General features: G+C 57.6%; 53 protein-coding genes and 2 pseudogenes (2 of these 55 running past the window's edge). 26 read left to right on the top strand and 29 right to left on the bottom strand.

The window, feature by feature from the left end:
* From modC to AC1DIG_RS02010, 4 genes are all read right to left on the bottom strand, one after another.
* On the bottom strand, window positions 1-455 hold the 5' portion of the coding sequence (modC, locus tag AC1DIG_RS02025; protein ID WP_477765906.1) for a molybdenum ABC transporter ATP-binding protein. The gene continues 634 nt to the left of window position 1, outside the view; 455 of the gene's 1,089 nt are visible here — the first part of the coding sequence; it begins with the start codon at window positions 453-455; its stop codon lies beyond the left edge, outside the window.
* A gap of 3 nt (window positions 456-458) precedes the next feature.
* Window positions 459-1,139: a molybdate ABC transporter permease subunit gene (gene modB, locus AC1DIG_RS02020; RefSeq protein ID WP_477765905.1), complete on the bottom strand. Its 681-nt coding sequence runs from the start codon at window positions 1,137-1,139 to the stop codon at window positions 459-461.
* Window positions 1,140-1,907 (bottom strand): molybdate ABC transporter substrate-binding protein, encoded by a 768-nt coding sequence (modA, locus tag AC1DIG_RS02015; protein WP_477765904.1) that lies wholly within the window; start codon window positions 1,905-1,907, stop codon window positions 1,140-1,142. It lies immediately after the preceding gene.
* 391 nt (window positions 1,908-2,298) lie between these two features.
* Window positions 2,299-3,363: an NAD(P)H-dependent flavin oxidoreductase gene (locus AC1DIG_RS02010; RefSeq protein ID WP_477765903.1), complete on the bottom strand. Its 1,065-nt coding sequence runs from the start codon at window positions 3,361-3,363 to the stop codon at window positions 2,299-2,301.
* Between the two features lie 242 nt (window positions 3,364-3,605).
* Here AC1DIG_RS02010 and AC1DIG_RS02005 point away from each other — a divergent pair, with 242 nt between their 5' ends.
* Window positions 3,606-4,064, top strand: a complete 459-nt coding sequence (locus AC1DIG_RS02005) for a GyrI-like domain-containing protein (protein ID WP_477765902.1) — start codon at window positions 3,606-3,608, stop codon at window positions 4,062-4,064.
* Here AC1DIG_RS02005 and ada read toward each other — a convergent pair.
* The 5 genes from ada to AC1DIG_RS01980 form a co-directional block, all read right to left on the bottom strand.
* Entirely contained in the window at window positions 4,019-5,122 is a 1,104-nt protein-coding gene (gene ada, locus AC1DIG_RS02000) for a bifunctional DNA-binding transcriptional regulator/O6-methylguanine-DNA methyltransferase Ada (RefSeq protein WP_477765901.1), read from the bottom strand. The genes AC1DIG_RS02005 and ada overlap by 46 nt on opposite strands.
* Before the next feature lie 84 nt (window positions 5,123-5,206).
* Complete coding sequence (gene alkB / locus AC1DIG_RS01995) at window positions 5,207-5,884, bottom strand: DNA oxidative demethylase AlkB (RefSeq protein WP_477765900.1); 678 nt, start codon at window positions 5,882-5,884, stop codon at window positions 5,207-5,209.
* A complete protein-coding gene (locus AC1DIG_RS01990; protein ID WP_477766074.1) occupies window positions 5,874-6,590 on the bottom strand; it encodes a 2OG-Fe(II) oxygenase in 717 nt (238 codons plus the stop codon). Before AC1DIG_RS01990 ends, alkB begins: the two co-directional genes overlap by 11 nt.
* A gap of 164 nt (window positions 6,591-6,754) precedes the next feature.
* Window positions 6,755-6,922 (bottom strand): hypothetical protein, encoded by a 168-nt coding sequence (locus AC1DIG_RS01985; protein ID WP_477765899.1) that lies wholly within the window; start codon window positions 6,920-6,922, stop codon window positions 6,755-6,757.
* 35 nt (window positions 6,923-6,957) lie between these two features.
* Window positions 6,958-7,260, bottom strand: coding sequence for a DUF1883 domain-containing protein (locus AC1DIG_RS01980; protein ID WP_019690029.1), 303 nt, complete (start codon window positions 7,258-7,260; stop codon window positions 6,958-6,960).
* Window positions 7,261-7,471: 211 nt separating this feature from the next.
* On the opposite strand from AC1DIG_RS01980, the gene AC1DIG_RS01975 reads away from it, so the two are divergent.
* From AC1DIG_RS01975 to AC1DIG_RS01960, 4 genes are all read left to right on the top strand, one after another.
* Window positions 7,472-7,822, top strand: a complete 351-nt coding sequence (locus AC1DIG_RS01975; protein ID WP_477765898.1) for a hypothetical protein — start codon at window positions 7,472-7,474, stop codon at window positions 7,820-7,822.
* 249 nt (window positions 7,823-8,071) lie between these two features.
* Window positions 8,072-8,719, top strand: a complete 648-nt coding sequence (locus AC1DIG_RS01970; protein ID WP_477765897.1) for a c-type cytochrome — start codon at window positions 8,072-8,074, stop codon at window positions 8,717-8,719.
* Window positions 8,720-8,787: 68 nt separating this feature from the next.
* Entirely contained in the window at window positions 8,788-9,639 is an 852-nt protein-coding gene (locus AC1DIG_RS01965) for a c-type cytochrome (protein WP_477766073.1), read from the top strand.
* A 69-nt stretch (window positions 9,640-9,708) separates the two neighbouring features.
* The gene (locus AC1DIG_RS01960) at window positions 9,709-9,939 is read left to right on the top strand and encodes a hypothetical protein (RefSeq protein ID WP_145020665.1); all 231 of its coding nucleotides are present in this window, start codon (window positions 9,709-9,711) and stop codon (window positions 9,937-9,939) included.
* Between the two features lie 21 nt (window positions 9,940-9,960).
* Here the strand turns inward: AC1DIG_RS01960 and AC1DIG_RS01955 are convergent, their stop codons facing one another.
* Together AC1DIG_RS01955 and AC1DIG_RS01950 are read right to left on the bottom strand one after the other, a co-directional pair.
* Window positions 9,961-10,242, bottom strand: coding sequence for a hypothetical protein (locus AC1DIG_RS01955; RefSeq protein WP_054597726.1), 282 nt, complete (start codon window positions 10,240-10,242; stop codon window positions 9,961-9,963).
* 137 nt (window positions 10,243-10,379) lie between these two features.
* The gene (locus AC1DIG_RS01950; protein ID WP_145020662.1) at window positions 10,380-10,568 is read right to left on the bottom strand and encodes a hypothetical protein; all 189 of its coding nucleotides are present in this window, start codon (window positions 10,566-10,568) and stop codon (window positions 10,380-10,382) included.
* Between the two features lie 246 nt (window positions 10,569-10,814).
* Between AC1DIG_RS01950 and galU the strand changes: the two genes are divergently transcribed.
* The 4 genes from galU to ahpF all read left to right on the top strand — a co-directional run bounded on the left by galU (window position 10,815) and on the right by ahpF (window position 15,728).
* Window positions 10,815-11,654, top strand: coding sequence for a UTP--glucose-1-phosphate uridylyltransferase GalU (galU, locus tag AC1DIG_RS01945; protein WP_145020659.1), 840 nt, complete (start codon window positions 10,815-10,817; stop codon window positions 11,652-11,654).
* Window positions 11,655-11,784: 130 nt separating this feature from the next.
* Window positions 11,785-13,143 carry a glutathione-disulfide reductase gene (gene gorA / locus AC1DIG_RS01940; protein WP_477765896.1) on the top strand — a complete coding sequence of 453 codons (1,359 nt, stop codon included), beginning with the start codon at window positions 11,785-11,787 and terminating at the stop codon, window positions 13,141-13,143.
* A 335-nt stretch (window positions 13,144-13,478) separates the two neighbouring features.
* A complete protein-coding gene (gene ahpC, locus AC1DIG_RS01935; RefSeq protein ID WP_477765895.1) occupies window positions 13,479-14,042 on the top strand; it encodes an alkyl hydroperoxide reductase subunit C in 564 nt (187 codons plus the stop codon).
* 123 nt (window positions 14,043-14,165) lie between these two features.
* Window positions 14,166-15,728, top strand: coding sequence for an alkyl hydroperoxide reductase subunit F (gene ahpF, locus AC1DIG_RS01930; protein ID WP_477765894.1), 1,563 nt, complete (start codon window positions 14,166-14,168; stop codon window positions 15,726-15,728).
* 191 nt (window positions 15,729-15,919) lie between these two features.
* Here the strand turns inward: ahpF and gloA are convergent, their stop codons facing one another.
* On the bottom strand, window positions 15,920-16,441 hold the full coding sequence (gloA, locus tag AC1DIG_RS01925; RefSeq protein WP_477765893.1) for a lactoylglutathione lyase: 522 nt from the start codon (window positions 16,439-16,441) through the stop codon (window positions 15,920-15,922).
* Window positions 16,442-16,637: 196 nt separating this feature from the next.
* Between gloA and AC1DIG_RS01920 the strand changes: the two genes are divergently transcribed.
* Window positions 16,638-17,174 carry a DUF4946 domain-containing protein gene (locus AC1DIG_RS01920; RefSeq protein ID WP_477766072.1) on the top strand — a complete coding sequence of 179 codons (537 nt, stop codon included), beginning with the start codon at window positions 16,638-16,640 and terminating at the stop codon, window positions 17,172-17,174.
* Window positions 17,175-17,370: 196 nt separating this feature from the next.
* Here AC1DIG_RS01920 and AC1DIG_RS01915 read toward each other — a convergent pair whose 3' ends face one another.
* From AC1DIG_RS01915 to AC1DIG_RS01905, 3 genes are all read right to left on the bottom strand, one after another.
* Entirely contained in the window at window positions 17,371-17,733 is a 363-nt protein-coding gene (locus AC1DIG_RS01915; RefSeq protein ID WP_019690040.1) for a histone-like nucleoid-structuring protein, MvaT/MvaU family, read from the bottom strand.
* 246 nt (window positions 17,734-17,979) lie between these two features.
* On the bottom strand, window positions 17,980-19,515 hold the full coding sequence (locus AC1DIG_RS01910; protein WP_477765892.1) for an EAL domain-containing protein: 1,536 nt from the start codon (window positions 19,513-19,515) through the stop codon (window positions 17,980-17,982).
* Between the two features lie 133 nt (window positions 19,516-19,648).
* Window positions 19,649-20,521 carry a LysR family transcriptional regulator gene (locus AC1DIG_RS01905; RefSeq protein ID WP_477765891.1) on the bottom strand — a complete coding sequence of 291 codons (873 nt, stop codon included), beginning with the start codon at window positions 20,519-20,521 and terminating at the stop codon, window positions 19,649-19,651.
* 78 nt (window positions 20,522-20,599) lie between these two features.
* Here AC1DIG_RS01905 and AC1DIG_RS01900 point away from each other — a divergent pair, with 78 nt between their 5' ends.
* Complete coding sequence (locus tag AC1DIG_RS01900) at window positions 20,600-21,550, top strand: DMT family transporter (protein WP_477765890.1); 951 nt, start codon at window positions 20,600-20,602, stop codon at window positions 21,548-21,550.
* Between the two features lie 250 nt (window positions 21,551-21,800).
* Window positions 21,801-22,877 carry a 4-hydroxyphenylpyruvate dioxygenase gene (gene hppD, locus AC1DIG_RS01895; protein WP_145020645.1) on the top strand — a complete coding sequence of 359 codons (1,077 nt, stop codon included), beginning with the start codon at window positions 21,801-21,803 and terminating at the stop codon, window positions 22,875-22,877.
* Window positions 22,878-23,003: 126 nt separating this feature from the next.
* Here hppD and rarD read toward each other — a convergent pair whose 3' ends face one another.
* The 3 genes from rarD to AC1DIG_RS01880 all read right to left on the bottom strand — a co-directional run bounded on the left by rarD (window position 23,004) and on the right by AC1DIG_RS01880 (window position 26,606).
* The gene (rarD, locus tag AC1DIG_RS01890) at window positions 23,004-23,885 is read right to left on the bottom strand and encodes an EamA family transporter RarD (protein ID WP_477765889.1); all 882 of its coding nucleotides are present in this window, start codon (window positions 23,883-23,885) and stop codon (window positions 23,004-23,006) included.
* A gap of 200 nt (window positions 23,886-24,085) precedes the next feature.
* Entirely contained in the window at window positions 24,086-25,099 is a 1,014-nt protein-coding gene (locus AC1DIG_RS01885; protein ID WP_477765888.1) for an aldo/keto reductase, read from the bottom strand.
* Between the two features lie 196 nt (window positions 25,100-25,295).
* A complete protein-coding gene (locus AC1DIG_RS01880) occupies window positions 25,296-26,606 on the bottom strand; it encodes an MFS transporter (protein WP_477765887.1) in 1,311 nt (436 codons plus the stop codon).
* A gap of 167 nt (window positions 26,607-26,773) precedes the next feature.
* On the opposite strand from AC1DIG_RS01880, the gene AC1DIG_RS01875 reads away from it, so the two are divergent.
* The 5 genes and pseudogenes from AC1DIG_RS01875 (at window position 26,774) to AC1DIG_RS01855 (ending at window position 32,564) form a co-directional block, all read left to right on the top strand.
* Window positions 26,774-27,895 (top strand): sugar diacid recognition domain-containing protein, encoded by a 1,122-nt coding sequence (locus AC1DIG_RS01875; protein ID WP_477765886.1) that lies wholly within the window; start codon window positions 26,774-26,776, stop codon window positions 27,893-27,895.
* A 346-nt stretch (window positions 27,896-28,241) separates the two neighbouring features.
* On the top strand, window positions 28,242-29,384 hold the full coding sequence (locus AC1DIG_RS01870; protein WP_477765885.1) for a glycerate kinase: 1,143 nt from the start codon (window positions 28,242-28,244) through the stop codon (window positions 29,382-29,384).
* A 326-nt stretch (window positions 29,385-29,710) separates the two neighbouring features.
* Window positions 29,711-30,478 (top strand): annotated as a pseudogene (locus AC1DIG_RS01865) (MCP four helix bundle domain-containing protein); the annotation flags it as partial.
* Entirely contained in the window at window positions 30,473-31,336 is an 864-nt protein-coding gene (locus AC1DIG_RS01860; protein ID WP_404942524.1) for a methyl-accepting chemotaxis protein, read from the top strand. The pseudogene AC1DIG_RS01865 and the gene AC1DIG_RS01860, both read left to right, overlap by 6 nt.
* 40 nt (window positions 31,337-31,376) lie before the next feature.
* Window positions 31,377-32,564 carry a pyridoxal phosphate-dependent aminotransferase gene (locus AC1DIG_RS01855; RefSeq protein WP_477765884.1) on the top strand — a complete coding sequence of 396 codons (1,188 nt, stop codon included), beginning with the start codon at window positions 31,377-31,379 and terminating at the stop codon, window positions 32,562-32,564.
* Between the two features lie 123 nt (window positions 32,565-32,687).
* Here the strand turns inward: AC1DIG_RS01855 and AC1DIG_RS01850 are convergent, their stop codons facing one another.
* Window positions 32,688-33,713: a LacI family DNA-binding transcriptional regulator gene (locus AC1DIG_RS01850; protein WP_477765883.1), complete on the bottom strand. Its 1,026-nt coding sequence runs from the start codon at window positions 33,711-33,713 to the stop codon at window positions 32,688-32,690.
* A gap of 272 nt (window positions 33,714-33,985) precedes the next feature.
* Here AC1DIG_RS01850 and AC1DIG_RS01845 point away from each other — a divergent pair, with 272 nt between their 5' ends.
* Entirely contained in the window at window positions 33,986-36,046 is a 2,061-nt protein-coding gene (locus AC1DIG_RS01845) for a hypothetical protein (RefSeq protein ID WP_477765882.1), read from the top strand.
* 222 nt (window positions 36,047-36,268) lie between these two features.
* Window positions 36,269-38,545: an autotransporter outer membrane beta-barrel domain-containing protein gene (locus tag AC1DIG_RS01840; protein ID WP_477765881.1), complete on the top strand. Its 2,277-nt coding sequence runs from the start codon at window positions 36,269-36,271 to the stop codon at window positions 38,543-38,545.
* Between the two features lie 95 nt (window positions 38,546-38,640).
* Here the strand turns inward: AC1DIG_RS01840 and AC1DIG_RS01835 are convergent, their stop codons facing one another.
* From AC1DIG_RS01835 to AC1DIG_RS01820, 4 genes are all read right to left on the bottom strand, one after another.
* The gene (locus AC1DIG_RS01835; RefSeq protein ID WP_477765880.1) at window positions 38,641-39,087 is read right to left on the bottom strand and encodes a hypothetical protein; all 447 of its coding nucleotides are present in this window, start codon (window positions 39,085-39,087) and stop codon (window positions 38,641-38,643) included.
* A gap of 231 nt (window positions 39,088-39,318) precedes the next feature.
* Window positions 39,319-39,960: a DUF1345 domain-containing protein gene (locus AC1DIG_RS01830; protein WP_477765879.1), complete on the bottom strand. Its 642-nt coding sequence runs from the start codon at window positions 39,958-39,960 to the stop codon at window positions 39,319-39,321.
* A 193-nt stretch (window positions 39,961-40,153) separates the two neighbouring features.
* Window positions 40,154-43,252, bottom strand: a complete 3,099-nt coding sequence (locus tag AC1DIG_RS01825) for a multidrug efflux RND transporter permease subunit (RefSeq protein ID WP_477765878.1) — start codon at window positions 43,250-43,252, stop codon at window positions 40,154-40,156.
* A gap of 16 nt (window positions 43,253-43,268) precedes the next feature.
* Complete coding sequence (locus AC1DIG_RS01820; protein WP_477765877.1) at window positions 43,269-44,426, bottom strand: efflux RND transporter periplasmic adaptor subunit; 1,158 nt, start codon at window positions 44,424-44,426, stop codon at window positions 43,269-43,271.
* 294 nt (window positions 44,427-44,720) lie between these two features.
* Here AC1DIG_RS01820 and AC1DIG_RS01815 point away from each other — a divergent pair, with 294 nt between their 5' ends.
* Both AC1DIG_RS01815 and AC1DIG_RS01810 read left to right on the top strand, forming a co-directional pair.
* The gene (locus AC1DIG_RS01815) at window positions 44,721-45,422 is read left to right on the top strand and encodes a response regulator (RefSeq protein ID WP_071550451.1); all 702 of its coding nucleotides are present in this window, start codon (window positions 44,721-44,723) and stop codon (window positions 45,420-45,422) included.
* Window positions 45,423-45,424: 2 nt separating this feature from the next.
* Window positions 45,425-46,726, top strand: a complete 1,302-nt coding sequence (locus AC1DIG_RS01810) for an ATP-binding protein (RefSeq protein WP_477765876.1) — start codon at window positions 45,425-45,427, stop codon at window positions 46,724-46,726.
* Window positions 46,727-47,060: 334 nt separating this feature from the next.
* On the opposite strand, the gene AC1DIG_RS01805 is transcribed toward AC1DIG_RS01810, so the two are convergent.
* Window positions 47,061-47,540, bottom strand: a complete 480-nt coding sequence (locus tag AC1DIG_RS01805; protein ID WP_477765875.1) for a nuclear transport factor 2 family protein — start codon at window positions 47,538-47,540, stop codon at window positions 47,061-47,063.
* Between the two features lie 56 nt (window positions 47,541-47,596).
* On the bottom strand, window positions 47,597-48,160 hold the full coding sequence (locus AC1DIG_RS01800; protein ID WP_477765874.1) for a TetR/AcrR family transcriptional regulator: 564 nt from the start codon (window positions 48,158-48,160) through the stop codon (window positions 47,597-47,599).
* Window positions 48,161-48,376: 216 nt separating this feature from the next.
* On the opposite strand from AC1DIG_RS01800, the gene pssA reads away from it, so the two are divergent.
* Window positions 48,377-49,720, top strand: coding sequence for a CDP-diacylglycerol--serine O-phosphatidyltransferase (gene pssA, locus AC1DIG_RS01795; RefSeq protein ID WP_477765873.1), 1,344 nt, complete (start codon window positions 48,377-48,379; stop codon window positions 49,718-49,720).
* Window positions 49,721-49,785: 65 nt separating this feature from the next.
* On the opposite strand, the gene AC1DIG_RS01790 is transcribed toward pssA, so the two are convergent.
* Window positions 49,786-51,375 carry an ABC-F family ATPase gene (locus tag AC1DIG_RS01790; protein WP_145021703.1) on the bottom strand — a complete coding sequence of 530 codons (1,590 nt, stop codon included), beginning with the start codon at window positions 51,373-51,375 and terminating at the stop codon, window positions 49,786-49,788.
* Between the two features lie 20 nt (window positions 51,376-51,395).
* A pseudogene (locus AC1DIG_RS01785) lies at window positions 51,396-51,755 on the bottom strand (site-specific integrase); the annotation flags it as partial.
* Between the two features lie 467 nt (window positions 51,756-52,222).
* On the opposite strand from AC1DIG_RS01785, the gene AC1DIG_RS01780 reads away from it, so the two are divergent.
* The 3 genes from AC1DIG_RS01780 (at window position 52,223) to AC1DIG_RS01770 (ending at window position 53,900) form a co-directional block, all read left to right on the top strand.
* Window positions 52,223-52,540 carry a hypothetical protein gene (locus tag AC1DIG_RS01780; RefSeq protein WP_477765872.1) on the top strand — a complete coding sequence of 106 codons (318 nt, stop codon included), beginning with the start codon at window positions 52,223-52,225 and terminating at the stop codon, window positions 52,538-52,540.
* 100 nt (window positions 52,541-52,640) lie between these two features.
* A complete protein-coding gene (locus AC1DIG_RS01775) occupies window positions 52,641-52,862 on the top strand; it encodes a hypothetical protein (protein ID WP_427527167.1) in 222 nt (73 codons plus the stop codon).
* Window positions 52,863-53,360: 498 nt separating this feature from the next.
* Entirely contained in the window at window positions 53,361-53,900 is a 540-nt protein-coding gene (locus tag AC1DIG_RS01770) for an arsenate reductase/protein-tyrosine-phosphatase family protein (protein WP_477765871.1), read from the top strand.
* A 456-nt stretch (window positions 53,901-54,356) separates the two neighbouring features.
* On the opposite strand, the gene AC1DIG_RS01765 is transcribed toward AC1DIG_RS01770, so the two are convergent.
* Window positions 54,357-55,088, bottom strand: coding sequence for a fimbrial protein (locus AC1DIG_RS01765; protein ID WP_477766071.1), 732 nt, complete (start codon window positions 55,086-55,088; stop codon window positions 54,357-54,359).
* Window positions 55,089-55,606: 518 nt separating this feature from the next.
* Here AC1DIG_RS01765 and AC1DIG_RS01760 point away from each other — a divergent pair.
* Entirely contained in the window at window positions 55,607-55,858 is a 252-nt protein-coding gene (locus AC1DIG_RS01760; protein ID WP_477765870.1) for a hypothetical protein, read from the top strand.
* A gap of 65 nt (window positions 55,859-55,923) precedes the next feature.
* Here AC1DIG_RS01760 and AC1DIG_RS01755 read toward each other — a convergent pair whose 3' ends face one another.
* A protein-coding gene (locus AC1DIG_RS01755) for a GNAT family N-acetyltransferase (RefSeq protein ID WP_477765869.1) crosses the window boundary here: on the bottom strand, window positions 55,924-56,064 show its final stretch. It continues 387 nt past the right edge of the window; the window shows 141 of its 528 coding nt (coding positions 388-528); the start codon falls outside the window, past its right edge; the stop codon is at window positions 55,924-55,926.

Raw genomic sequence — 56,064 nt, 5'->3', positions numbered from 1 at the left:
GTGAGCAGCGCGCGGGCGATGCCGATCCGCTGACGCTCGCCACCCGAGAGGTGTTGTGGATGACGGTCGAGCAAGTGGCCGATCCCCAGCAGTTCGGTGGCGTGCGCCATGTCGACCCGGCGTTGCTGGCGTGGAATGCGCCGCAGGCCAAACTCCAGGTTGGCCAGTACTGACAGATGAGGAAACAGGCTGGCCTCCTGAAACACGTAGCCCAGCGCCCGTTTATGCGGGGCGACAAAAAGCTTTTTACCGCTGTCCTGCCAGACTTCGTCATTGATCTGGATAAAGCCTTGCTCGGCCTTTTCCAGGCCGGCGATGCAGCGCAGGCAGGTGGTTTTACCTGAACCTGAATGACCGTACAGCGCCGTCACGCCGCGGCCGGGCAGGTGCAGGTCGACGTCCAGGGAAAAATCCGGGTAGCTCAGTTTCAGCCGAGCGTGAATCGTTGAGGTCATCGATCAGCTCCAGCCGGCTTTGGTTTTACGGCTGGAGTACAGCGCCAGCAATACCAGGAACGAGAACACCAGCATTGCCCCGGCCAGCCAGTGTGCCTGGCCATATTCCATGGCTTCGACATGATCGTAGATCTGCACTGACACCACGCGGGTTTTGTCCGGGATATTGCCGCCGATCATCAGCACCACGCCAAACTCACCGACGGTATGGGCGAAGCCGAGAATGGCCGCGGTGATAAAACCTGGCCTGGCCAGCGGCAAGATCACGTTGAAAAAAGTGTCCCAAGGGTTGGCGCGCAAGGTGGCGGCCACCTCCAGCGGACGCGGACCAATCGCCGAGAAGGCGTTCTGCAGTGGCTGGACGACAAAGGGCATCGAGTAGATAACCGAACCGATCACCAGCCCCGCAAAACTGAACGTCAGCGTGCCCAGCCCCAGTGCTTGGGTGAGCTGGCCGACGAACCCGTTAGGGCCGAGGGTCAGCAGCAAATAGAAGCCGATCACCGTCGGCGGCAACACCAGGGGCAGGGCGACGATGGCGCCGATGGGCCCGCGCAACCAGGAGCGGGTACGCGACAGCCACAACGCAATCGGAGTGCCGATGACCAGCAGGATGGCCGTCGTCAGGGAGGCCAGCTTGAGGGTCAGCCAGATGGCGGAAAAATCGGCACTCGATAGCGTCATTTAGAGTTGATAACCGTAGGACTTGATGACAGCAGCGGCTTTAGGCCCTTTGAGGTAGGCAACCAGCGCCTTGGCGGCCGGGTTGTCTTTGCCTTTGTTGAGGATCACTGCGTCCTGTTTGATCGGGTCGTGCATGTCGGCTGGAACGATCCACGCCGAACCGCTGGTGACTTTGCCGTCTTTATAGATCTGCGACAAGGCGACGAAGCCTATTTCCGCATTGCCGGTGGAGACGAACTGGTAGGCCTGGGTGATGTTCTGGCCTTCGACGATCTTGCCCTTGACCTTGTCGGTCAGGCCCAGTTTAGCCAATACCTGGGTGGCCGCCAGACCGTAAGGGGCGGCTTTCGGGTTGGCGATCGACAGGTGCTGATAGGTGTTGTCGCTGAGCACTTTGCCTTTGGCGTCAACGTAACCGTCCTTGGCCGACCACAGCGCCAGGGTGCCGATGGCGTAGGTGAAACGCGAACCTTTGACCGTGTCGCCTTCGCTCTCGAGTTTTTGCGGGGTGCTGTCGTCAGCCGACAGAAGCACTTCGAACGGCGCGCCGTTTTTGATCTGGGTGTAGAACTGACCCGTGGCGCCATAGGCGGCGACCAGTTTGTGCCCGGTGTCCTTTTCGAAGTCGGCGGCGATTGCCTGGATCGGTGCGGTGAAATTGGCCGCGACCGCGACCTGGACTTCATCGGCCTGGGCTGAGCCAAACGCGAACACGGCGAGCAAGGATGCCAGGCAAGTAGGGGCAAAACGTGAGGCACGAATAGTCATGAAGCGGCTCCGAGGTTGGCAGGTGCAGTGGGCAGTTTTTATTGGGGGTGGACTGCACCGATGCGAAAGGATGAAACGCTATATAGGTGAATATATAGCGAATTGCCAACAAACGGAACGTATCAAATACCACGCAATGAGCCGACACGCGCTCTGTTCCCCGTTACCTCCGTTACCTCCGTTACCTCCGTTACCCCGTATCTCGTAGCAGCTGCCGAGCCTGCGAGGCTGCGTTCGAGGACGAAGTCCTCGCAAAACCTGCAAACGCGGTTTACCTGAAAGAACGCGTGGCCTGATTCAGCGACTGCTGCGCAGCCGAACGCAGCCTCGCGGGCCCGGCAGCTGCGGGGGGATCGTTACCACGCAGAGCATGGGAACGATCAAACGGTGTTTAGCGACGCGCCATCAAGGCCAGCGCCTCGTCCGCCAGACGCCGGGTCAACTCAGCGGTCGGTAATTCAATCCCAAGCCGCAGCGCTTGTCCGGCCCAGAGGTTGCTGAAGTCCGCTTCATCCTTGGCACGCAGTGGCATCAGTGCGCCGCCGGCCAGCGGGAAGGCCGGTGCTTGCGGGCTGATCGGGCCGAGTTCGCGCATGACCCGGTTGAGAATGCCTCGCGCCGCCCGCCCGGTGAAAATATTGGTCAGCGCCGTCTCGCTTTCCTTGGCGCTGCGCAAGGCCCGGTGATGGGAGGCGCTGACCTTGGCTTCTGGGGTAAACAGGTAGGCGGTGCCCAGTTGCACGGCCGAGGCACCCAAGGCGAAGGCGGCGACAATCCCGCGCGCATCGCCGATCCCGCCCGCGGCGATCACCGGTACGCTGACGGCATCGACGATCTGCGGTACCAGGGCAAAGGTGCCGACCTGACTGTTCAGGTTATCGCTCAGAAACATCCCGCGATGGCCTCCGGCCTCGTAACCCATGGCGATAATCGCGTCGCAGCCATGCTGTTCCAGCCAGATCGCCTCATCGACGGTGGTTGCCGAGGAAAGGACCTTCGCGCCTGTGGCTTTGACCCGATCGAGCAGGGATTTTTCCGGGAGGCCGAAGTGAAAACTCACCACTGATGGACGGAACTCTTCGACCACCGCGCAGGCGGCGGCATCGAACGGTGCACGATTGGAAACCGGGGTCGGTGCGTCGAAGTCAGCGCCTAATTCGCGGTAATACGGTTCCAGCAGATTTTTCCATTGCTGAGCGCGTTGTTCGTCGGCCACGGGTGGTTGATGGCAGAAGTAATTCACATTGAACGGGTGCTGGCTGTGTTGCCGGATGACCTTCAGCTCTTCGCGTAACTGTTCGATGCTGAGCATGGCGGCGGGCATTGAGCCCAGGGCGCCGGCATTGCTGGCCGCAATGACCATGGCTGATCCGGTGGCGCCGGCCATGGGGGCCTGGATGATCGGCAATTCGATGCCGAGTAGATCAAGAATACGGGTGTCAGGCCACTGGCTCATCGGAACATCCTCCTTATGACAAGAGCGGCTTTTGTAGCAGCAGTCACCCCCTGAAGGCCAGTCGTCTTTAGGCGCAGATGCCGAGGGCATCGTCCGCGGTTGTGAATTCGCTCACGGCTTTTTAGTGCGGTGCTTGACTCGGTCTGCAGCCCACCCTGGCCGCGCTTGTGCCAGCGCTCGGGCTAATGGCATTGTGGCCGCTTGTGGTGGATGTGAATCGTTAACAACGGAGGAACTGTTCCATGGAGTTGAAGCAACTTGAGATTTCGCCATTCCGCGTATCGGGATTGCGTGTACGTACGCTCAACAGCGCTGAGCAGCAGGCAACTACTGCCAGGATTGGCCCGATGTGGCAGCGATTTTTTGTCGAAGGACTGTTTGACAAGATTGCCAACAAGCAACCGGAGTCACCGGCCTACGGGGTGTATTCCCACTATGAGTCCGATGCATCCGGGGCTTTCGATGTGACAGCCGGGGTGGCGGTCAATGAAGCCGCCCCCGGTTATGAAACCATTGAGGTGCAGGGCGGCCAGTACCTGGTTTTCGAGGCGAAGGGGCCGATGCCGGGCTGTGTCATCGAGGCGTGGGGCAGCATCTGGGCGTATTTCGAGGCCAATCCGCAGGTCAAACGCCGATTTGCCACCGACTTCGAGGCCTATACCGGCCCTGATTCAGTGGCCGTGCATATCGGCATTTTCTGAGATCGGGTTTCACGCGCAAGCAGTTGACGCTTGCGCTCCACCCCCCAGCGGTAGCCCGAGAGATCGCCATCGCTGCGTACCACCCGATGGCAGGGAATGGCCACCGCGAGGTTGTTGGCACCGCAAGCCTGGGCCACCGCACGGAAGGCTTTTGGCGCGCCGATGCGCTGGGCTATTTCGGCGTAGCTGGCGGTGCTGCCTGCCGGAATATCTCGCAGCGCCATCCACACCCGCTCCTGAAACGCCGTGCCGCGCACATCCAGCGGCAGGTCCAGGCCAAGCGCCGGGGCTTCGATGAAACCCACCACCTTGGCAATCAACTGCTCGAACTCATGGTCGGCGCCAATCAGGTTGGCCTGGCGGAACCGGTCTTGCAGGTCGCAGACCAACGCATGGGGATCATCCCCCAAGAGGATCGCGCATACCCCGCGTTGACTTTGTGCCACCAGAATCGCCCCTAATGAACACTGGCCAACGGCAAAGCGGATGTCGGTGTTCTGGCCCGCGGCGCGGTAGTCGCTGGGCTTCATGCCGAGCAGATGATCGGCGGACTCATAGAAACGGCTGTTGGAATTGAAGCCTGCGTCATACAGCGCGTCGGTTACCGAGCCGGCGACTTCCAGGCGTTCACGAACCCTGCGTGAACGTTGTGCAGTGGCATAGCCTTTGGGCGTCAGGCCTGTGACTGCCTTGAACACCCGGTGAAAGTGGAAGGCGCTCATTCGCGCGGTGTCTGCCAGCTCGTTCAAACTGGGCAATGTCTCGGCGGACTCGATCTGCCGACAGGCTGCGGCGACCAGTGTGGCGTGTTGCGCGGCGAGATGGGTCTGGTCCGCTGCTGCGCGTTTGCTCGGGCGATAACCGGCCGCCTGAGCCTGTTCCTCAGTGTCAAAAAACTCGACGTTTTCCGGTTTCGGCAGCCTTGAAAGGCTGCTGGGGCGGCAATAGATCCCGGTGGTTTTCACCGCGTAGACGAACTGACCGTCAGCACGCGGGTCGCGAGCCAGCACTGCGGACCAACGGGGATCTTGCTCTGTGGTGGGTTTGGCAGTGGTCATGGGGCGTTACCGGTAAAAGGTTCAGTTCAGCCTAGCGAGTGTGGGTGGTAAGGACACTCCGGCGCTTGCGGTCAAACTCCGGGTTTATCCCGCGGTGCGGAACGTGAAGTTGATCCGCTGTCCGCCCAGTTGTGGGTGATGACCCTCCTTGAGCGGCAGCACGCCGTGATAACGCAAGCGATCCACGCCGCCCCAGACCACGATGTCACCGTGAAACAGCGGCACTCGCAGGCTCTTGTCGCTGCGCTTGAAGCCGCCGAACAGGAACATCGCCGGCAGACCGAGGGACACCGAAACAATCGGCGGATCATAGGAGCGTTCATCCTTGTCCTGATGCAACGACATTTTAGCGCCCGGCAGGTATCGGTTGATCAGGCAGGCATCGGGCTCAAAGTGATGGAAACCGGCTGCTCGTGCGGCGGCCTGTGCCATTTCCCGAAAGACCTCGGGCATCGCCGGCCAAGGCTGGCCGCTGACGGGATCGATGCGAGTGTAGCGATAGCCGCTGCGATCGGTGGTCCAGCCCAGCGTGCCACAACTGCTCAAGCCGACAGACATGGTGAAGCCGCCGGGGGTGACCATCTGCCGAAACGGTGCGGCCAGTAAAACTTTCTCCAGCAGCGGCAGCAATTGCTCCACCCAGGGCAGGGCGAAACCCCGGAGAACGAAAGATTGTTCGCCGATTTGCTCGGTCCTGGCCGGTTGCCGGTCTTCATCGGCAAACAACTCGAAGGTGGTGGGAGGCATCGCTTTACTGCGCATCGTGAAAGATCACTCCAAGGGTATGCCGTTTGCCGCTGTGCAGGCGACTGACACCGTGGCGCAGGTTCACCCGGTAATCGCCGCGAACACCTTTGACCGGGCGCTGATGCACGGCAAAAATCAGTGCATCGCCTTTTGCAAGACTCATCACCATGGGCCGTGATTGCATCCGTGGGCGCTGCTCGGTGAGCACGAATTCGCCACCGGTAAAATCTTCGCCGGGAGCGGACAGCAGAATCGCCACTTGCAGCAGGAACACATGCTCGCCGTACAGATCCTGATGCAAACAGTTGTAGTCCTGCGGACCATATTGCAGCAACAGCGGCGTAGGGCGCTCCTGTCCCGCGTCATGACAACGTTGCAGGAAGGCTGCGTGCTCCGAGGGAAAGCGGCCGGGCAAGTCCAACCGTTCATTCCAGCGATTGGCCAGCGGGACAAGCCTTGAGTAGAGCGTGCCGCGCAGGCAAGCAACGATATCCGGCAGCGGGTATCTGAAATATTTGTACTCGCCGCGCCCGAAACCATGCCGGGCCATTATCACTTGCGAGCGGAAAAGCGCAGGCTGAGCGTAGAGCGCGCTGAGGTCTGCACATTGCTCGAGGCTGAGCAGTCCTTTGATTGTCGCGCAGCCGTCCCGGTCGAGGTCTTGCTCCAGGGAAGGCCAATCCAGTGCATTGATACGCGAGATCAGAGGCTGTTGGCCCATTGCACGGACACCATCGATATAACGCGCTACTGAGGTGTTGTGCGGCAAAGAAATGGACATGTCCGGCTCCTGAACTCAAGGTTGAGGTGTGCCAGTCTGGGGAGTACGAAGGCGGGCGACACTCCGGTGCTTGCGGTCGAACTCCGGAGTGGTTGTGCCAGGGCTTACAGCGCTTTGCTGACCTTTATATCGCTGATCCCGGACAAGTCGCCGTGAATCGCTGCAAGTGCCGCTCTGGCTTCTTCTTCGGTGCCGGTTTCAAGCTGGGCGAACTCGAAGCGGCGTTCTTCGTTGAGCTTGTATTTGATGACGTATTTAGTCGTTTGGGCCACGGTCGTACCTGTCTGTCGCAGTGCGGGCCGAGGTCTCAGCTGAGTTTCGAGCTGGACCGGCGGATGATTTTGATCGAGTGGGTCAGGGTCGGTTTGCGGGTCACGCTGATCGGCCGGCGGTTGACCGTGTCGATGGTGATGTTCCAGAAACCGGTGCTTGGCGCGGTGATTTTCGCAGGGAAGGTGTCGAATGCGCCGCCGTGGTAGGTATGGCGGCCGCCATTCTTGAAGCTGCGAAAATTGGCGTCGTTCATCAGGCGGATGTTGCACATTTGGGAGCATTGAATGACGACGATGTCATCTTCATTGAGGTGCTCGCGCTGGTGGATAAATTTCATGGGGGCGCCTCCAGAAGGGCTTTTTCTACAAAATCAAAACGATAGCATGGGCGATGGCGCAGTTTATCAGCCCGAACGGTTTATTATTGGGCTACCGCGAGGCGCTTTGACAATTAAAAACAGCTATTCGGGTTTTTATGGGTGATAAAGCAGCGGTCTCTGGAGAAAAACAGTATTTGTGCTGTCGGAGGGTCTTTAAGGGAGGATTCGTATGAAGCGGGGCTTTTGGGTACTGATGTTGGCAATGAGTGGTTGTGCGACAGTCTCGGACATTAGTCAGACGCTGCCGACCATGAATGTGATCTCGGGGAAAAAGCCCCAAGAGTACGCCAACTGCGTGGCCGGTAAGCTGGCCAAGACCCGTGGGGCGTTGCAGGTGGAGTCACACAAGAATGGCGTGCGGGTGATTGTTCCCGGAAAGTTGTCAGCGGACCCGGCTGCGGTGTTTGACATCGACGAGCGATCCGGTGGTAGCAGCATCAAGCTCCACGAGAGTATGTCCAATGTGCCGTTTCGGCCCGGAGATATCGGTAATGCCGCCAATGAGTGCATTTCCGGCTAAAACCTCTTCGCTTGCAAACGACACTATTGATGACGAAAAGCCCGGCCCGGTACCTGTTCAAGGTCCGGGACCGGGCTTTTTCGTGTCCGTAGAGTAAGTCACTCGATTGCCTGGAGTAAAACGCCAACCTCGCCTTGATTTCGCCATCTCGTACTGATGCCCGCATTGTGACGGGCAGGGCAATCACCTACTCTTTGTAGGCTTATGCTGAATAAGTCTAAGCCTATAACTAGAAAAAGGGAGTTCGAGATGGTTTTCAATCGGATTGTATTGGGCAGCCTGATGCTCATTGCCGTAAGCGGCGCTCATGCCGCAGATGGACAGAAAATATTTACTCAGGGCGGTGCACAGCCGGGTGCGACGGCTTGCTTTGCTTGCCACGGTGGCGACGGCATGGGTATGCCGGCAGCCGGTTTTCCGCGATTGGCCGGGTTGTCCGCCGGGTACCTGAGCAAGCAACTGGAGGACTTCAGAAACGGTTCGCGCGTCAGCGCGGTGATGCAGCCGTTGGCGAAAGCCTTGACTGAGGATGAAATTCAAGCGGTTTCCAGCACCTTGGCAGGCATGCCGGCCCCCAAGTCGCCACTCATCACGCGTAATGAAGTACCGAAGAGCCCCGGAGAAAAACTGGCGCTACGGGGTGCCTGGGATCGGCAGATTCCAGAGTGCGTGATGTGTCATGGGCCCGGCGGTGTTGGCGTCGGTGTCGCGTTTCCACCCTTGGTCGCTCAATCTGCCGGTTATCTGGTGGCGCAATTGAATGCCTGGCGTGACGGAACGCGCCACAACGATCCCAATGATCTGATGGGCCATATTGCCAAATCCCTGACCCCGGATGAAATCAACGCGGTGGCCGACTATTTCTCGACGCTGGGCAATCAGGAGGTCAAGCCATGAAATCTCGTTATGTTGTGCCACTGGCTGTTGCACTGTTGAGTCTCGACGTTGGCGCTGCATCGACCGTTATGGACGACCAGTCCGAACTGCAAACCCCGGCAACTGCCGCCGATCATGGCCAATATTTTCAACCGCCGGCCGAGCATGAATTACCGGATAACGCTTTTGGCAAAATGGTCCGGCAAGGCTACAGCCTGTTTGTCGATACCAAGCGCCAGGCGCCAGCGTTTGTCGGCAACGGGCTCAATTGCAGCAATTGCCACCTCGATCAAGGGCGCTTGGCCAATTCCGCGCCACTGTGGGGGGCTTACCCACTGTACCCGGCGTATCGCAAGAAGAATGACAAGGTGAATACCTTTGCCGAGCGTCTGCAAGGCTGTTTCCAGTACAGCATGAATGGCAAGCCGCCAGCGGCAGACAGCCCGGAGATCACCGCCTTGTCGGTGTATGCCTATTGGCTGGCAAGCAAGGCGCCTATCGGTGTCGAGTTACCGGGGCGCGGTTACCCAGAGGTGGCGAAACCGGCCAAGGGTTACGACATCGCTCAAGGCGGGCAGGTCTACAAGGCGCAATGTGCGGTGTGCCATGGTGACGCCGGGCAGGGGCAAAAAGTCGGCCAGGACTATGTGATGCCGCCGCTGTGGGGCAAGGACTCCTACAACTGGGGCGCCGGTATGCATCGGATCAATACGGCGGCTTCGTTCATCAAATACAACATGCCGTTGGGCAAGGCGCAGACCTTGAGCGATCAGCAGGCCTGGGACGTTGCAGCGTTCATCAATAGCCATGAGCGCCCTCAGGATCCTCGGCTGATTGACGGTTCCATTGAGAAAACCCGGGTGAAGTTCCACGCCAACGACGGGGTCAATCTGTACGGACAAACGGTTAATGGGGTGCTGATCGGGCAAGGCATCCGATAAACTGTCATCCATCGACACAATGCCGTCCGGGTTCGCGCGTGGGCGGCATTGTCATTTATGGAGTGGTCAATGAAGCGAGAGCAAGTAAGAGAGCGGCATGCAGAGGGGCACATCTCTGCGACGCATGTGATTCAAAACCCGGCAAACTCCGGGGAATGGATTGTGTTCTTCAAGAAAAGTGCAGGGCGCAGCTATTTCCTGGTGGATGAAAACGACGAGGTCGAATCATTCGCTCGGCTGGACGATTTGATCGAGACAGTACGTGGGCTCGGGATCAAATTTGCCGAAATTCACATGTGACGGCTCACAGCGTCTTGCCGGTTACTTGCACACCACTACGACGCTGCGGCTCTTGTAGTTGCCAACGTCGACGCCCAGGGTCTTGTCGCTTTCCTTGGTGGCTGGCGTGCCATCGGTGCCAATGATCCGATAGCCGGTACCAGCGCAGGAATCGTCAGCCATTTGATAACATTTGGCCCAGGAATTGGCTTCACCCGAGCAGTCGATCGACAGGCCTTGCTCGCCGTTATTCAGATAGGTTTTGGACGCAGTGGCGCAACCGCTCAAGGCCAACACCGCAATCAGAGCCAGGTATTTTTTCATAGGTGGGTCGTCAACCAGTGGAGAGGGTGTAAAGGGCACAAATCGCCCTGCAGCGAGATGCTATAGCGAACAGCCATTTCGGTACAGGCAAACACAAAAAAGCCCTGCACGTTGCAGGGCTCTTTCGAGCGGCGGTATTACTCAGGCTTGGCGCCACGGCGCTTGGGTGCAGGCGGGGTGTCTTGCAGCACCGAGGCGACTTCAATCGCCAACGCTTCCGTGGGGAAAGGCCCGGCGATATTTTCGCCGCTGACGCTGTCGACCCACCATTGGCCATCTTTGGCCTGATTGATCAGGTAACCGTTTACGCTTTTTGCTGCCGACATCTATCTGCCTCGTTGGCTGGTTCAATCGCGCAATGATAACACCCGGGCGCGTTCACTGGTCTAAAGTGAAGTCTTTGCGTTGTTCCGTACGTCTTGGCCTGGAGGCTAATCTGCGTCGTTGCGGAACTATCCGCCGGAATATTTCTCTATGATGGCATCGGTTAGCCAGTGCGGGGCATTGTAAGGTGCTCGCCGCCTGATTAGACTGCGCCGAAACTCGTACACACAGCCCTTTTAAGGACTTTTATGATCAAGAAATGCTTGTTCCCAGCAGCCGGTTACGGTACTCGCTTCCTGCCAGCGACTAAAGCCATGCCTAAAGAAATGCTGCCGGTGGTGAACAAGCCACTGATCCAGTACGGCGTTGAAGAAGCGCTGGACGCTGGTTTGACAGAAATCTCCATCGTGACCGGTCGTGGCAAACGCGCCCTGGAAGACCACTTCGACATCAGCTACGAGCTGGAAAACCAGATCAAAGGTACTGACAAAGAGAAGTACCTGGTCGGTATCCGCAAGCTGCTCGACGAGTGCTCGTTCTCCTACACCCGTCAAACCGAAATGAAAGGCCTGGGTCACGCGATTCTGACCGGTCGTCCATTGATCGGTGACGAACCGTTCGCGGTCGTGCTGGCGGACGACCTGTGCGTCAACCTGGAAGGCGACGGCGTACTGACCCAGATGGTCAAACTGTACAAACAGTACCGTTGCACCATCGTCGCGATCCAGGAAGTCGACCCGCAGGAAACCAACAAGTACGGCGTGATCGCTGGCGATTTGATCGGTGACGACCTGTACCGCGTCCGCAACATGGTCGAGAAGCCAAAGCCGGAAGATGCTCCATCCAACCTGGCAATCATTGGCCGTTACATCCTGACCCCGGACATCTTCAAGCTGATCGAAGAAACCGAGCCAGGCAAAGGTGGTGAGATCCAGATCACCGACGCCCTGATGAAGCAGGCGCAAGACGGTTGCGTGATTGCCTACAAGTTCAAAGGCACGCGTTTCGACTGCGGTGGCGCTGAAGGCTACATCGAAGCGACCAACTTCTGCTTCGAACACTTCTACAAGACGGGCAAGGCTTACTAAAAGCGCTTCGCTGTTTTGTTCTGAAAAGCCACCTTCGGGTGGCTTTTTCGTTTTTCGGCCCCATGTCATTCGTAGCGCTGACCGAGAAAGCTGCAGCGGGTATGCTTGTGGCCTGCCGAGGAGATTGAAAATGGCCTACGATTTTGACCTTTATGTGATTGGTGCCGGTTCCGGCGGTGTACGAGCAGCACGCTTCGCTGCAGGTTTTGGCGCGAAAGTGGCAGTGGCCGAGAGCCGCTATCTGGGCGGTACCTGCGTCAACGTTGGCTGCGTGCCGAAGAAGTTGTTGGTTTACGGGGCGCATTTTGCCGAAGACTTCGAGCAGTCGCAGGGCTTTGGCTGGTCGTTGGGCGAGGCGAATTTCGATTGGGCAACGCTGATCGCCAACAAGGATCGCGAGATCAATCGGCTGAACGGTATCTACCGCAATCTGCTGGTGGGCAGCGGCGTAACCTTGCATGAAGGTCACGCCAAAATCGTTGGTCCGCATGAGGTCGAGATCAACGGCGAACGGCATACCGCCAAGCATATTCTGATTGCCACGGGTGGCTGGCCGCAGATCCCCGAGATTCCGGGGCACGAGCACGCCATCAGCTCAAACCAGGCGTTTTTCCTCAAAGAGCTGCCCAAGCGCGTTCTGGTGGTCGGTGGCGGCTATATCGCCGTAGAGTTCGCCGGGATTTTCCACGGGCTGGGCGCTGAAACTACCCTGTTGTATCGCGGTGAACTGTTCCTGCGTGGCTTCGACGGTTCGGTGCGCAAGCATTTGCAGGAGGAACTGACCAAGCGCGGGATGAACCTGCAATTCAATGCCGATATCGAGCGCATCGAAAAACAGGCCGACGGCAGTTTGAACGTGACCCTCAAGGATGGTCGCGAGCTACAGGCGGACTGCGTGTTCTACGCGACGGGGCGCCGTCCGATGGTCGACAACCTGGGGTTGGAGAGCACTAAGGTCACGCTCGACAAAAAAGGCTTTGTCGAAGTCGACGAGCAGTATCAAACCGCTGAGCCATCCATTCTGGCGATTGGCGATGTGATCGGTCGCGTACAACTGACGCCGGTAGCCCTGGCTGAAGGCATGGCAGTGGCGCGTCGGCTGTTCAAACCTGAGCAGTATCGTCTGGTCGACTACAAGATGATTCCCACGGCCGTATTCAGCTTGCCGAACATCGGCACCGTTGGTCTGAGTGAAGAGCAGGCGAGGGAGGAGGGTTATGAGGTGCAGATTTTCGAAAGCCGTTTCCGGCCGATGAAACTGACCATGACCGAGTGCCAGGAGCGCACGTTGATGAAATTGGTGGTGGACGCCAAGACCGACAAGGTTCTGGGTTGCCACATGGTCGGCCCGGAAGCGGGTGAGATCGTTCAGGGCCTGGCGATTGCCTTGAAGGCTGGCGCCACCAAGCGCGATTTCGACGAAACCATCGGCGTGCATCCTACCGCTGCCGAAGAGTTCGTCACCATGCGCACACCGGTGGCGGGTTAATCGTCCTTCGGTACCTCTGAAGCTGCGTCTGGCTACGGAATTATCGAGCACCTCAGACCAAATGTGGGAGCGAGCTTGCTCGCGATGCGGCCATAACATTCACCATTGAGGGTGGCTGTTACACCGCTATCGCGAGCAAGCTCGCTCCCACAGTGCGAATTGGGCTCCGGATCGCTGAAAAGGCTATTGGCGAATAGATACGGTTTTCTTCTATTGATAGTGCAGGCTAATAGCGAAAACCAATTAGCAGCATCAGGTTTGCCAATGAGCCATCCGTCGGTCGAGTAGGTAGGATTCACTCCATCAACTTCTCAACCCCTGACGGAGAGTCAACGATGCCTATCATCAACAGCCACGTAAAACCGTTCAAAGCTACCGCATTCAAAAACGGCGCATTCGTCGAAGTGTCGGACGCCGATCTGAAAGGCAAATGGTCCGTCGTGTTCTTTTACCCGGCTGACTTCACCTTCGTTTGCCCAACCGAGCTGGAAGACCTGGCTGAGAACTACGATGCATTCCAGAAGCTTGGCGTAGAAATCTACAGCGTGTCGACCGACACCCACTTTGCCCATGCTGCATGGCACAACACTTCGCCTGCGATCGAAAAAATCAAATACACCATGATTGGCGATCCGACCCACGTGATCTCCCGCAACTTCGACGTGCTGATCGAAGAAGTCGGTCTGGCAGACCGTGGCACCTTCGTGATCAACCCTGAAGGTCAGATCAAAATCGTCGAGCTGAACGACGGCGGCGTTGGTCGTGACGCTTCCGAGCTGCTGCGCAAAATCAAGGCTGCCCAGTACGTTGCCGCTCACCCGGGCGAAGTCTGCCCAGCCAAGTGGAAAGAAGGCGAGGCCACCCTGGCTCCGTCCCTGGACCTGGTCGGCAAGATCTGAGTCTGTGAGTCGATTGAGGGCGATGAGCTCTTAAGCACGTAAACCGCATCGCCCCAAAAAACGCCTGGGCGAATCTGCCCGGGCGTTGTTTTTTCTACCGTTTACAAAATGGAAATCGCCCGTATGTTGGACGCCAATCTTAAAGCTCAGTTGAAGTCATACCTGGAACGGGTCACCCAGCCGATCGAGATCGTCGCCTCCCTCGACGACGGTGCGAAATCCCAGGAACTGCTCGCGTTACTGAAAGACGTTGCCAGTCTTTCCCAACAAATTACCTTGCTCGACAACGGTACCGATGCGCGCAAGCCATCGTTCTCGTTGAACCGCCCAGGAAGCGATATCAGCCTGCGTTTCGCCGGTATCCCCATGGGCCACGAATTCACTTCGCTGGTGCTGGCCTTGCTGCAAGTCGGCGGTCACCCTTCGAAGGCCAGCAGTGATGTGATCGAACAGATTCGCTCGCTCAAAGGCGAGTTCAACTTCGAGACCTACTTCTCGCTGTCGTGCCAGAACTGCCCGGACGTGGTTCAGGCGCTGAACCTGATGGCGGTGTTGAACCCGAATATCCGTCACGTCGCCATCGACGGCGCGCTGTTCCAGGACGAAGTCACTGAACGGCAGATCATGGCCGTGCCCAGCATTTACCTGAACGGCGTGAATTTCGGTCAGGGCCGGATGGGGCTGGAAGAAATCATTGCCAAGATCGACACCAGCGCCATCGAGCGTCAGGCCGAGAAGATCAGTGCCAAGGACGCCTTTGACGTACTGGTTGTCGGCGGCGGCCCGGCCGGTGCTTCGGCGGCAATCTATGCCGCCCGTAAAGGCATTCGTACCGGCGTTGCAGCCGAGCGTTTTGGTGGTCAGGTGCTGGACACCATGGCGATCGAGAACTTCATCTCGGTACAGGAGACGGAAGGGCCGAAGCTCGCTGTTGCGCTGGAAGAACATGTCAAGCAATACGACGTCGACATCATGAACCTGCAACGCGCCGACAAGTTGCTGCCGGGCAAGAACGGTGAGCTGCACCAGATCCAGTTCGCCAGCGGTGCTTCACTGAAAGCCAGGACCGTCATCCTCGCGACCGGCGCTCGCTGGCGCGAAATGAACGTCCCAGGCGAGCAGCAATATCGCAACAAGGGCGTGGCGTACTGCCCGCACTGCGACGGCCCGCTGTTCAAAGGCAAGCGTGTTGCGGTGATTGGTGGCGGCAACTCGGGTGTCGAAGCGGCCATCGACCTGGCCGGTATCGTTACTCATGTCACGCTGCTGGAGTTCGACGTGCAGTTGCGTGCCGATGCGGTGTTGCAGCGCAAGTTGCACAGCCTGCCCAACGTGACTGTCATCACCAGCGCGCAAACCACTGAAGTGACTGGCGATGGCCAGAAGGTCAACGGCTTGCGTTACAAGGATCGTCAGTCAGGCGAAGAGCTGAGCGTCGAGCTGGAAGGGATCTTCGTGCAGATCGGTTTGTTGCCGAACACCGATTGGCTCAAGGGCACCGTCGAGCTGTCGCCGCGCGGCGAGATCATCGTCGATAACCGTGGCGAGACCTCGATGCCGGGGGTGTTCGCTGCCGGCGATGTAACGACCGTGCCGTACAAGCAGATCGTGATTGCGGTCGGCGAGGGTGCCAAGGCATCGCTGAGCGCCTTCGATCACCTGATCCGCACGTCTGCGCCTGCGTAAACGTCAACGCTGAAAACACAAAACCCCATGAGTGATCATGGGGTTTTTTGTGTCTCACACAATCCAGATGATGGATTGATCTTTGTGGGAGCGAGCTTGCTCGCGATGGAGTCATCACATTCAATATCCATGTTGAATGTCAGGGCGCTATCGCGAGCAAGCTCGCTCCCACATTGGATTTTCGGTGAGCTTTACAGTGGGGCTGGCTGAATGATCTCAACCCAATACGCGTCCGGGTCCTTGATGAATGCCAGGCTCTTCATGCGCCCATCGTTCAGGTGTTTCTGGAAATCGCAGCCCAGGGCTTCGAAACGCTCGCACGCGGCACGAATGTCTGGCACGGAAATGCAGATATGGCCGAAACCGCGAGGGTCGGTGTTGCCATTGTGATAGGCGAAATCCGCGTCGTTCTCGGTGCCGTGGTTGTGAGTCAGCTCAAGAATGCCGGGAATCGATTTCATCCATTGGGTACGTGCAGCGGCGTCAGCCGGGATCTGGTTTTTATCGACCAGCGCGAGGAAGTACAGGCTGAACTCGGCTTCCGGGAAGTCGCGCTTTTCCACCAGTGTAAAGCCGAGGATACGGGTGTAGAAGTCCAGGGATTTGGTGATGTCCTTGACCCGCAACATGGTGTGGTTGAAGACAAATTGCTGCGTGGCGGTGTCAGGTTGGGCGGTAACGCCGGGGAAGGTGTTCAGTTCGTGCAGGCTCATGGGCCCTCCGGAAAATAAGTGGGGCAAACGGCGCTCAAGACAAGAGCTGTCCCTTGGCTTGCCGTTGATGGGGCTTGCTTGCAGTACGCCAATAATACGCAAGGCGGCGTATTGCGCCAAAGCAAAACCTTCAGCTATTGCCTGGCGGCGTGGTGGGGCTCAGACTTTAACGTTCGCCCCGTCAGTGTTGAGTGCAATGTTTCGACCGTATCGCTACCTGCTTGTTTTGACCTGCCTGTTTTCGGCTGTTGCCCGTGCCGAGACTGTGCTTCCCGAGATTACCTGGCCCAGCGGTTGGGCAGTGCAAGTATTGCCACAAGAGGAGGCGACAACTCAAACACCGCCCAGGGTTTCAAGGCAGCGGGCGGTGAAAAACGATGCAAACGGTGATCCGGTCCTGGTCATGGAGTTGACCATGAGCCAGATTGAGCCTGGGCATGAAGTCAATTTGCAAGGTGTGCTGCTGGAAATGCGCAAGTCCGTGCAAAAGGATTTTTTTCAGGGCGGCTATCAAAGTGTTTGCAACAAAATTCATCCCGCTACATTGAGCAGGCTGCAAGCGCTGGAAACCACCTGTACCGTCACTCAGAATGGACGACATGTGTTGTCGCAAACATTAGTCGCGGCGCTAGATGCCGATAAGGCCTATGTTTTTTCCTACGCAGGCCAGGCCGAGGCTTATGCCGCAAGTCAGGATGAAATACGCAGTGCGCGAAACAGTTTGAGACTTTAGTAGTGCGCGATATCTGCACGCTAGCCGTGCCTTGGGTACTGTTTAATACCCAAAGGGATTAAGCAGAAAGTTGTACCGGATGCCTGCGGTATTTGGCCGGCGTTTCCAACTAGATCGACGATCATCGTTGCATTAAGTATAGATGAGCATAAAAAAGCCCTGCACAGGCAGGGCTTTTGGAGGGGCGCAGGAAAGCTTAAGCGCGCAGCCAGGAGTCAACGGTGCTCGCACCATATTGTTCCTTCCAGGCTTTCAGGCCGCGGTGATTGCCGCCCTTGGTTTCAATCAGTTCACCGGTGTGCGGGTTTTGATAAACCTTGACCACACGGGCGCGGCGGGTTTTCGGTGCGGCGGCCTGATGCAGGCTGGATTTTGGATTCGGGTCGAGAATGGCGATGATGTCGCGCAAGCTCTTGCCGTAGGTTTTCATCAGCCCCTGGAGCTTTTCTTCGAATTCGATTTCTTTCTTGAGCCCGGCGTCGTTCTTCAGCGATTCCAGCTGCGCGAGCTGTTCTTGAAGGGCCTTTTCAGCGGCACGAAATTCAGCGAGTCTGGACAATATCTTTACTCCAATAGTGTGTTTGGCTGATACCAACCGCCAACAAAGCTATAAGCCAAGAGCCTTGTAGCGACTCGGTGTTAATGGCTCACCTGTCAATCTTGCGCAGGCAAGAAAAATTGTAGTAGTTAATTCGCTCAGAGTAAATCACGTCTTTTTCATGATGTAACGTACGTTGCTATTTGATGCAATTTGCTGCGTGGATCCTTTTGTTGAGGATGTCCATGGAGCGCGCAAAGTGGCTAATTAATGGCTGTTCAACGCAATAATGAAATCGGTACCCGGCATCGGTCGCCCAAATAGGTAGCCTTGCAGGAAGTTCACCCCATGACGGGCAAGATAATCACTCTGCTCGACAGTTTCGACACCTTCGGCAACGATACCAAGGTCCAGCTTGGCCGAGAGTTCGATGATGCTGTCGAGTATGTGGCGGGACAAGGCATCGACACCGATCATCGCCACAAAGCTTTGATCGATCTTCAGAAAGTCCACATTGAACTGGCGCAAATAGCCCAGGCTTGAATGCCCGGTGCCGAAGTCATCGATCGCAATCATTACCCCCAGCGCATGTAACTGTTCAAACAATTGAAGGGTGATGGCGTTGGGTTCGATCAGCTCGCGCTCGGTCAACTCCAGAACCAGCGCAATCTTGCCAGGCGGGAAGGCGGCGAGAAATTCGCGGCAATCGTCTACCAGCGCAAGGTCACGGCAATGGCTGGCGGTGATGTTGATGCCGATATGAAAGCGCTCATGGAACGCATGCGCATGCGGGGCGAGCAATGCTGCAGTCTGGCGCATCAACGAGCGGGTCATCGGCACGATCAGGCCGGAATGCTCGGCGAACGGAATGAACAGGTCTGGGCGCACCAGGCCTTCTTTCGGGTGCTTCCAGCGCATCAATACCTCAATGCCGGCCCACTGTTTAGTGTCGCCGTGAACCACGGGCTGAAAGTAAGGAATGAACTCACCGGCTTCCAGTGCCCGCTGCAATTCGTGACTCGGTGACGACGAGCGCTTCTGTAGCCAATGACCGATGGCCCCGGCAATCACCCCAAAGAAAATCAGCAGGCTGAACAGCGGCGGGTATTCGCTCCTCATGTAGCGCCAGACTTCACCCTCGGGAAAACCGGCCTCTACTTCAAAGGCATACCGCGAAGACGCAAGGTTGCTTCGGGCTACCGGCAATACGGACAGGGCGCCCTCGTGGACCTGGCCATCGGCAGATAACCAGTGGGGGCCGACTTGCAGTAACAGTAGAGTCTGTCGACCAATCAGCCGCAGGACGTTGCTCAGGTGATAGCCGTCAAGGGCGCTCAGGGCGCCTTGCTTCCCTTCGCTGAGGCGATACACCAGCACCGCGGTATTGGGTGTGACCGGGTTGCCGTTCATCAACCACAACTTGCCTTGTGTGTACTCGCCAGGATCGACCGCTGCCTGATAGTCGCCAAATAGTGAACTGCAATATATGTTGTTGTCCCACACCAGATTGGTCGAACGCACGAAGGGCCGGCGCGTGACTTGTTCGCGCAGGGCCAGTTTGACATCGGCGCAAGGCTGTCCGGCCAGCGGCAGCAGTTCTTGTGCCGCCAGCGCGGTGTCATCGAGCATCAAATCGAATTGGCGCACCGCTTCTTCGGCGGTCTGGTGGGTGCTGTGCTCCAGCACCCGTTCGGCCTGCATGTGCAGAATGACGAAGCCCAGCGCCACCGGCACCAAGCCAATCACCAGCGTGATGAGGTTGCGAGTCAGCGGCGTACGGCGAGCTTTGATGGTCAAGGGCATGTGCGCAACCTGCGGCGACGGAGTAGGGCTCTCAGATAGAGTAGGGCTCTCAAATGCAGGCAGGGCACAGACTTGCCTCTCAAAAAGAGTACAGACAAGGGCCATGATAGATGGCGCACAGGCTTTGTGCTTTTCAACGGTAGTTCAGGCTCACGGCCAACTTGATAAACGCCAGGGTCGCCGGTGATGACTGGCGCTGGTCGAGCACCGCCAGACCAACCTGACGTTTGACCGGCGGTGTAAGCGGCTTTTTCACATAGCGCGCGTGTTCCGCGTTCGGCAGCGAAAGCTCGGCGACCAGCGTCAAGGCGTCGCCACGGCTGACGGTTTCCAGTGTGCTGAGCAATTGCGAGCTGCGATAGCGAATGTCCGGGGTCAGCCGGGCAGCGCTGAACAGGTGCGAAACCAGCTCCGAAGAACCGGCTTCAGTGAGAATAAACGGGTCGTGACACAGATCACTCAAGGTCAGGCTGTCGCGTCGGGCGAGTTCATGAGTGGCCGGTATCAGCGCGACCATCTGGTCTTCCACCAGCGCAAACGTATCAAAGCGTTCCTCGGGCAACACCACAAAACCGATGTCGATACGCCGCTCTTCAAGCCATTGCAGCACTTGCCGATCCGGACCTTCGTCAACATGGATCTCGATTCCGGGATACGCCGCGCGGTAGTGCTGCAAAATCTTCGGCAGCAGTTTGATCGACGAGGTCGGTCCGAATGAGCCGATACGCAGCGTGCCACGCTTCATTCCGCGAGCATCCGCTGCTTCCTGGCGCAGGGTGCTGGCCAGCCCGAGCATGGCGCGGGCGCGTAACAGCAGTTGTTGACCGATATCGCTGAGTTCGATGTGGGACTGATGCCTTCTGAGCAACTCGACACCGAGTTCCTGCTCCAGCGACTTAATGGCATGGGACACCGCCGACTGGGTGATGCCCAGGCGGTTGGCCGCACTGGTGAAGCCGTGCAGCTCGGCTACCAGCGAAAAAATCTCGAGTTGGGTCAGGGTCATGAGTATTTACTCATTTTACGATGATCAGGCATTACGCAAAGAATACGTTATCTGACGTCCTTCCTAGCGTGGAGATTTATGAAAAGCCTTGTCCAAAGTGGCTGCTGTGATTCGGATGTCCCGGTTTACCTGAAACTCGCCACGGTCACGATGATCTGGGGTGGGACCTTCGTGGCTGGCCGCTTTCTCGCCGACTCACTCAGCCCGTTATTTGCGGCGAGCCTGCGCTTTCTCATGGCGAGCCTGGCCTTGCTGCTGTTTATGGCTCTGGCGCGCATCCCTTTGATGCGCCCGACCTTCAAGCAGTGGTTGCAGTTGGGCGTACTGGGTTTTTTCGGGATCTTCTTTTACAACCTGTGTTTCTTTTACGGCTTGCACTACATCAACGCCTCTCGGGCATCGCTGATCGTGGCGTTGAATCCGGCGGTCATCGGGTTGGCGTCGTGGCTGCTGTTCAAGGAGCGTTTGAGTCGGGTCAAAATTGGTGGCATCGCAATCTGCATCGCCGGGGCAGGGGTGGTCATCTTCAGTCGCAACCAGCCTGTGTTTGATGGCGTCACCGCGAACAGCTGGATCGGTGATCTGCTGATTTTCGGTTGTGTGTTGGGTTGGGGCATCTATTCGTTGTTTTCCAAAGGCCTGAACCAGGCGTTGGGCCCGCTGCACACTGTGACCTACTCGATTGTGCTGGGCACATTGATGTTGTGGATGACCAGCGCCGCGCGCGGTGAGGTGAGTCTTGAGGTCCTGGGCGATTTGCACGTGACGCAGCTGTTGAGTCTGTTGTACCTGGGTGTACTCGGCTCGGCGCTGGCCTACATTTGGTACTACGACGGTATTCGTAAAATCGGCGCTACCCGTTCGGGGGTGTTCATCGCCCTGAATCCGCTGACGGCAGTGATACTTGGCGCGCTGTTGCTGGGCGAGCAGTTGAGTGGGGCGATGTACCTGGGAGGCGGGGCGATTCTGCTGGGAATCTACCTGTGCAATAAACCCCTTGCGCCGGCGTCAAAAAGGGGGATTTTATAGAGAAGGCGGACAAACATTGTTACGCTGTGTAGAATCCGGTTACGCATATAAGAATAACGTCTTCTGGCAGCAGAAGCCTCGCCCGCAAGAGCCTTGGGTCGACAATGAAGATATTTGGGTTCCAATTGATCTACGGTGATTTTCTCGCCCGCAGTGTGCGAGGTATCTCCTGCGCGCCACCCGCCGCTCTCAGCAGTGCTTGTAACTAACGCTCCGTTAATTCCAAAAGCATCATGATGAGGCGCCAACCATGGCAGATTTATACGAAAACCCAATGGGCCTGATGGGCTTTGAGTTCATCGAATTCGCATCGCCGACCCCGAACACCCTTGAGCCGATCTTCGAGATCATGGGCTTCACCAAGGTCGCGACCCACCGCTCCAAAGACGTGCACCTGTATCGTCAGGGCCAGATCAACCTGATCCTCAACAACGAACCCCACAGCGTGGCGTCGTACTTCGCGGCTGAACACGGCCCGTCGGTGTGTGGTATGGCGTTCCGGGTCAAGGATTCGCAAAAAGCCTACAAGCGTGCGCTGGAACTTGGTGCGCAGCCGATTCACATCGAAACCGGCCCGATGGAGCTGCACCTGCCGGCGATCAAAGGTATCGGCGGCGCGCCGTTGTACCTGATCGACCGTTTTGGCGAAGGCAGCTCGATCTACGACATCGATTTCGTGTTCATCGAAGGCGTTGACCGCAACCCGGTCGGGGCCGGCCTGAAGATCATCGACCACCTGACCCACAACGTGTACCGCGGCCGTATGGCTTATTGGGCGAACTTCTACGAGAAGCTGTTCAATTTCCGCGAGATCCGTTACTTCGACATCAAGGGTGAATATACCGGCCTGACCTCCAAGGCCATGACCGCCCCGGATGGCATGATCCGCATCCCGCTGAACGAAGAATCGTCCAAGGGCGCCGGGCAGATCGAAGAGTTCCTGATGCAGTTCAACGGTGAGGGTATCCAGCACGTTGCCTTCCTCTCCGATGACCTGATCAAGACCTGGGATCACCTGAAAAAGATCGGCATGCGCTTCATGACCGCGCCGCCAGACACCTACTACGAAATGCTCGAAGGCCGTTTGCCGAACCACGGCGAACCGGTCAACGAACTGCAAGCGCGGGGGATTCTGCTGGACGGTTCGTCCGAGGCGGGCGACAAGCGTCTGCTGCTGCAAATCTTCTCGGAAACTCTGATGGGCCCGGTGTTCTTCGAATTCATCCAGCGTAAAGGCGACGATGGTTTCGGCGAAGGCAACTTCAAGGCACTGTTCGAATCCATCGAACGCGACCAGGTTCGCCGCGGTGTGCTCTCGACTGAGTAAGTCGTTGCAGCCGTAAAACTAATGTGGGAGCGAGCTTGCTCGCGATAGCGGTGTAACAGTCACCCTCAATGGTGAATGTTATGGCCTCATCGCGAGCAAGCCCGCTCCCACATTGTTTTGTGTGCTTTACGGGCGGCGGTGCCGCATCAAATGCTTGAACCCCTCAAACACCAACACCAGCACCGCCAGCCAGATCGGAATGTAGGTCAGCCATTCTCCCGCCTTGATACTTTCCCCCAGCAGCAACGCAACCCCCAGCAACAGCACCGGTTCGACGTAGCTCAGCAGCCCGAACAGGCTGAACGGCAGCAAGCGGCTGGCGATGATGTACACCACCAGTGCCGAAGCACTGATCACCCCGAGCAGCGGGATCAGCAACGACAACCACGGGTGTTGGTCGAATACGGCAAAGCCTTGTTCACCGCTGTGCACGAACCCGTATGCCACCGGCAGCATCAGCGCCATGTCCAGCCACAAGCCACCGAGGTTGTCCGACGCCAAACGTCGACGCAGCACGAAGTAGGTCGGGTAACCGATGGCCACCACCAAGGTCGCCCAGGAAAAACTGCCCACCTGATACAACTCGTTGAGCACGCCGAGGGTGGCGAAAAACGCGGCGACCTTTTGCAGGTACGAAAGCTGTTCGCCATAGGCGATGCGTCCGGTCAGCACCATGGTCAGTGGCAACAGGAAGTAGCCCAGCGAAACGTCAAGGCTGTGGCCGTTCAGCGGCGCCCACATGAACAACCAGAGTTGCACGCCGAGCAATGCCGAAGAAGCCAGCAGACCACCGAACAATGCCGGTTTGCTGCCCACCCGACGGAGGATTTCGAGCACGCGTCGCCATTCGCCGGAAACCACCATGAACACGGTCATGCACGGCACGGTCAGCAGCATTCGCCAGCCGAAGATTTCCACGCCGCTGAGGGGCGACAGCAACGAGGTGTAGAAATACATGACGGCGAACAGCACCGAGGCTGACACCGATAGAGCAATACCTTTAGACAAACTGTCCTCGCGAGACATTGAGTGAGTGTGAAGCGGGTGCAAAGGATACGTGGTTTCAGAGCCGAATATTGTCCGGATGATCAACATTGACCCCCTGTGGGAGCGAGCTTGCTCGCGATAGCGGTCGACCAGCCAACATCAATGTTGAACGTGAAACCGCCATCGCGAGCAAGCTCGCTCCCACATGGGGATGTGTTTATTTAGTTGGAACGTGGTTTACGCCCCGATACGAAATGGCTCACGTCATTGAACCCTGGCGTCGAGGAATGCCCCGGTGTCACCAGCGAGTCGATGAAGGCTTCGTCTTCGGCCGTGATCTTCACCGCCAGGGCCTTGGTGTAGGCATCCCATTGGGCTTCGGTGCGCGGGCCGACGATGGCCGAGCTGACGGCAGAGTTGTTCAGCACCCAGGCGATGGCGAACTCGACGATGCCGACGCCGCGCTCTTGGGTGTATGTCTGAATCTGCTGGGCAATGCGCAGCGACTCGACCCGCCATTCGGTTTCCAGGATGCGCTTGTCCTGACGACCGGCGCGGCTGTTGGCGTCCGGGGTGACGTCTGGCGCGTACTTGCCGCTCAACACGCCACGGGCCAATGGGCTGTAAGGCACTACACCGAGGCCGTAGGCGTTGGCGGCAGTGATTTGTTCGGTTTCAGCCTGGCGATTGACGATGTTGTACAACGGCTGGCTGATTACCGGTTTGTCGACACCGAGTTTCTCGGCGACGCGGATCACTTCGGCGATCCGCCAGCCACGGTAGTTGGACAGGCCCCAATAACGGATCTTGCCTTGGCGAATCAGGTCGCCGATGGCCGACACCGTGACCTCCAGCGGCGTGTTGTGGTCTTCGCGGTGCAGGTAATAGATGTCCAGGTAATCGGTGCCCAGGCGGGACAGACTGGCATCGATGCCATTGAACAGGTGCTTGCGGCTCAGCCCGCTGCGATTCGGCACACCGTCCACCGGGCCGAAGCCGACCTTGGAAGCCACCACCCATTCATGGCGGTGACTGGCAATGGCTTCGCCGACGATCTCCTCGGAGCGGCCGCCGGTGTAGACGTCTGCCGTATCGATGAAGTTGACGCCCTGATCCCAGGCCTTCTCGATGATCCGCAGCGAATCTTCGGTGCTGGTCTGCTCGCCGAACATCATGGTGCCCAGGGTCAGGGTGGACACTTGCAGTCCGGAGTGGCCCAGTGTGCGGTAGGTCATGTGCGAAATCCTTTTGCCGGTAGGAAAGGCCCAATCAAATACCAGAACAACCGCACGGGGCAAACGGAATTATCAAACACCTCGGATCAAAATGTGGGAGCGAGCTTGCTCGCGATGAGGCCATAACATTCACCATTGAGGGTGACTGTTACACCGCTATCGCGAGCAAGCTCGCTCCCACAGGGATTGTCAGGTATCAAGCGTGCAAGGTGCGGGTCATGCGCAATGCCAACAAACTACCGCCGACAATCACCCCGGCCAGCAGGTACAACGCCGCATCGGTCGAGCCGGTGCTGTCCTTGACCCAGCCGACCAGGTACGGGCTGAGGAAACCGGCCATCTGGCCCATGGAGTTGATCAACGCCAGGCCACCGGCGGCAGCGCCGGCGCTGAGCATGGCGGTCGGCACTGGCCAGAACATCGGCAAGCCGGTGAGGGCGCCCATGGTGGCGATGGTCAGGCCAAGAATTGCAATGGCCGGGTTGGCCGCAAAGTTCACGGCAATCAACAGACCGACCGCGCCCATCAGCATCGGCACCACCAAATGCCAGCGACGTTCTTTATGCAAGTCAGCCGAGCGACCGACCATCAGCATGAACACGGCTGCCAACAGGTACGGAATCGCACTGAGCCAGCCGATCACCAGGTTATCGGCGAAACCGAGGTTCTTGATGATCGACGGCAGCCAGAAATTGATCGCGTACACACCGCTTTGAATGCAGAAGTAGATCAGGCCGAACGCCCAGATAGCCGGGTTCTTGAACACCGCCAGCAGCGAGTCGGTGGCGGTTTTCGGTTTGCTGGCCCAGTCGATAGCTTGGTCCGCCTCGAGCACGGCACGTTCTTCTGGCTTGAGCCATTTGGCGCTGGCGAAGTTGTCGCTGAGCAGGAAGAACGCCAGGGCGCCGAGGGTGATGGTCGGAATGCCTTGCAGCAGGAACATCCACTGCCAGCCGGCGAGGCCACCCTGGCCGGCCGCGAAGTGGTTGAGAATCCAGCCGGAGAACGGGCTGCCGAGCAGGCCGGAGACCGGAATCGCCGACATGAACAGCGCCATGATGCGGCCACGGCGGAACGTCGGGAACCACTGCGAGAGGTACAGCACCACACCCGGGAAGAACCCGGCTTCGGCGGCACCGGTGAACAGGCGCAAAGTGTAGAACCCGGTCGGTGTGGTGACGAACAGCAGGCAGGTCGACAGCATGCCCCAGGTGACCATCATCAGCGCGATCCAGCGCCGTGGGCCGAATTTGCTCAGCGCCAGGTTGCTCGGTACGCCACACAACACGTAGCCGATGAAGAAAATTCCGGCCCCGAGGCCGTACACGGTTTCGCTGAATTTCAGTGCATCGAGCATCTGCAGTTTGGCAAATCCAACGTTGACCCGGTCGAGGTAGTTGAACAGGTAGCAAACAAAGATGAAGGGGATCAAGCGCAGGGTAACGCGCTTGTAGACGGCGTTTTTATCGTCATCGGTGGCCAGGGTGGCAGCGGCGCTCTGTGACATGGCGGGACTCTCTTTATTATGATTTTTTGCGAGGCAAGGGTAACGTTGGTTGCCTGGAGAGTCTCGGTCACCCCTGAGCGGATGTCTTTGTGCCTGAGCACAGGGTTTGCGCCAACAGCCTGTGCGGGTGAACAATCTATCGCCGCACGTTTTCAAGGATTAGCCGCATGTTCGAACTCGATCACGACCTGGCGCAGGATATCGTCGACCGGGCGATGGCCATTCTGCCGTACAACGTCAATGTCATGGACAGCCAAGGGCTGATCCTCGGCAGTGGCGAGCCGGAACGGATCAACACCCGGCACGAAGGTGCGCAACTGGTGCTGGCGAACGGGCGCGTGGTGGAAATCGACGCGCAGACCGCCGTGCACCTCAAAGGCGTGCAGCCGGGGATCAATCTGCCGTTGCTGCTTGATCAGCGTTTGATCGGCGTGTTGGGCATTACTGGCGAACCCGAGCAACTGCGTACCTATGCCGAACTGGTGCGCATGACCGCCGAGATGCTGGTCGGCCAGCGCAACCAGCAGGCCGAACAGCAATGGCGTCGCCAGCGTTGCGATGACTTGCTGGCGTTGCTGCTCAGTGAGGCGGGGGACTCGCCCCGGCTGATCGACGAAGCACAGCAAATGGGCCTCAAGCCGCAGCTGTCGCGTACCCCTTATTTGTTTGAGTTGGGCCTGGAGCATGGAGCGGGGCAAACCGCCGAGGCGTTGAGTGCCTGGCTGACCTCGCGCTATCCCGACAGTTGGTGCGTGAGCTCCGCCAAGTCGTCGTTGCTGTGGTGCCGGCCGACCACGCAAGCAGTGGATAACGAACGCTTGCTGGAAAAACTTGAAGGCCTGGGCTGGAACATATTGCGCATCGCTGTTGGCGGTCAGGCGGATGGATTGCAAGGCTTGCGCCGCTGCTATCGGCGGGTTGGCGACTTGCTGGCCTATGGGCGCGATGTGCTGCCGAAAACCCGTTTGCTGACGCTGAACCGCTATCGATTGCCGGTCATGCTCTGGCGTCATCGCAACGACGATGCGCTGGACGAGTTGCTCACGCCTCTGCGCAAAGTCATCGCCAAGGACAGCAACGGTCAACTGTTGGCGACATTGCGCAGCTGGTGCGAGCACGACGGCCAAAGCCAGGCTTGTGCCGATGCGCTGGGCATCCACCGCAACAGCTTGCGTTACCGCATGGAGCGCATTGCCGAACTCAGCGGCGTTGACCCGCTGCGCCTCGATGGCATGCTCGCGCTGTACCTGGGGGTGCAACTGCTGCCCGAGACAGACACCAAACCGTGAACGACATAAATCCCTGTGGGAGCGAGCTTGCTCGCGAAGAGGCCATCACATCCAATATCCAGGGTGACTGACACGCCGCCATCGCGAGCAAGCTCGCTCCCACAATGGATCGGCAAGGTTCACAAAATTTTGTTTCACTGCCAATCCCTGTGGGAGCGAGCTTGCTCGCGAAGAGGCAATCACATCCAATATCTGTGGTGACTGATACACCGCCATCGCGAGCAGGCTCGCTCCCACAGGGTTTTGTGGAAATGAACAATAATCCTCATGGCCGTTTGTGCAGTGGACCGGCGTTATTGTTCATATCAACTGGCAGCATGGGCTCCATTGGAACTGGAGAATTCACATGAAAATCGTCATCGCCCCCGATTCGTTCAAGGACAGTCTGAGTGCCGAAGCTGTGGCCAATGCCATTGCGCGGGGTCTGGCAGAGGTCTGGCCGGACGCGAAGCTGGTCAAGTGCCCCATGGCTGACGGCGGGGAAGGGACGGTCGAGTCGATTCTCGCTGCCTGCGAAGGTGAACTGCGCAGCGCCACGGTACAGGGGCCGCTCGGCACCCAGGTCGACGCGCATTGGGGCTGGCTGCCTGACAATCACACCGCGATCATCGAAATGGCCGAAGCCAGCGGTTTGCAGTTGGTGCCGGTGGGCCAGCGCGATGCGTGCATCAGCAGCACCTTCGGCACGGGCGAGCTGATCCGCGCGGCACTCGATGCGGGGGCTCAGCGGATCATCCTGGCTATCGGCGGCAGTGCCACCAACGATGCAGGTGCCGGTGCGTTACAAGCACTAGGCGTACGACTGCTCGATGCCCAGGGGCAGACATTACAAACGGGTGGCCTGGCGTTGGCACAACTGGCGCAGATCGACCTGAGTGAAATGGACCCGCGGCTGGCCGGCGTGCGCTTCGAGATCGCCGCCGACGTCAACAATCCACTGTGCGGCCCTCAGGGAGCCTCGGCAATCTTTGGCCCGCAGAAAGGCGCCTCTGTCGAGCAGGTTCAACAGCTGGATCAGGCCCTTGGGCATTTCGCCGGGCTCTGCGCCCAAGCCCTGGGAAAAGACCTGCGTGACGAACCGGGCAGTGGCGCCGCCGGCGGTCTGGGGTTTGCGGCCAAGGCATTTCTTGGCGCGCAATTTCGTGCTGGCGTGGAAGTGGTTGCCGATCTGGTCAGCCTGGAAGAGGCGGTACGTGATGCGGATCTGGTGATTACCGGCGAGGGCCGCTTCGACGCCCAGACCTTGCGCGGCAAAACCCCGTTTGGCGTGGCGCGTATCGCCCGGCAGCAGGGCGTACCGGTGATCGTGATCGCCGGCACACTCGGCGAGGGCTACCAGCAGATGTACGAACATGGCGTGGACGCGGCGTTCGCTCTCGCGTCCGGGCCGATGACCCTGGAGCAAGCCTGCGCCGACGCCCCGCGCCTGCTACAGGATCGCGCGCGAGACATCGCCCGCGTCTGGCGCATCGCAGCTCGCAAGGGCTGAAGGTGATCCTGTAGCAGCTGGCGAAGCCTGCGTTCGGTTGCGCAGCAACCGCAAAACCGGTGAACGCGTTCAACCTGATCAACCGCGTTCGATCCGTCTGTAAAAGTCCTCCGAATCCCGACAAGTGTTTCACTCTTGAAACACTTGCCCTGTCCAGAAATATATTTCGCTCAACCCTCCATAAAAGCTAAAGCCCTGCCGATACAGGGTATAGGCGTACATATCCCTCAAATAAAAGTCGCCTACCTGCACGTCGGGAGCAACTTCCTGCCTGCCAGCGTTCACTGCATGGATGCTCGAAGACTTCACCACCCGAGAGTCATCCTATGTCCATACGTAATATGAATATCGCGCCTCGAGCGTTCCTGGGTTTTGCGTTCATTGCATTGCTGGTGATCGTGCTCGGCATCTTTGCCGTGAACCGCATGTCGATCATCCGCCAGGCCTCCATCGACATGGAAAGCAATCAGCTGCCCAGCGTCGCCTTCCTTGGGAACATCACCGAGAACGTCCTGCGCTTGCGCATCCTGTCGTTCCGTGTGCTGGTAAACCGCGACGCCGCCGGACTGCAAGACGCTGAAACCCGCATCAACGTACTCACTGACAAGGCCAGACAAGCTCAAAAGGGCTATGCAGCCCTGCCAGCCGGTCCGGAAGAAGCGGCGCTGTACAAAGCCTTTGCCGCCACCCTGGACAGCTACCTGCAAGCTCAAAGCCAGATGATGGAGCTGTCGCGGCAAAACAAAGTCGATGAAATGCACAACCTGATCAATACGCGTATCAAGGACGGTACCGATCTGATGGGTGAGCAGTTGAACAAGCTGATCGCCATTAACAAGGCGGGCGCAACCGAAGCCGATGCTGTAGCGGGCGACCAATATTCTTTCGCTACCAACGGCATCATTGCTGTATCGGTGTTTGCTGCATTGGTGACGGTGTTGCTGGCCTGGTTGCTGACCCGCAGTATCGTTACACCACTGAACCGTGCGGTCGCCGCCGCTGAGTCGATTGCCGGCGGTAACCTCACCAAATCCATCGAAGTCGACGGCAAGGACGAACCTGCACGCTTGCTCGGCGCCTTGTCGACCATGCAGGCCAACCTGCGCAAAACCATCGAGCAGATCGCCGGTTCCGCCAATCAGCTGGGTGCCGCTGCAGAAGAACTCAGCGCTGTGACCGAGGAAGCGTCGCGCGGCCTGCAACAGCAAAACAACGAAATCGAACAGGCCGCGACCGCCGTTAACGAAATGACCGCCGCCGTGGAAGAGGTCGCACGCAACGCGGTGTCGACATCCGAAGCGTCGAATCAATCGACCCAGGCCGCCCGTGAAGGTCGCGACCGCGTGGTGGAAACCGTCAACGCCATCCAGACCATGACCCATGACGTACAAAACACTTCGCTGATGATCGAAGGTCTGGCCACTCAGGGCCGCGATATCGGCAAGGTGCTGGACGTGATCCGGGCGATTGCCGAGCAGACCAACCTGTTGGCGCTTAACGCCGCTATTGAAGCAGCGCGTGCCGGTGAAGCCGGACGCGGTTTTGCCGTGGTGGCAGACGAGGTCCGCGCCTTGGCGCACCGCACCGCGCAATCGACCCAGGAAATCGAAAAAATGGTTGCCGGGATTCAAAACGGCACCGGCGAAGCGGTCGACTCCATGCAGCAAAGCAACCAGCGCACGCATACCACGTTGGAGTTGGCCCGTGCGGCCGGCGTGGCGCTGGAGCAAATCACCCAGTCGATCCACCAGATCAACGAGCGCAACCTGGTGATCGCCAGCGCCTCGGAAGAACAGGCGCAGGTGTCGCGCGAAGTGGACCGCAACCTGGTAAACATCCGCGACCTGGCCACCCAATCGGCCGCCGGTGCCAACCAGACCAGCGCCGCCAGCCATGAGCTGTCGCGCCTGGCGGTTGATTTGAATGCCATGGTGGCGCGTTTCGTGATTTGAGATAGGGTTGAATGTGGAGTTCGCGCAACAGGAGAAGTACATGCGCTATTCAGCCTTGACCCAACGAATCGCTGGCGACGGAGCCGATGCCTGGCAGATTCACTATCGAGCGCTGGAGTTGCGCGAGCAGGGCGTCGATGTGCTGCTGCTGTCGGTCGGCGACCCGGATTTCGATACGCCGAAGCCGATCGTCCAGGCGGCCATCGACAGCTTGCTGGCCGGTGATACGCACTATTCGGAGGTGCGTGGCACGCGGTCGCTGCGCACCAGCATCGCCCGTCGTCACGCCCGACGCAGCGGTCAGGTGGTGGATGCCGATCATGTGCTGGTGCTGCCGGGCGCGCAGTGCGCGGTGTACTCGGTGGTGCAATGCCTGCTAGACCCGGGTGACGAAGTGCTGGTCGCCGAACCGATGTACGTGACTTACGAAGGCGTGTTCGGTGCCTGCGGGGCGAAGGTGGTGCCAATCGCGGTGCGGCCGGAGAACGGCTTTCGCGTTGACCCGGCGGACGTCGCCGCACGTATCACCGCGAAAACCCGCGCCATCCTGCTCAACAGTCCGAACAATCCTTCCGGGGCCAGCCTGTCGCTATCGATCTGGCAGGCCCTGGCACGTTTGTGCGTCAAGCATGATTTGTGGTTGATCAGCGATGAGGTCTACAGCGAACTGCTGTATGAAGGCCAGCACATCAGTCCGGCCAGCCTGCCGGGGATGGCCGAACGCACGGCGACCGTGAACAGCCTGTCGAAATCCCACGCCATGAGTGGCTGGCGAGTTGGTTGGGTGATCGGTCCGAAACCCTTGACTGAACACCTGGAGAACCTTTCGCTGTGCATGCTCTTTGGCATTCCCGATTTCGTGCAGAACGCAGCGCGGGTGGCGCTGGAGGCTGATTTGCCGGAGCTTGCGCTGATGCGCAACGAGTACCGTGCGCGGCGTGATCTGGTGTGCGCGCGCCTGGGCGACTGCCCGGGCATCAGCCCGGTGGTCCCGGATGGCGGGATGTTCGTGATGGTCGATGTGCGCCAGACCGGGGTGTGCGCGCAGGCGTTCGCCGAGAAACTGCTGGAAGGTTATGCCGTGTCGGTGCTCGCCGGTGAAGCGTTCGGGCCGAGTGCGGCGGGGCATATCCGCATTGGCCTGGTACTGGACCAACAGCGGCTGGCCGAAGCCTGCCGGCGGATTGTGCGCTGTGCAACGGAGCTGCTGAAAGCCCGGCGGGCCTGAGCTGCCTGGAGCTTTGTGCTGGATTTGATGGCCTCATCGCGAGCAAGCTCGCTCCCACACTGGATCGCATGCACACACAGATCCCTTGTGGGAGTGAGCTTGCTCGCGATGGGGCCATAAGCATCACAGCAAATTCCCCCGCGTCGACCCCCGCTCAATCAACCGCGCCGCAAAATCCAGCGTTCGCGCCGGCCCGTCATCGCCGCGCAAGCGCTTGAGCAAACACTCGAACGCGCTCGCGCCAATCTCTGCGGTTGGCTGGGCGAGGGCGGTAATGCCGCTGCCCACCAGCGGGTACCAGTCCAGGTCGTCAAGGGCGATCAAACCGATGTCTTCAAACAGCGCGCAGCCCAACTCACGCAAGGCGCGGGTGCTGGCCAACGCGGCAATACCGTTGGCGCAAAACAGCGCTTTCGGACCGGGACCGGGTGTGGCCAGGAAGGATTCCAAGTGTGCGTTCAGATCGTTGCCGGTCTCAACCACCGCTCCGCTCAGCAGCCTGCGCTGATCGATCTGCGCCTTGAAGCTGTTGACTCGCTCAATGCGTGAACTGGTGCCGTCAAACGGTTCGCTGACCAACACAATGTCGCGATAGCCGCGTGCTTCAAGATGATCCAGCGCCATCTCGACTGCCGCCGGGTTGTCCAGCCCGACCAGGTCGCTGTCCAGCAGATCGACCTTGCGATCCACCAGCACCATCGGCAGTTCACGGTGCAACTCGCGCAGCTCATCCAAGTGATGGCCGAGGGTGTTCACGATCAAGCCTTCGATGTTGTACGAGCGCAGCGCCGCCAGATGCTGGCGTTCCTGCTCATCGTCGCGGTCGGTGTTGCACACCACCAGGCTGTAGCCGTGCTGACGGCAAGCGGTTTCCACGCCATGCATCACGGCAATCGAATAGGGGTTACGGATATCGGCCACCAGCATGCCGATCAGGCGGGTACGCCCGCGTTTCAAGCCGCGGGCCATCTGGTTCGGGCGATAGCCCAGTCCGCTGATCGCCTGCTCGATGCGTTTGGCAGTGGCCTCCGAGAGCAAGGCCCGGTCTTCGCCAATAAAGCGCGACACGCTGGCCTTGGAGACCCTGGCGTGCTCGGCGACATCGAGCATGGTGACGCGGCCGCGCTGGGCGGTGGAAAACGTAGTCACGGTGTGAAGCCTTGTTGTTTGAGTTGTGGTGGCTGCTGTTGAAACCGGTTTCAGAAAACACCAGGTGAAGGTCAAGCTGATCAGTGAAGAAAATCGTGGGAAAAGTCGCATTTAACCGACAGACGGTCGTTAGACCTGTCAGATCTGACAGTAGCCGGTGTCGGGGATAGGGCGTTTAATTTCTTGCAAGTGTTGTGAATAGGAAAAGTGGGTTGCTCTCGGGTCTTATCGATCCGGATATATATCAGTTCAACTGTGATGGAGTACGTGAAATGACTGCTAAACAAAGTCTGGGAACAGGATCGACACTCAGCGCCGCACAAATGGTTGCCAAACAATCTCGCTTCAACTATCGCTCTTTCAACCCTTCAAGTCCGAAGGCGGATCATCCAAAACCGGAAGTTGATGGTTTGCTCGTAGAGGGGCTGGTGCCTAAAGCGCTTATGGATACGACAGCACTCACCGTTAAAATGACGGGAATGGGTGAAGAACACTCCGGTGATGAGGCTGAACTCGTACTGTACGACCAGCGCATTGGGGATGACCCTGAAAAACATGGGGTCGTTATTGGCACAACGATGCCCTTGCCGCCACCGCCAAGGTCGTTCCCATTCAATTTTCCGCTACTGACAGACAGCTTGCCTGATGATGACAGAAGTAATGCCTCAACCTTTTACAAGCTAAGGTTCAGGGTCTGGAGAGGTGATACAGGGAACGCTGATTATTCCCTCCCGCTTGACATTCGAGCTGACAAATTTGCACCTTATCAAAGCAAGGTTGACGGCGTTCGTAGCTCGGGCCCGAAACCAAGCTTTCGAAATGTACCCGGCGATGTGATTGATGATAGTTGGCTCAGGAGTAATACTGAACTGCAGTTAACTATTGATGCTAGTTATCCATTCTATCGGTCTAATGATACCCTTAATGTTTTCGTTTCGGACACTTATTCGGATACTGCTCTGCCCACGCCGACGTTTTCCATAAAGATGCCTGCCAGTGGCCTGGTAGATATTCCTGTTGCAAATTTGGTTTTGCCGACGACAGGAAAATATTATGTGTATTGTAATCATGTCGATGTCGTAGGGAATATCAGTAAGGTTTCGTTTGCAAGAGAACTGGAAGTTAATTTGCGGCCTGAACCTGAAATGGGAATTCCCGTTATCCCCAAAGCGATATTGCCGGATGTTTTGGATCTCAAAGACTTTGAGTCACCTGTTTATGTTTTTGTAGAGCGCAAACAACATTGGCTGGATACGGATAATATTTTACTGTACGTGGACAGTGACAGTTCTCCTGTACAACAACTGCCGGTGGGTTCAGGGCGCCAGCTCCGGTTTACATTGAATTATATCCATCTCAAACACTTGATCACCGATCCTTATACTCTGGTTGATACTAAACTGTATTACCGCCTCTTGCGCGGTATCGAGCTACCTCGTAAGTCGAATGAACAACCCTTCACCTTTGACCATACGTACAGAGGCATGCTCAATCCGAACATGCCGGATTTGGTAAACCCGGAAATGGTGCCTGTTGATGTTTTAGGTGACTCTAAGAAACTGAATCATGTGACCGCCGCCGACCGTGGAAAACCGGTGACTATCGAGACAATCGTGCAGAAGCCGGGAGGTACCTGGGAGTCGTACGGTGATGAAATTGCAAGATTCTGGTTCGACGGAAAGGAGGTCAAAAACTTCCCACTGTTGGGCGGGCCAGTACCACTGCTTACATTTGAAATGGACTCTAGCGTCATTGATGACGCCGGACCGGGTGTAAAAATTGGCCAGTGGAGCATCGAGGAAGGTGGCGCTCGCAACGTCATGTTCTCTCCGAAAACTCCAGTAACGATTGATGAAGTTTCCGTTACTTTCCCTAAGCCTACGGTAGCCACTTTTGAAGTCGATGATGGTGCTGGCGGCAGGAAGCGAGTGGTGAACTGCCGAAGCATGACGGGTTCTGGAACAAATCGGCTATTGCCGGTGGACGTCATTATTGACGACGTGCACATGCCCACAGGTACTATTGTCAGGGTGTATTCAGTCGGTACTGAGGACTCTGCCGGCCTTAATGAAATTCCCGGTACCGATTTCTTCGAAGACTACGAAATCACGGGGCTAGAGGTGGGTAAAGTATTCCAGGTGAATATTCAACCGTACCTGACCAAAGTCAAAGCCATTCAACCGACGGCAGGCTCTGGTCTTCCAAATGGCTATATCAAGGTTTGGTACACCGTGCCGGTAAATGGTATAGACAAAAAATCTATTGAGTTTTTGAACGAGGTGGCGCTACTGGGTTCTGGTGGTAACTATTGCGAGGGAACACCAACACTTTAATTGATCAATGTTGCTTCAAAAGCAGAAGAGAGAGGCCCTGTGCCTCTCTTTTTTTAATAGTGATATCCAGCTGCAGGCGGACAGTTCCGCAAGGTTTTGAAGATTAGTCCTACATACGTATGTCGGTCTTCGTCGTAGTCTGCCGGCCATCTCGAGGGATAGCAATTCAACCGAATCACTCAATCGTTCCTTTGGGAGCGATCGTCAACTGGATACCCTAAAATGTCGCTCATGCAACGCTTTAAGCTGAACCCGATTGTCATCGGGTTCTGTACACCATCACTGGCTCTTGTGTCGCTGGTGGTCCCTTATGTGAGTGCCGCAGACCTGGTCGGCACAAGCCAAACGGTCAGCGCCCCTGGACTGACCGAGAGTTGGAGGCTTTCCCAGGGGGCAACGTTAACGGTCGACGGCATGTCGACCTTCGAGATTTCGGCCATCGGTGGTTCAGCGGTCAATCTTGTGGGCGCAACCGTCAACGGTATCGGCGGCCGGGCCGGTGTCGAACTGACCAACAGCACCGCGAACATTTCCGGCAGCACCATCAATAGCAACCGTCTGGGCTTGCAAGTCGGCCATGTGAATGGCACCGCCACCGGCTCTACTGCAACGGTGACCAGCAGTACCATCAGCGGTGAAACAGGAGGCGCTCGCGTCACAGCCTTCAGCACCCTTGGGTTATCGGATACCACGCTGGAAGGCACCGGAGCAACGAGCTCTGGGCTTTCGATATTGAATGGTAATGTGTCTGCCACCAATCATAGCCACATCATCGGTGGCCAGGATGGCGTGGTGATCGGTCTTGAACGTGCTGATGTACAGCCCGGCAAGCTGATGCTGGACAATTCCAGCGTAGAAGGTCAAACGGGGTCGGCGATTGTCGTCGATTACGCTGGTGCGACCAGCGCAGCGACGGAAGTTGACGTGCTCAATGGTTCGACCCTCAAGGGCGGCAACGGCACTATTCTTGAAGTGGCGGGAGCGGCGTCGGTCAACATGAATGTTGGCAACAGTGCACTGGAAGGCAATGTTCAGGTGGACGGCAACAGCACCGCCAACCTGAACTTCAAGCAAGGCTCGCTGACCGGTGACGTGATCGCCGAGTCGGGCAGCACGGCGAATGTTCAGTTGCAGCAAGGTTCTCTGTTGACCGGGCGCATGGAGAATGTTGCCACGGTCGGCATCGATCACCAATCCGAATGGAACATGACCGGTAACAGCCAGGTCGGTAACCTGAACATGATGGACGGTGGCACTGTCCGGTTTGGTGCCGAGGATGCCTATTATCAGCTGGACGTCACCAATCTGTCGGGCAACGGCTTGTTTATCATGGGCACTCACTTCACCACGGGGCAGACCGATGTGTTGAACGTCACCGGCACCGCTACCGGCGATCATCAATTGCTGATCACCAGCAGTGGTGTCGATCCGGCCAGCGGTCAGCCGATCACCGTGGTGCACACACAAGGTGGCGATGCCCGGTTCTCGCTGGCCAATATTGATGGCGCGGTCGACCTGGGTACGTATTCCTATGGGCTGAGTCAGGATGCCGCCGGTAAAGACTGGTTCCTCGATCCAAGCAAGCGCAGCGTCAGCCCTTCCACTCGGGTCGTCAGTGCCTTGTTCGGTGCACCAATCACCGTGTTGTCCGGCGAAGACGCCATGTTGCGCACGCGCATGGGCGAAGTGCGCTTCAACACCGACAAGTCGGGTGCCTGGAGCCGCGCATACGGCAACAAATACAACGTCGGCGGGGCTTTCGGCGATGGTTATCGGCAAACGCAGCAAGGCTTCGCGCTGGGTGTCGATACACCGTTTGGCGAAGGTCCATTGTTGCTGGGGGTGATGGCCGGTTATAGCCAGTCGGACCTCACGCTGAGCCACGGCAGTTCGGGCACCGTCGACAGCTACTACCTGGGCAGCTACCTGACCTGGCTGGATGCCGTGAGTGGGTATTATTTCGACGGCACCGTCAAGCTCAACCGCTTCGAGAACAAGGCGGACGTTGCGATGAGTGATGGCACGAAGGCCAAGGGTGATTATGGCAACACCGGTGTGAGCGGCTCTGTGGAGTTTGGCCGCAATATCAAACTCGACGATGGCTATTACATCGAGCCTTTCACACGCTGGTCGACCGCGGTGATTCAGGGCAAGGATTATGACCTGGACAACGGTATGCAGGCCAAGGGCGACTCGACCTGGTCATTCGTGGGTAAGGCCGGGCTGACTGCAGGTCGTGACATACCGATGGCCAACGGTGGCACGCTGCAGCCTTATGTCCGTGCGGCACTGGCCCGTGAGTTTTCCAAGGGCAATGAATACAAGGTCAACGACACTGCGTTCAGCCATAACCTCTCCGGGTCGCGCGTTGAAGTAGGGGCGGGGGTTGCCATGAAGCTGACCGACCGCTGGAGTGCACACGCCGAGGTCGAGTACATGAACGGTAAGAACATTGAAATGCCGATTGGCGGCACTGTGGGTGTGCAGTTGAAGTGGTAAGGGACGATTAATTAATATTTTATTGCAGGGTAGCAGGAAAAAGTAAATATAAAGCCCCGTTTCGAAAGAAACGGGGCTTTATATTAAGTAGAGTTTTACGAAATGGTTAAGCTGGTGTCGAATTTTCCCTCGGCAGAAGTGGAGGTGCTGGAGTTTCTAAATTTTTCGATCTGCACATCAAACTCACCAGTAAATCGACTGTTGGCAAGATCCAGATTCAGCGTGATTGTTCCATCAACAGCCAGTTTGCTGGTTGGGTGGCTTGGGTCCATGTAATCAACGAGCTCGATGGTAACGGCGTCTTTTTTGTCTTCACCAATGACATCATGATCTCCGTTAGCGAGTGTCTTTGGGAACACAATCAAAAGTATTCGGGCGCGCACGCCGTCAATATTCTCGATGGCTTCCACAACCCAGGTTTTACCCCGGTTCGGGCTTTCGCTGCTACGCAGCACCGTTAGGCTGGCCTTGAACGGGGCGGCATCTTCCAGCGTGACGTCGAAGTAGTCTTGTGTGCGGTTTTTTGTGGCGGCTACGCTCATGATTGCTTTCTCCCTGGCAATTAACAAAGAATCCACAAATAGGTAACCATCGCTAACTCATGGATTAACTCATCAGAGCTCAGTTGCGTCATTCTGTAAACTGTCAAATATGCCAGTTTACAATGGGCATTTTATGTGGGTTGTTATGGGGAGGTTTTATACGTGTGGAATATTATCTCAAAAAATTATAACTGCTAGTTGGAAGTTATTATGATTTTCCCCAGTTTTGCATCAACTAAATAACCCCGCAGCAATATTGATCGAAAAGCCGAGGATGGCCGTGTTGAACAGAAAGCCGATCAGTGACTGGGCCAGCACGATCTTGCGTAAACCACGGGTGGCGACTCCGACATCGGAAGTCTGCACCGCCACGCCGATGGTGAACGAGAAGTACAGGAAGTCCCAATAGTTGGGGGTCAGCAGGCCCTCGGCAAAACGCAGCGCCGGCTCCTTGCCATCCCAGGTGTAGAACAGCCGTGCGTAGTGCACGCTGAAGATCACCCCAATCAATAACCATGAACCGATCACGGTCATTCCGGTGAAGCCGTAGTGCAATAGCCTTCGGCTGGTTTCCAGGTCCTTGCTGCCGGCCAGTTCCAGGGTGATGGTGGCGAGGCTGGCAATCGCGGCAATGCAGACAATGAACAGCACCAGCCCGGCGTTCTCGTCCTCGACTTCAGCGATGCGTTTGACGTCATCGGCCCGTGAGCGCACGGTCAGCCAGAGCATTAACACCAGATAAGTCCAGACGCCGGAATTCCAGCCGATCAGGATCTTGCTGATGAGTGAGTCGGCCGGAGCCAGGAGGCTGACCGCCACCCCCAACAGGGTGGCGGCGGTCAGGCGAGGGTGGGTGCGCAGGAGGTGTGGCATGGAGGCTCGATACGTCAGGACTTTGCCATCACCTTAGCCCAGAGCGGTCCGTTGTGACCACCGAGGCGACAGTGGCACAAAAAAGTGTGGGAGCGAGCTTGCTCGCGATAGCGGCGTAAAAGCCAACATAGATGTTGGATGTTACGACCTCATCGCGAGCAAGCTCGCTCCCACAGTGGTTTTGTGTTGGTGTTTAGATGTCCTTGTGGCGCTTCTTGACCAGTTTCATCACCACCACAAAAAACACCGGCACAAACACCACCGCCATGGTCGCGGTGATCATCCCGCCGATCACCCCGGTGCCGATCGCTTGCTGACTCGCCGAGCTGGCGCCGGTGGCAATCGCCAGCGGAACCACGCCAAGGATGAACGCCAGCGAGGTCATGATGATCGGTCGCAGACGCAAGCGCGCGGCTTGCACCGTGGCGTCGATCAGGTCGTGGCCTTCGTCGTACAGGCTCTTGGCGAACTCGATGATCAGGATCGCGTTTTTCGCCGACAGACCAATGATGGTGATCAGCCCGACCTTGAAGAACACGTCGTTGGGCATTCCGCGCAAGGTCACTGCCAGTACCGCGCCTAGCACACCCAGTGGCACCACCAGCAGCACTGAAGTAGGGATCGACCAGCTCTCGTACAACGCCGCCAGACACAGGAACACGATCAACAACGACAAGCCGAGCAGCATCGGTGCCTGGCTGCCGGACAGCCGTTCTTGCAATGACAGACCAGTCCACTCCTGACCCAGCCCCGCCGGGCCTTGCGCGACCAGGCGCTCGATTTCCGCCATGGCTTCGCCGGTGCTGTGACCGGGCGCCGGTTCACCGGAAATGCTGATGGCCGGGTAACCGTTGTAGCGCGTCAGTTGTGCCGGGCCCTGGGTCCATGTGGCTTGGACGAACGCCGACAACGGCACCATTTTTTCGGCGTTGTTGCGTACGTGGATCTTCAGCAAGTCGTCAACCTGACTGCGCTGATCGCCTTCAGCCTGAACCACGACGTGTTGCATCCGCCCCTGGTTGGGGAAGTCGTTGATGTACGCCGAACCGACGGCGGTGGACAGCACATTGCCGATATCGGCAAATGAAACGCCCAAGGCATTGGCCTGTTTGCGGTCGACTTCCAGTTGCACTTGCGGTGCTTCAGCCAGGGCGCTTTCGCGCACGTTCATCAGGATCGGGCTTTTCTCGGCAGCCGCCAGCAGCGCACTGCGTGCTTGCATCAGCGCCGCATGACCCAGGCCACCCCGGTCTTGCAGGCGGAACTCGAAACCGCTCGACGTACCGAGGCCGTCAACCGGAGGCGGCAGTATCGAGAAGGCCACGGCGTCCTTGATCTGACTCAAGGCACCGTTGGCGCGATTGGCAATCGAGGCCGCCGAGTCATCGCTGCCGCGTTCAGACCAATCCTTCAGCGTGGTAAACGCCAAGGCCGCGTTCTGGCCGCTGCCGGAGAAGCTGAAACCGAGAATCACCGTGCTGTCGCCAACACCGGGTTCAGTGGCGTTGTGCGCTTCGATCTGCTCGACCACCTGCACCGTACGGTTCTTGCTGGCGCCCGGCGGCAGTTGAATGTCGGTGATGGTGTAGCCCTGGTCTTCGACCGGCAGGAAGGACGAGGGCAGGCGACTGAAGCAAAACACCAGTCCGATCAACAGCACGCCATAGACCAGCAGAAAACGACCACTGCGTTTCAGCGCGTAGACCACCCAGCGCTGATAACCCTCGGTCATCTGCTCGAAGCGCTGGTTGAACCAGCCGAAGAAACCGCCCTTGGCGTGATGTTCACCCTTGGCGATCGGTTTCAGCAACGTGGCGCAGAGTGCCGGCGTCAGTGTCAGGGCGAGGAACGCCGAGAACAGAATCGACGTCGCCATCGACAGCGAGAACTGCTGGTAGATCACCCCGACTGAGCCCGGCATGAAGGCCATCGGGATAAACACCGCCACCAGCACCAGGGTGATGCCGATGATCGCCCCGGTAATCTGGCTCATGGCTTTGCGTGTTGCCTCTTTGGGCGACAGGCCTTCGTTGACCATGATCCGCTCGACGTTCTCGACCACGACGATGGCGTCATCCACCAGAATGCCGATCGCCAGGACCATGCCGAACATGGTCAGCACGTTGATCGAGAAACCCAGCGCCAACATGGTCGCAAAGGTGCCCATCAACGCCACGGGCACCACCAACGTCGGGATCAGCGTGTAGCGGATGTTCTGCAGGAACAGGAACATCACCGCGAACACCAGCAGCATCGCCTCGCCGAGGGTGTACACCACTTTGGTGATCGAGACTTTGACGAACGGCGAGGTGTCGTACGGAATCTTGTATTCCACACCGGCCGGGAAGTAGCGCGACAGTTCGTCCATCTTCTCGCGCACCAGGGTTGCGGTGCTCAAGGCGTTGGCGCCGGGCGACAGCTGCACGCTGACGGCGGTCGACGGTTTGCCGTTGAGGCGGGTGGAGAACTGGTATTCCTGGCTGCCGATTTCAACCCGTGCCACGTCACCCACGCGCACCGTGGAACCGTCGGGGTTGGCCCGCAGCACAATGTCGGCGAACTCTTCGGGGGTCGACAGTTGACCTTTCACCAGCACCGTCGCGGTGATTTCCTGGGTGGTGCGAGCCGGCAAGTCGCCGATGCTGCCGGCCGAGACCTGGGCGTTCTGCGCAACAATCGCCGCGTTGACGTCGGCCGGGGTCAGGTTGAAACCGATCAGTTTCTGCGGGTCGATCCAGATCCGCATGGCCCGTTCGGCGCCATACAACTGAGCCTTGCCGACGCCGTCCAGACGCTTGATCTCGTTCATCACGTTACGCGCCAGATAATCGCTGAGCGCCACGTCATTGAGCTTGCCGTCGCTGGAGGTGAGGGTGATCAGCAGCAGGAAACCGGCCGAGACTTTCTCGACCTGCAAGCCTTGTTGGGTCACCGCTTGCGGCAGGCGCGACTCGATCACCTTGAGCCGGTTTTGCACATCAACCTGGGCCATTTCCGGATCGGTGCCGGGCTGGAAGGTGGCGGTGATGGTCGCGGTACCAAGGCTGCTCTGGGATTCGAAGTACAGCAGGTGATCGGCGCCGTTGAGCTCGCCCTCGATCAGGCTGACCACGCTTTCGTCGATGGTTTGCGCCGAGGCGCCCGGGTACACCGCATAGATCTCGACCTTCGGCGGGGCAACGTTGGGGTACTGCGCGACGGGCAGCTGCGGGATGGCCAGCGCGCCGGCCAACAGGATAAACAGCGCGACCACCCAGGCGAACACCGGGCGGTCGATAAAGAATTGCGGCATAAAGTCTGCGTCCTGCCTACTGCCCGGTGACCTGGGCAAGTGGAAGAGGGGTGTCGTCGATTTCTACTTTTTCGCCGGGACGGGCGTGCTGCAGGCCTTCGATGACAATGCGGTCGCCGGGCTTGAGGCCGCCGGTGACGATCCAGCGATCCTTCTGCACCTGGCCCAGCTGCACCGGTTGCTGGCTGACACGGGCGTCGGCATCGAGCAACAGCACCTGAGCAATGCCGGCGCTGTCGCGAAGGATCGCCCGTTGCGGCACGCTGATGCCTTGCTGATTCACCGCTTGCTCCAGGCGTACGCGGATGAAACTGCCCGGCAGCAGGTCGAGGTCCGGGTTAGGGAACTCACTGCGCAGAATGATCTGGCCAGTGCCCGGGTCGACGCTGATGTCGGCGAACAGCAGCTTGCCCGGCAACGGATAGAGGCTGCCGTCGTCCTGAATCAGCGTGGCCTTGGCCTGGTCCTGGCCGACCTGCTGCAGTTGCCCGGCACGGAAGGCCCGGCGCAATGCATTGAGTTCGCGGGTCGACTGGGTCAGGTCGGCGTGGATCGGGTCCAGTTGCTGGATCAGCGCCAAGGGCGTGCTTTCGTTCTGCCCGACCAGCGCGCCTTCGGTGACCAGCGCGCGGCCAACTCGCCCGGAAATCGGGGCGGTGACAGTGGCATAACCGAGGTTCAGTTTCGCACGTTGCACAGCCGCCTGATTGGCCGCGACATCGGCGGCGGTCTGCCGGACGGCGGCGCGGGCGTTGTCGTAATCCTGGCCGCTGATGGCGTTGCCTTCGATCAACTGCGCGTAACGCTGCTCTTGCAACCGCGCCTGAAAGGCATTGGCCTCGGCTTTGCGCAGCGCCGCCTGGGCGCTGTCCAGATCAGCCTTGAACGGTGCCGGATCGATGCGAAACAGCACGTCGCCCTGTTTGACGTCGCTGCCTTCGCGGAAGGTCCGTTGCAGGACCACACCGGCCACCCGGGCGCGGACTTCGGCGATCCGCGGTGCGGCGATCCGCCCACTCAGCTCGCTGCTGATCGACAGCGGCCGGGCTTCGATGGTTTCGATCCGGACCGTGGCCAGCGGCGCTGTTTCTTCGGCAGTGGAGGACTTGTCGCACGCACCCAGCGTCATTGCCAAGGCAATCAGGCCGAGCTTCGCAAACAGGTTCTTTGACATGTAAATACCCCAATAATGACCCCCAGCATCCTACTGGGCGCAAGCGAGGGTAGCGGTGAAGCTTTGTAGGTGCTGTGTGAAATTGTGTAAGGGTTTTACTCAGGCACGCGTGAGGGCGTATATCCTTGGACGCTTGATATCTATTGCGCTTGGTCGATTGCTATCGCGAGCAAGCTCGCTCCCACAGGGATTTGATGTGAGCACATATTTTGTGAGCATCCTCGATCAACTGTGGGAGCGAGCTTGCTCGCGATAGCGGTTTATCAAACGCCACTGCACTTTCTGGAAACACCCATGCCCAACATCCTCCTGGTCGAAGACGATTCCGCGCTCTCTGAATTGATTGCCAGCTACCTTGAACGCAATGGCTATCAGGTCAGCGTGATCAGCCGTGGCGACCATGTGCGCGAACGGGCGCGGGTCGATCCGCCGGATCTGGTGATCCTCGACCTGATGCTGCCGGGCCTCGATGGATTGCAGGTCTGTCGCTTGCTGCGCGCCGATTCGGCGACTCTGCCGATCCTGATGCTGACGGCCCGCGACGACAGTCATGACCAGGTGCTGGGCCTGGAAATGGGCGCCGACGATTACGTCACCAAGCCGTGCGAACCCCGTGTGCTATTGGCGCGGGTGCGCACCTTGCTGCGGCGCAGCAGCCTGAACGAACCGCAGACCGCCAGCGACCGCATCCTCATGGGCAATCTCTGCATCGATCTGTCGGAGCGCACCGTGACCTGGCGCGAGCAACTGGTCGAACTGTCCAGCGGCGAATACAACCTGTTGGTGGTGCTGGCTCGCCACGCCGGTGAAGTACTCAGCCGCGACCAGATCCTGCAACGCCTGCGCGGCATCGAATTCAACGGCACCGACCGTTCGGTGGACGTGGCGATTTCCAAGCTGCGACGCAAGTTCGACGACCATGCCGGCGAAGCGCGCAAGATCAAAACCGTATGGGGCAAGGGCTATCTGTTCAGCCGCTCCGAGTGGGAATGCTGAACATGCTGCGCATTCTGATCCGCCTCTACCTGATCACCATCGTCACCTTCAGCGCGGCGATTTATTTCATCCCGGATCTGGTGATCAAGGCATTTCATGAGCGCTTCGTGAATTACAACCTTGATCACTCCCGAGGCTTGCAGAAGCTGATCACCCAACAGTTTCACGGAGTGCCGACCGAGCAATGGACCCATCTGGCCGCGCAGCTGGACCAGGACTTCAGCCCGTTGCACGTGGCACTGGTGCGCAATGACGACGCGGATTTCACCCCCTACGAACGTGAGCGTCTGGAACGCGGTGAAAACGTCATCCGCATGGGCGACTGGGGCTGGCGCACGCTGGCGGTGTCGCCGCTGGATCAGCAACTGTCGGTGAAGCTGGTGGTGCCGCCGGATCCGCTGGACGTCAATTTGTTGTACTGGAGCATCAACGTACTGATCGGCGGCGCGCTGCTGGCGTGCCTGTTGATCTGGCTGCGGCCGCACTGGCGCGATCTGGAGCGTCTGAAAAATACTGCCGAGCGCTTCGGCAAGGGTCACCTGAGCGAGCGCACACAGATCCCGCCGAGTTCGAACATTGGCAGCCTGGCCAACGTTTTCGACACCATGGCCGGCGACATCGAAAACCTCCTGAACCAGCAACGTGATTTGCTCAATGCGGTATCCCACGAACTGCGCACGCCGCTGACCCGACTGGACTTCGGTCTGGCACTGGCATTGTCCGACGACTTGCCGGCCGCCAGCCGCGAACGTTTGCAGGGCCTGGTTGCACACATTCGCGAACTGGACGAGCTGGTGCTGGAATTGCTCTCCTACAGCCGTCTGCAGAATCCGGCACGGGTGCCGGAGCAGGTGGACGTGTCGCTGGATGAGTTTATCGACAGCATTCTGGGCAGCGTTGATGAAGAGCTGGAGTCGCCGGACATCGTTATCGACGTCTTGCTGCACGGCCAGCTCGAACGCTTCAGCCTCGACCCGCGTCTGACCGCCCGAGCGATCCAGAACCTGCTGCGCAATGCCATGCGCTACTGCGAAAAACGGATTCAGATCGGCGTGCAGGTCTGCCCGAAAGGCTGTGAAATCTGCGTCGACGATGACGGCATCGGCATACCGGAAGACGAACGCGAGCGGATCTTCGAACCTTTCTATCGCCTGGACCGCAGCCGCGACCGCGCCACAGGCGGGTTTGGCCTGGGGCTGGCGATCAGTCGTCGGGCCCTGGAAGCCCAGGCCGGCACGTTGACGGCCGAAACCTCGCCACTGGGCGGGGCGCGGTTCCGGTTGTGGCTGCCGACACCGGCCTGATCTCTCTTGGCTCGAAGCCATAACGCGATCCGTAGCAGCTGCCGAGCCCGCGAGGCTGCGTTCGAGGACGCAGTCCTCGTAAATCCTGCGTACGCGGTTTACCTGAAAGAGCATGTTGCATGATTTTACGACCGCTTCGCCCGAGCGCGGAGCGAGCCGAACGCACAATGGGACCCGCTTTGAGATGGTAACTATGCGCGTCCAGCGTTTCGGAGAAAATCGCCAAGGATCGTCCGATTATGACTAAAGGCCGCCAACAGCAAGGGGGAGCAAGCTCCCCCTTCGGTTTTTACCGGGCACTAGTGGTGCTCGGCGTGGGAACGATCATGCCGGGTTACAAGCCCAGATCAGACAAGCCAGGATGATCATCCGGGCGGCGGCCTAGCGGCCAGTGGAACTTGCGCTCGTTTTCCTTGATCGGCATGTCATTGATGCAGGCGTGACGGTTGGACATCAATCCATGCTCATCGAACTCCCAGTTTTCATTGCCGTACGATCGATACCAGTTGCCCGAATCGTCATGCCATTCATAGGCGTAGCGCACGGCGATACGGTTACCGGTGAAAGCCCAGAGTTCCTTGATCAGCCGGTAATCCAGTTCCTTGGCCCATTTTCGGGTCAGAAAAGCCTTGGCTTCCTCGCGGTTGTTGGCGAACTCGGCGCGGTTACGCCATTTGGTGTCGAGGGTGTAGGCCAGGGACACCCGTTGTGGATCGCGGGAGTTCCAGCCGTCTTCGGCCAGGCGAATCTTTTCAATGGCCGACTCACGCGTGAATGGCGGAAGTGGTGGACGAACTTCGGCATTAGATGACATTTAAAGTCTCCAGGGAAAGTGAGTGTTCAAACAGCCAGTTGATCTTGTTTAAACAATTACAGGTCCAATAACTTTCGCGCCATGCATTGCGCATTATCGGCGGCACTGTGATCGCCCATGACAAGCGCAACAGTAATGGCGCCATCGATCAGAATCAGTAGCTGTTTGGCCAGCGTTTCCGGGTCGTGTACGCCATGTTCGGTACAGAGCTCGCACACGTAGTCGAGTAGCTTCTGTTTATGTTCTTTCGCCACCAGGCGCACCGGGTCTTGCGGGTCGCCGGTTTCGCCGCTGGTGTTGATAAAGGCACAGCCGCGAAAGCCTTCGCTGGCGAACCAGTCCTTGAGCACGGTGAACAGGTTGAGCAGCCGTTCGGCCGGGGTCGGGGCCTTGTTCACTTCGGTTTTGAACCAGTTCATCCAGCGCACGTCGCGCCGCTGCAAAGCCGCGACAGTCAGTTCCTCCTTGTTGGCAAAGTAGCGGTAAATACTTTTTCTGGAGACGCCGGCGGTTTTCACCAGAAGGTCCATGCCCGTGGCAGCAATGCCACTTTTATAGATCAACTTTTCGGTGACATCCAGAATAATGTCGCGTGTGTCGTTGCTAGTGATTTCGTTCATGTGGCAGAGAGTAGAACGAACATTCTCCTTGGTCAAGCGGGTATTCTTGGTGTGCGTTGAATTGCCATCGCGAGCACGCTCGCTCCCACATTTGAAATGCGGCCCCCTGTGGGAGCGAGCTTGCTCGCGAAGAGGCCATTACAGACAGCAACAAGACCCGAGCGGATCCATGGTGTAAGCTCTCGGTTCTTCGGATTCGACCTTTTTGCGAGCCCTATGCCGTCGCTTTTCAAACGCTCTCTACTGCCCAAGCTGCGCAGTTTCCCGCTGACCGCCGATGCGGTTTCCATCCTTTCTGGTGCTGCCGAGTTCCGTCGTTGCCTGTTGGAGAAAATTGCCCAGGCGACGCAGCGCATCTACATCGTCGCGCTTTACCTGCAACACGACGAAGCGGGACAGGAAATTCTCGATGCCTTGCACGCTGCCAAAGCTGCACGCCCGGAACTGGACGTAGTGGTGGTGGTTGACTGGCTACGGGCGCAGCGCGGTTTGATCGGTGCCGGCAAGCAGCCGGGCAACTCGGCGTGGTATCAGCAGCAGACTCGCGAACATTCCAGCGAAGTGCCGGTGTATGGCGTGCCGGTGCAAACCCGCGAACTGTTCGGTGTGTTGCACCTTAAAGGCTTCGTGATCGATGACTGCGTGATCTACAGCGGCGCCAGCCTGAATAACGTCTATCTGCACAAATTCGACAAATACCGTTACGACCGTTATCACGTGCTGCGCAACCAGGCGCTCGCCGACTCCATGCAGCACCTGGTGCAGCACGGCTTGATCGCCTCTAAAGCCGTGCACCGTCTTGACGTGCCCAACCTGCCGACCACCCGCAGTCTGCGCGGCGACATCGGCGACCTGCGCAGCCGTCTCAAGCACGCGGTGTACGACACCACGGCGGGTACGCTGGACAAGGGCGGTCTGTCAGTCAGTCCGCTGCTTGGGGTCGGTAAAAACAACCCGCTGAGCCGGGTGATTTGTGAGCTGATTGCCTGCACCCAGCATCAGTTGACCATCTGCACACCGTATTTCAACCTGCCGTTGCCGGTGACCCGTGAAATCAACCGGGCGTTGGCACGCGGGGTGAAGATCGACATCATCGTCGGCGACAAGACTGCCAACGACTTCTACATTCCACCGAGCGAACCGTTCAAGGTCATTGCCGCGTTACCGTACCTCTATGAAATCAGCTTGCGACGCTTTGCCAAGCGCCATCAGCGGGTGATCGACAGCGGACAATTGAACCTGCATCTGTGGCGCGACGGTGACAACACCTATCACCTCAAAGGCATGTGGGTCGACGAACGCTACACCTTGTTGACGGGCAACAACCTCAACCCGCGAGCTTTCCGCCTGGACCTGGAAAACGCTTTGCTGATCGACGACCCGAAAGGTGAGTTGCAGGAGCCGCGCCGTAGTGAGCTGGCGGAGATTTTCCACAACACCCGCCGCATTGAACGCTATCAGCAGTTGGAAACCTTGCTCGAATACCCGCAGGCAGTGAGCAAGTTTCTGCGTCGGGTCAGCCGGGTACGGATCGAGCGCTTGCTCTACCGCATCCTGTAGCCAAAAACACAAAAGCCCCGTCACATGGACGGGGCTTTTACGTGAAGCGTACGGCTGAAAACTGCTTAGAACACTACGCCCTGGCTACGCAGGTAGTCATCGTAGGTGCCGCTGAAGTCGATCACGCCGCTTGGGCTCAGCTCGATGATTCGAGTGGCCAGCGACGATACGAACTCACGGTCGTGGCTGACGAAGATCAGTGTGCCCGGGTAGTTTTCCAGTGCCAGGTTCAGCGCTTCGATGGATTCCATGTCCAAGTGGTTGGTCGGTTCGTCCATCACCAGCACGTTCGGCTTTTGCAGGATCAGCTTGCCGAACAGCATGCGACCTTGCTCACCACCGGAGATGACCTTGACCGACTTGAGGATCTCGTCGTTGGAGAACAGCATGCGGCCCAGGGTGCCACGGACCAGTTGCTCGCCACCTTGAGTCCAGCGACCCATCCAGTCGAACAGGTTGGATTCATCTTCGAAGTCCGAAGCGTGGTCCTGTGCGTAGTAGCCGATTTCTGCGGCGTCGGTCCATTTCACACTACCGGCATCCGGGCTCAATTCATTGACCAGGGTACGCAGCAGAGTGGTTTTACCGATACCGTTCGGGCCGATGATCGCCACACGCTCGCCGGCTTCAACGGTGAAGCTGAAGTCCTTGAACAGATTCTTGCCGTCGAAGCCTTTGGCCATGCGCTCAACGATGACCGCCTGACGATGGAGCTTCTTGTTCTGCTCGAAACGGATGAACGGGCTCACGCGGCTCGAAGGCTTGACTTCGGCCAGCTGGATCTTGTCGATCTGCTTGGCACGGGAAGTAGCCTGCTTGGCTTTCGAGGCGTTGGCCGAGAAGCGGCTGACGAACGATTGCAGTTCCGAGATCTGCGCTTTCTTCTTGGCGTTGTCCGAGAGCAGTTGCTCGCGGGACTGGGTCGCCACGGTCATGTACTCGTCATAGTTGCCGGGGAACAGGCGCAGCTCGCCGTAGTCCAGGTCAGCCATGTGGGTGCAGACGCTGTTCAGGAAGTGCCTATCGTGGGAGATGATGATCATCAGGCTGCTGCGCTGGGTCAGCACGTTTTCCAGCCAGCGGATGGTGTTGATGTCCAGGTGGTTGGTTGGTTCGTCGAGCAGCAGCACTTCCGGATCGGAGAACAGTGCCTGAGCCAGCAGAACACGGAGTTTCCAGCCCGGTGAAACTTCGCTCATCGGGCCGAAGTGTTGCTCGATGCCGATACCCAGGCCCAGCAGCAGTTCACCGGCACGCGATTCGGCGGTGTAACCGTCCATCTCGGCGAATTCGGTTTCCAGCTCGGCGACGGCCATGCCGTCTTCTTCAGTCATTTCCGGCAGCGAGTAGATACGGTCGCGCTCGGCCTTGACCTTCCACAGCTCTTCGTGACCCATGATCACGGTGTCGATTACGGTGAATTCTTCGTAGGCGAACTGGTCCTGGCGCAACTTACCCAGACGCACATTCGGCTCAAGCATGACCTGACCGCCGGACGGATCGAGGTCGCCACCGAGGATTTTCATGAAGGTCGACTTGCCGCAACCGTTGGCGCCGATCAGGCCATAGCGGTTACCCGCACCAAATTTGACCGAAACGTTCTCGAACAACGGCTTGGCGCCGAACTGCATCGTGATGTTAGCTGTGGAGATCAATTACTTTACCTTTCAATAGCTTAGGTTGCGCTTATTTGAGCTGGGACCAATTTGGGACCAATTTGGAGTTTTTTCAGTTCACTCCAATCTGAGCTTGAGTTGATCCATCGCGCATAAGTAGACAGCAACATCTGCACGCTATGGCCGAGTTGCTGGGAAATGAAGGCGGGGTTCATGCCAGACATAATGCATATTGTCGCATAGGTGTGACGACAGTTGTATGGCGGTCTGTGTCGCATTCCCAGGGCTTTCAGGATCGGATTCCACTGCTTGTGCAGGTCAGACGTCTGCCTCACATACTCGCTGTTCTTTGATGGCGGAAAGATGAAAGGGGTTTCCAGGATCTTTCCTGCCCCTTTTTTCCGACGTTCTGCATATTTTAGGATGGTCGAAAGCTTGACCAAGGCATTGCGCTTTACCGCCGGCGACGACCATTTGATGCCGGCCATCGTGCAGCCCTGGTACTTTTGAATGCGTGCATTGAGCCGGACCAATAGAGGCCGGTCGTCGAGTGCGTGAGGCATGAGTATTCCTCGCCCGTCGTTCACCGGCAGGCAGGTAGGTAGGTGGGTTATGGGTAACTGATGAAGGGGGTAAGGAAAGTTCGGCAGGTGAGCTAGCCTTTAATCGTTCGCCTCACCAACTGCAAACCAATCAGCCCCCTTCCTGACGCAGCTGGCGGGGCGAGCCTCACCGTGGCTGGGCGTCGACCATCACTGCCTTGGCCCTGATGTGCATATCGCGACATTTCAGGGGCTTGCGGGCCAACCGGATGCGGTGGCGAGATGTGAGTTTGTGGGCTATTGGTTGATGACCCGGCATGAGCCAGGAAGACGGGGAGCTACTAATGAAAACGCTGATAGTTGATCACTCTTGGACCAAAATCATCGAACGAGATGACTCCGCCAAGGTCGTGCTGGTGGCAAAGATTGAGCAGATCGAAGAAATCGAAACTGCCATTCGAGCGGTTGAAGGTGAAGAGGCAGCCCGCAATGCTCTAAATGATGGCTTGATAAAGCATGCATTAGCGCGCTGCCTGGAGAACTTGCAGGGATCTTCATCCGTAACAGAGCAGGACTTCTGGATCTGTTACGAGTTTGCGACAACCGCTGCGAAGAATGCTGAGCGAATCATTGACGAAGAGCTTTCGCACGTAGGCTCGTAATAGTAGGCGCCGCCTTCCGTGACGGAAGGCTGTGGCGTGATTCGGGGTTGTGGGCTATTTGTTGAGGATTCGGCATGCCGCCGAATCAAGGAGGCCGCTGATGAAAAGCAAGCCTACGATCAAGGAAATTGCTGACGCCACAGGACTGACAGAGAACGAAGTGGGAGCCTACTTTGCCGACTCGGAGTTAAGGCCGGATGGCACGTGGCTGATCTACTTTGACCCCCGTATTTTTGATGACCCTCTCATTTCGGAGCGCCTGCGCGATGACCTGAAAGGCTTCTTTACTTACGTGATGCCATTTAAGTCTGCTTCGAAATAGGCGAGGGTGGGTCAGACTGAAGCTTGAGCTGATCAGTCAGCAGAACCGGAAGATTTCGTAGCGTCAGCGTGCCGCTGGTTTCGTCGTACTCGACCTTCGAGCCTGCGAGCTTCTGCCGCGACCAATTCTTCTTCACCCTGAGATTCGTGTAGCTGATCCACCAAGCCAAAAACGATGGCTGTGAGCGACTGAATATCTGAGTTATGTGAGTTCACAACTCTCTTTATTTCTCGCAGTTCTGGTATTCCATCTTTGACCTCCCAGGTCCTATCCGCGCCGTACATATTGCCGACTTTTTAGGACGCGTTGGCAGCGAATGCATGGGGCGGAGCGCAATGCGTCACCAAATTCCTTTCGTGCGACATGGCTGTTGTTCAGGTTTGTGCGCAGTGCTAGGTTGCCTCCGCAAACAAGATTTGCATCGACAACTTGCTTAAGTGACTACGTTGCATGTAGCGGTTTTCGACTCCATAAAATCAATAATATAAGGGGTAACAAATGCTCAAGAAACTTCGCCTTGCAGCCATGACTGGCGTACTGTGTGTGATTGGTCTGTCTGGCCACGCACTAGCCGAGGAGCCTAAAAAGCTTGCCTTCGTAGACACCGGAAATACTGGCCGAAGTGTGATGGCAGAAGCGATCGCCAACGCAGCTATCAGCAAAGACAATGCAAATATTGCGGTAATCTCGCGCGCAGTCGACGGGGACCCTTATGACGCCAAGCCGGAAGTCCACGCAGCCAGCTTGATGCTGGAACGCGGCATTGATGTCACTGCACATCGATCGGCGCAGCTAACCGCGAACGACATCAAACACTCCGACGCATTGCTGACGATGACCGAAAAACACAAGAACAAACTGATCGAGCAGTTCCCCGAAGCAAAAGACAAGACTTTCACCTTGGCCGAATATACGACGGGTAAGAATGTCGATGTGCCGGATGCCTGGGGCAAGCCGATGGAGGCTTATGTCGAGGTGGTGAAGCAGTTGGACACCTTCATTCCGGCTGCGCTGAAAAAGATCGTCGTTTCCAAATAAGTTACAAGCTTGCTCAGCACATTTACACGGGGTCCTGCCTGACGATCCTCACAAGCGCTTAGCTGTACTTAAAAATCAGCGCTCAAGTTCTGTGCAGCGGTCATAAAAAATCTGGAGTCCTTATCAGACTCCGGATTTTCCGGTTGCTCATGGATTAGTTAACACTCCTTAAGTGAACAGCATTGCAGTCTAGTGCTGGGCTTTGTCGTTTCTGATGCTCAGTCAGGCCTTATCCGCGCGGAAATTGGCGCAATCCCAGTCCTTGGGCTGGCAGGCAAAGGACCGGGGAATCCGTTGCATGGGGGGCAGGAGGCTGTTATCCGAGGGCGGTAGGGCGTTACTGGGGGGCGTACAGGCGGTGACATCATCTCTTGCATGATGCTTTCGTGCATCGAACGGTGAATCCCACAACCCCAAGCGGGCATTAAGCAATGGCTGCTATCGGCCCTTAGTTCGTTACAGGTAATTCACGATAAACGTCACTCCGGTGTTCGCGGTGCCGGCTTCCAGTTTGCCCTCGGCCAGGCGGTAGTAAGCAGCGGACAGCGGTATATTGAAGCTTGTGTCTGTGGTGTTGAACCCGTTGAACGGGTAGGTAGTGTCCAGCGCGATGGGTTTCCCTGCCTCATTCATCAACTGTAGACCGATGCCTTTGGCCGTCGAACTGGAGTTCAGCGCCACGATACCCTTTTGCGCGTCGATGACCTGGGAGGTGGCTTTGAGTGAGTAGGTAACCTTCTTGATGCCGCTCTGGCACTGGTTGAGGCCAATGTTGAACTTGATTATCCGAGGTGTATCACCGGCCTTGTTGAATTCCTCCAGGCGATAGTCGTCCCCCATTTGAACCGACACTGCCGGGGTCTGGCAGGAAGCCGTGTTTAAGGTGATGGGATTTGCGAGGTATAGTTTTAAATATTCAAAATTATCCCACTTTATGCTTCCGAGTAATCCAGCAGGTACTAATTTCTGAGTCGATAGTGCTGCAGATTTGTATATTGTTATGTGGTATGTGTCGGGCAGGGTGTGGTCTTTGTGATATACGCTTACGTATCGTGAGCGCTCCTCATAAAATGTTGCGCCGTTACTTTGTTGTCTTTTGATGTTGAATGATAGGCCTGTGTTCCTCAAGACGAAACTATAATCGTTTGAGCCCCAGCTAACGAGATCGCTGTTGATATGGAACCCCATGTTGATTCCGTCTGTTCCACAAGTGATTTTAGTGGGGTATGTGTTGACAGTATCATTATAAATTATCGTGCCGATAGGTGCGTCAGCTGCGATTGATAGAGCTTTTTCAGTCAGATTTACTCCAAAGCTTCTTGTTTGGGTTTGCCTGTCGGCAGTACAGGCAGCAGTTGCGATGGTGCTTTGTAAATAAAAAATAATGGCTAGTAAAGATAAATAAATGTGTGTGTGCGTTGGCTTCTGTTGGCTGGGATTTATTGAGAAGTTCAAGTGGATAACCATGTGGCTAAATGAAAGCAGACCACGTTAATGAACGCTTAGAGCTGCGAACATAAGACATTCCTGAATTTTGCTGTCACCGCTGTTGCGGCGCTTGATCAAATGGTTGAAGGGGCGCATTTGGCCGATTTCTGACGTTCGAAGTCGACAATCTGCCTGGAGGACGTACTGCCATCCGCACGAAGCATTTCCTGCCTCCTCGTTGGTGATAAAGACTCGCCAAATCTCAACGAGGGAACGACATGAAACTGTTCATAGGGGCGTTGGCCTTGGCGCTGCTTTCCGGCTGTACTGATAGCGGCCCGATAAAGGTCGGACCGGACACCTACACGATTTCTACACGTGTTCCCTTCGGCGGCCCGGCTTCCGCGAAAGGGCAGGCGTTGAAAGAAGCCAACACTTATTGCGCATCCTTGGGGCGGGAAATCCTTCTCGACCATATGCAGGCGAGCGAATGCGCGCTACACGGTGGTTGTGGTGAAGCGGAGATTTAGTTCTTTTGCCTAGCCTCAAATGATCCGCAGCTAAAGCGCCAAAAATACAGTGCCGATTGTAGTGGTCAACTACAATTCGGCCTTTCCATCTTGTAGAGCAGGTACTCTTGAGTGCGATCGGCGAGCTGTTTAGTGGCGCGATGGGAGAGGCGTCCGCCGATTTTTTCCATGGCTCGCTGAGATCGAAAGTTCTGACTATCAACGTG

The sequence above is a fragment of the Pseudomonas sp. 05N431 genome, from assembly GCF_056397005.1.
Note: the sequence above shows the minus strand (reverse complement) of the source record. Positions and strands in the feature narration are given on the sequence as shown.

What these genes read in the sequence shown, in the direction of transcription:
- modB (WP_477765905.1), bottom strand. Translation starts at nt 1,139, where the DNA reads ATGACGCTATCGAGTGCCGATTTTTCCGCCATCTGGCTGACCCTCAAG.
- modA (WP_477765904.1), bottom strand. Translation starts at nt 1,907, where the DNA reads ATGACTATTCGTGCCTCACGTTTTGCCCCTACTTGCCTGGCATCCTTG.
- AC1DIG_RS02010 (WP_477765903.1), bottom strand. Translation starts at nt 3,363, where the DNA reads ATGAGCCAGTGGCCTGACACCCGTATTCTTGATCTACTCGGCATCGAA.
- AC1DIG_RS02005 (WP_477765902.1), top strand. Translation starts at nt 3,606, where the DNA reads ATGGAGTTGAAGCAACTTGAGATTTCGCCATTCCGCGTATCGGGATTG.
- ada (WP_477765901.1), bottom strand. Translation starts at nt 5,122, where the DNA reads ATGACCACTGCCAAACCCACCACAGAGCAAGATCCCCGTTGGTCCGCA.
- alkB (WP_477765900.1), bottom strand. Translation starts at nt 5,884, where the DNA reads ATGCGCAGTAAAGCGATGCCTCCCACCACCTTCGAGTTGTTTGCCGAT.
- AC1DIG_RS01990 (WP_477766074.1), bottom strand. Translation starts at nt 6,590, where the DNA reads ATGGGCCAACAGCCTCTGATCTCGCGTATCAATGCACTGGATTGGCCT.
- AC1DIG_RS01980 (WP_019690029.1), bottom strand. Translation starts at nt 7,260, where the DNA reads ATGAAATTTATCCACCAGCGCGAGCACCTCAATGAAGATGACATCGTC.
- AC1DIG_RS01975 (WP_477765898.1), top strand. Translation starts at nt 7,472, where the DNA reads ATGAAGCGGGGCTTTTGGGTACTGATGTTGGCAATGAGTGGTTGTGCG.
- AC1DIG_RS01970 (WP_477765897.1), top strand. Translation starts at nt 8,072, where the DNA reads ATGGTTTTCAATCGGATTGTATTGGGCAGCCTGATGCTCATTGCCGTA.
- AC1DIG_RS01965 (WP_477766073.1), top strand. Translation starts at nt 8,788, where the DNA reads ATGGACGACCAGTCCGAACTGCAAACCCCGGCAACTGCCGCCGATCAT.
- AC1DIG_RS01960 (WP_145020665.1), top strand. Translation starts at nt 9,709, where the DNA reads ATGAAGCGAGAGCAAGTAAGAGAGCGGCATGCAGAGGGGCACATCTCT.
- AC1DIG_RS01955 (WP_054597726.1), bottom strand. Translation starts at nt 10,242, where the DNA reads ATGAAAAAATACCTGGCTCTGATTGCGGTGTTGGCCTTGAGCGGTTGC.
- AC1DIG_RS01950 (WP_145020662.1), bottom strand. Translation starts at nt 10,568, where the DNA reads ATGTCGGCAGCAAAAAGCGTAAACGGTTACCTGATCAATCAGGCCAAA.
- galU (WP_145020659.1), top strand. Translation starts at nt 10,815, where the DNA reads ATGATCAAGAAATGCTTGTTCCCAGCAGCCGGTTACGGTACTCGCTTC.
- gorA (WP_477765896.1), top strand. Translation starts at nt 11,785, where the DNA reads ATGGCCTACGATTTTGACCTTTATGTGATTGGTGCCGGTTCCGGCGGT.
- ahpC (WP_477765895.1), top strand. Translation starts at nt 13,479, where the DNA reads ATGCCTATCATCAACAGCCACGTAAAACCGTTCAAAGCTACCGCATTC.
- ahpF (WP_477765894.1), top strand. Translation starts at nt 14,166, where the DNA reads ATGTTGGACGCCAATCTTAAAGCTCAGTTGAAGTCATACCTGGAACGG.
- gloA (WP_477765893.1), bottom strand. Translation starts at nt 16,441, where the DNA reads ATGAGCCTGCACGAACTGAACACCTTCCCCGGCGTTACCGCCCAACCT.
- AC1DIG_RS01920 (WP_477766072.1), top strand. Translation starts at nt 16,638, where the DNA reads ATGTTTCGACCGTATCGCTACCTGCTTGTTTTGACCTGCCTGTTTTCG.
- AC1DIG_RS01910 (WP_477765892.1), bottom strand. Translation starts at nt 19,515, where the DNA reads ATGCCCTTGACCATCAAAGCTCGCCGTACGCCGCTGACTCGCAACCTC.
- AC1DIG_RS01905 (WP_477765891.1), bottom strand. Translation starts at nt 20,521, where the DNA reads ATGACCCTGACCCAACTCGAGATTTTTTCGCTGGTAGCCGAGCTGCAC.
- AC1DIG_RS01900 (WP_477765890.1), top strand. Translation starts at nt 20,600, where the DNA reads ATGAAAAGCCTTGTCCAAAGTGGCTGCTGTGATTCGGATGTCCCGGTT.
- hppD (WP_145020645.1), top strand. Translation starts at nt 21,801, where the DNA reads ATGGCAGATTTATACGAAAACCCAATGGGCCTGATGGGCTTTGAGTTC.
- AC1DIG_RS01885 (WP_477765888.1), bottom strand. Translation starts at nt 25,099, where the DNA reads ATGACCTACCGCACACTGGGCCACTCCGGACTGCAAGTGTCCACCCTG.
- AC1DIG_RS01880 (WP_477765887.1), bottom strand. Translation starts at nt 26,606, where the DNA reads ATGTCACAGAGCGCCGCTGCCACCCTGGCCACCGATGACGATAAAAAC.
- AC1DIG_RS01875 (WP_477765886.1), top strand. Translation starts at nt 26,774, where the DNA reads ATGTTCGAACTCGATCACGACCTGGCGCAGGATATCGTCGACCGGGCG.
- AC1DIG_RS01870 (WP_477765885.1), top strand. Translation starts at nt 28,242, where the DNA reads ATGAAAATCGTCATCGCCCCCGATTCGTTCAAGGACAGTCTGAGTGCC.
- AC1DIG_RS01860 (WP_404942524.1), top strand. Translation starts at nt 30,473, where the DNA reads ATGCAGGCCAACCTGCGCAAAACCATCGAGCAGATCGCCGGTTCCGCC.
- AC1DIG_RS01855 (WP_477765884.1), top strand. Translation starts at nt 31,377, where the DNA reads ATGCGCTATTCAGCCTTGACCCAACGAATCGCTGGCGACGGAGCCGAT.
- AC1DIG_RS01845 (WP_477765882.1), top strand. Translation starts at nt 33,986, where the DNA reads ATGACTGCTAAACAAAGTCTGGGAACAGGATCGACACTCAGCGCCGCA.
- AC1DIG_RS01840 (WP_477765881.1), top strand. Translation starts at nt 36,269, where the DNA reads ATGTCGCTCATGCAACGCTTTAAGCTGAACCCGATTGTCATCGGGTTC.
- AC1DIG_RS01835 (WP_477765880.1), bottom strand. Translation starts at nt 39,087, where the DNA reads ATGAGCGTAGCCGCCACAAAAAACCGCACACAAGACTACTTCGACGTC.
- AC1DIG_RS01830 (WP_477765879.1), bottom strand. Translation starts at nt 39,960, where the DNA reads ATGCCACACCTCCTGCGCACCCACCCTCGCCTGACCGCCGCCACCCTG.
- AC1DIG_RS01825 (WP_477765878.1), bottom strand. Translation starts at nt 43,252, where the DNA reads ATGCCGCAATTCTTTATCGACCGCCCGGTGTTCGCCTGGGTGGTCGCG.
- AC1DIG_RS01820 (WP_477765877.1), bottom strand. Translation starts at nt 44,426, where the DNA reads ATGTCAAAGAACCTGTTTGCGAAGCTCGGCCTGATTGCCTTGGCAATG.
- AC1DIG_RS01815 (WP_071550451.1), top strand. Translation starts at nt 44,721, where the DNA reads ATGCCCAACATCCTCCTGGTCGAAGACGATTCCGCGCTCTCTGAATTG.
- AC1DIG_RS01810 (WP_477765876.1), top strand. Translation starts at nt 45,425, where the DNA reads ATGCTGCGCATTCTGATCCGCCTCTACCTGATCACCATCGTCACCTTC.
- AC1DIG_RS01805 (WP_477765875.1), bottom strand. Translation starts at nt 47,540, where the DNA reads ATGTCATCTAATGCCGAAGTTCGTCCACCACTTCCGCCATTCACGCGT.
- AC1DIG_RS01800 (WP_477765874.1), bottom strand. Translation starts at nt 48,160, where the DNA reads ATGAACGAAATCACTAGCAACGACACACGCGACATTATTCTGGATGTC.
- pssA (WP_477765873.1), top strand. Translation starts at nt 48,377, where the DNA reads ATGCCGTCGCTTTTCAAACGCTCTCTACTGCCCAAGCTGCGCAGTTTC.
- AC1DIG_RS01780 (WP_477765872.1), top strand. Translation starts at nt 52,223, where the DNA reads ATGAAAACGCTGATAGTTGATCACTCTTGGACCAAAATCATCGAACGA.
- AC1DIG_RS01775 (WP_427527167.1), top strand. Translation starts at nt 52,641, where the DNA reads ATGAAAAGCAAGCCTACGATCAAGGAAATTGCTGACGCCACAGGACTG.
- AC1DIG_RS01770 (WP_477765871.1), top strand. Translation starts at nt 53,361, where the DNA reads ATGCTCAAGAAACTTCGCCTTGCAGCCATGACTGGCGTACTGTGTGTG.
- AC1DIG_RS01765 (WP_477766071.1), bottom strand. Translation starts at nt 55,088, where the DNA reads ATGGGGTTCCATATCAACAGCGATCTCGTTAGCTGGGGCTCAAACGAT.
- AC1DIG_RS01760 (WP_477765870.1), top strand. Translation starts at nt 55,607, where the DNA reads ATGAAACTGTTCATAGGGGCGTTGGCCTTGGCGCTGCTTTCCGGCTGT.